Here is a 56,774-nt window from a genome sequence, read left to right on the forward strand (position 1 = left end):
TTCCTGCGGTCGTTGGGGGCTTTGTTTGTGCGGGGGGCGTGTGAGCCGGACTGGCAGGTTCTGCTGGGTGGGCCGCAGCCTCGGGTGGATCTGCCGACGTATGCGTTTCAGCGGGAGCGGTTGTGGCTGGATGCCGGTGGGGTGTCGGGGGATGTGGCGGGGCTGGGTCAGGTGGCGGTGGGGCATGCGCTGCTGGGTGCGGGTGTGGGTGTGGCGGGTGCGGGTGGGGTGTTGTTCACCGGTCGGGTGGGGCTGGGGTCGCATCCGTGGCTGGCGGATCATGCGGTGTCGGGTGTGGTGTTGCTGCCGGGTGCGGTGTTTGTGGAGTTGGTGGTGCGGGCCGGTGATGAGGTGGGGTGTGGGCGGGTTGAGGAGTTGATGCTGGCGGCGCCGTTGGTGGTGTCGGCGGGTGGTTCGGTGCAGGTGCAGGTTGTGGTGGGTGCGGTGGAGGACGGTGGGCGCCGTTCGGTGGGGGTGTATTCGGGTTCGGGTGAGGGGGTGGAGGGTCGGTGGGTGTGTCATGCCACTGGTTTCCTGGCCCAGGACAGCGAACCGGTGCACGGGCCGGGATCGGTGTTGTCCGGTGCGTGGCCTCCTTCGGGTGCTGAGCGGGTTGATCTTGCTGGTGTGTATGAGGGCCTGGCGGTGGAGGGGTATGAGTACGGGCCTGTTTTCCGGGGGTTGAGGTCGGTGTGGCGGGCCGGCGGGGAGGTGTTCGCGGAGGTCGCGCTTCCGGAGGGTGTGGGGGTGGATGGTTTTGGTCTGCATCCGGCGTTGCTGGACGCGGCGTTGCAGGCGGCGGGCTTCGGCTCCTTCATCCCCGACACCGACACCGGCACCGACACCGACACCGGCACCGACAGCGGCAGCGGTGCTGAGGTGGGTGGGGTGCGGTTGCCGTTCGCGTGGTCGGGTGTGTCGTTGTATGCGTCGGGTGCGTCTTCGTTGCGGGTCCGGTTGTGGCCGGTGGGTGAGGAGGGTTTCGGGGTCGAGCTGGCTGACATGGCGGGGCTGCCGGTGGCCCGGGTCGACACGCTCGTCACCCGCGCCATCACCCCGGAACAACTCAACGCCGCCGGAGGCACCAGCACGCGGACGCAGTCGCTGTTCAGGGTCGACTGGACCCCGACGGCGTTCCCCTCGCTGCCGGAGCTGCCGAGCTGTGCGGTACTCGGGTCCGGCTCCGACCTGCCGGCAGTGTTCGGTACGGACACCCCGGTGGTGCCGGACGTCGCGGACATCGGCACGTCCGGCGCCGATCGGGTGCCGGAGTGGGTACTCGTCGACGTGGACGCATGGGCGACGACCACCCCCTCGAAGACCGCCCCAGCCATGCCGACCGCCGTGCGCAGCATCACCGTTCAGGCGCTCAAGCTTGTCCAGGAGTGGCTGTCCGACGACCGGTGGGCCTCGTCCCGCCTCGTATGGGTGACCCGGGGCGCGCTCGGGGTCGATGCCGGGGATCCGGTGCCCGGTCTGGCGTCCTCGGCGCTGTGGGGCCTGGTGCGAGCAGCCCAGTCGGAGCATCCTGAGCGCTTCGCGCTTCTCGACCTCGACCCGGGCGAGGAGCTCACGGATGCCGTCGGCACCACGTCCGACCTGATGGGCCGAGTACGTGGCGCACTCGCCGCCGGTGAGTCCCAACTCGCCGTCCGAGCGGGAGAGGTGCTCAGTCCCTGCCTCGTTCCCGCGCACGCCCCGACGGTCGAGGCGCCCGGCGAGACCGGCGGCCAGGAGTTCGGCAAGGCGGTGACCGGCACGGTCCTCGTCACCGGCGGCACCGGCGGCCTCGGTGCCGTCTTCGCCCGGCACCTGGTCACCGCGCACGGCGCGCGGCGCCTGCTGCTGACCAGCCGACGGGGTCTCGAAGCGCCGGGTGCCGCCGAACTGGTGGCGGAACTGGCCGAAATGGGCGCGAGGGTCGACGTCGCCGCGTGCGACGTGTCCGACCGGTCGGCGCTGCGGGACCTGCTCGCGGGTGTCGCGGACGACGCGCCGCTGACCGCGGTCGTGCACGCCGCCGGTGTGCTGGACGACGGCGTGGTCGAGACGATGAGTCCGGACCGGCTGGACGCGGTCATGCGACCCAAGACCGATGCCGCCTGGTACCTGCACGAGCTCACGGCCGATCTCGAACTGGACGCGTTCGTCCTCTTCTCCTCCGCGGCGGGAACGCTGGACGGGGCGGGCCAGGCCAATTACGCGGCGGCCAACGTCTTTCTGGACGCCATGGCCCGGTACCGCCGAGGGCAGGGCCTGCCGGCGCTCTCGCTGGCCTGGGGCCTGTGGAGCGAACGCACCGGAATGGTCGACGCGTCGGACGGCACGGACCTGGACCGCATCGGGCGCTCCGGTGTCCGGCCGCTCGCTACGGACGAGGGGCTCGCGCTCTTCGACGCGGCGGCCGCCCTGGACGAGCCGGTCGTGCTGCCCGTGCGCCTGGACCTCGCCGCGCTGCGGTCGAAGCCCCAGGACCAGGTGCCGGCCATGGTCCGCAAGCTCGCCGGAGGCACCGCACGGCGGATCGCCGCCGCGGGCGGAGACGAGAACGAGGGGACGGCGCTCACCCGGCGCCTGGCGGAACTCGGCCCCGCGGACCGGGACCGCTTCCTCCTGGACCTGGTGCGCGGGCAGGTCGCCGGGGTGCTGGGATACTCCGGCCCCGAGGCGATCGAACCGGATCGCGGCTTCCAGGAGCTGGGCGTGGACTCCCTGGGCGCGGTGCAGATACGCAATCGGCTGGGCGCCGCCACTGGCCTGCGGCCGCCCACGACGTTGGTGTTCGACTATCCGACCCCGGCGGCGGTGGCGGGCTACTTCAAGGAGCACCTCTCGATCACGGACGAGGACGCCACGGCGGACCTCATGCGCGAGATCGGCCGGCTGGAGGCCGCGGTGGCTGCCGCGGCGGTCTCGTCCGGGAACGCCGGACTGGCGCCCGCGGCGGACCGGTTGAGGGCGCTGGCGGCGAAGCTGGTGGAGGCGGGTGCGGGACGGCCGGATCAGGAGGGCGGAGCCGACCTCGACGCCGTCACCGCCGACGAGCTGTTCGACATCCTCGACGAGGAACTGACGGCGGACTGACCCGTTTTCGACCGTGGACCCGGATCGACCGTGGACCCGGATCGACCGTCGGCCGGCGCGGTGGTGGGCCCGTCAGAGACGTGGTGGGCCCACCATCAGCGGGTCCACCACGACTTTGCGCCACCGTGCCGACAACCTGTCGCCGACGGATCCGCCAGGCCCTGGCGCTTTGGTGCCGCGGTTCTCTAGACTGCTCATGTGTCCGGATCTCGTACCCCCGTACGGCAGTTTCCCGGACCTCATGGGTGTGTGCCTGTTCAAGCTGGTGATGCGTCCCGCTCTCGTACACTCGTGTGGCGGCTATGGCTGGTCATACGGTCGGCTCTCACTCCACGACACTGATGAGTTCGGCGTCTCTCAATTCGGCGATGAAGGTGTCGAAATCGGCTTTGAGCCATCGGGGGTTGCGGTTCCATCGCACGGCCAGCACCTCGACCGCCGGCTCGACGTGCCCCGCATGCTGTTGCAGGGCGATCCATATGGCGGTCCCCATCGGACCGCAGAGGTAGGTACTGCCCGTGCGTGGGGACTCCAGTTGCATGGTCCCGTCCTCGCGCACCAGCGCCACGGTTTCCGGTTCGACTAACACTCGCAGACGTTCCTCCCTCAGCGGGCGCACCTGCCCGCTCATCGTGATGGAGATCGTCCCAACTGCCCCGACAGGCTGATGCAAGCGGCGTGAGGTGCCGCTCGCTCGCCTCGCCCCTCCGCGTCGGCCGACCGTGATCGGCCGACGCGGGGGAGCTGGAGTAGCGAGCGGCCACCAGGTGGTCGAAGCGCCGTCGGGGCTCCGCTCAGCGGGTGTAGAGCTGGGCGTCGTGGTCCTTGGGGCCCGGAGCGGACTCGTGCGGGTCCCCGGTCGACGGGGCGTCGAGCCGCAGGTGACGCAGCAACAGGCCGGCCAGGACCGCGGCGACGAACATGACCCCGGCCGCCGTGTAGGAGGCGATCTGCATGCCCTCGGTGAACGCCTCCCGGCTCGAGGTCAGCAGGAGCCCGGCGAGGTCCTCCGGCAGCTGTCCTGCGACCTGTACGGCACCGCCCAGGGTCTCGTGAGCGACCTCGCTCGCGGCCTCGGGGATTCCTGACGGCATGTCGGTGTCCATGGACTGGCGATAGACGGCGGCACCGATGCTGCCGAGGACCGCGATACCGAGCGCGCCGCCGAACTCGGCGCACGTCTCCGACAGTCCGGAGGCCGAGCCCGCGCGTTCCGGTGGCGCGGCGGCGATGATCAGGTCGGCGGCGAGCGTCAGCACGACACCGACTCCCGCCGCCATCATCGTGGCGCCCGTGATGACGAGGGCGAGTTCGGAATCCGCCTGGACCTGCGCGATGACCCCGAATCCGGCCGCGGCGAGCAGCAGGCCCGCCGAGATGACGTACGCAGGCCGGATGCTCTGCACGAGAACGGCCGCGAGGGTCGCGCTGACCATCGTCGCGCCGGCCGCCGGCAGGGTCCACAGACCCGCGCTCCACGGCCGCAGGCCGTACACCAACTGCAGGTACTGGGAGGTGAACAGGCCGAAGCCGACCATGGCGAACATCGCCAGGACGTTGGTGCCCACGGAGGTGCTGAAGGCGCGGTTGCGGAACAGCGACACGTCGAGGAGGGGATGGGTGAGTTTGCGCTGGCGCAGTACGAACACGACGCCCACCAGCAGGCCGACGCCGATCGTCGCCAGCGGTACGGTCGCCACGCCGTCCTCGGCGATCTTCTTCATGCCGTAGATGACCGGCAGGACGGCGGCGAGGCTGAGCGCGGTGCTCAGCAGGTCGAACTTGCCGGGGTTGGGGTCGCGGAACTCCGGCAGCAGCAGCGGCCCGAGGACGAGCAGCAGCGCCATGACGGGCACGTTGACCAGGAACGCGGAGCCCCACCAGAAGTTCTCCAGCAGTGCGCCACCGAGCAGGGGGCCGAGGGCCGCGCCGCCGGCCAGGGCGGCGGTCCACACGGAGACGGCGGTGCGCCGCTGATGGTCGTCGCGGAACATGTTGCGGATCAGGGAGAGGGTCGAGGGCATCAGGGTCGCACCGCCGATGCCCAGCAACGCCCGCGTCACGATGAGCATTTCGGCGCTCTCGGACATGGCGGCCGCCGCCGAGGCCGCGCCGAACGCGGCGGCACCCAGCATGAGCAGTTTCCTGCGGCCGATGCGGTCACCGAGTGTGCCCATCGTGATGAGCAGGCCCGCGAGCAGGAACGAGTAGATGTCCATGATCCACAGCAACTGGGTGCTGCTCGGTTCCAGGTCGGCGCTGAGGAACGGCAGAGCGAAGTAGAGGACGGTCATGTCCATGGAGATCAGGAGCACCGGAAGGGTCAGCACGGCGAGGCTGGCCCACTCCCGTCCGGTGGCCTTCAGTGACGGATTGGTAGCCATGCGCCGTACTATACGGATGTGTAGGACGGATGTATAGCTGGCTCGTCTACTTTGGTTTTAAGGGGGCCACGAACGCGCCAATGTCTCGTAGGATTGCTGCATGGGACACCGCGAGCAGTTGTTGGCAGGCGCCAAACGCTGCCTCTATGAGCGTGGTTATGCGCGCACCACGGCCCGCGACATCGTCGCCGCGTCGGGCACGAACCTGGCCTCGATCGGCTATCACTTCGGGTCGAAGGAAGCACTGCTGAATGCCGCAGTCATGGAGGCGTTCGAGGAGTGGGGCGAGGAACTGGAGCGGGCGATGCCCGGGCAGGGCGGCTCCGGTGAAAGTGGCCAGGAGCAGCTCGTCGCCATGTGGACACGGGTGACGAAATCCTTCCAGTCGCATCGCCCGTTGCTCGTGGCCAGCATCGAGGCATTCGCCCAGGCCGAGCACGCTCCCGAATTGCGGAAGCAGTTGGCCGACGACTACGAGCGCGCCCGTGGTGCCATGGCCGAGTTCATCGCGCCCGGCGACGCCCGTGAGGACAAACGTGTCGCCCGTGCCGTCGGCTCTTTGCATCTCGCGATGCTCGCGGGGCTGAGTCTGCAGTGGCTTCTTGATGACGAACGCGCCCCGACGGGCCAGGACATGGTGGATGCCCTGCGTGCCGTGTCACGAGGACTGGGTGACGTGGCGCCCGATGTTCCCGATGTCACGGAAGCGGCGGACGCCGACATGGGGTCGGACCATCCGCTTGTGAACGAGGCCTAGGGGCCGAGTAGGGGTACTGGTCGACGGGACGTCTGTCCTATCGTTGTTCTTCCGATTCCCCGTCACCACCACTCCACCGTGGGGAATCCGGATGGCGTAGGACCGTTTCCCCCCGAAATGGTTCGGCGCCGCCCTGCCGGTCCGGGGAGCCGATACCACCACACCCGTGTTCTCCGGGCCGGCCGCGCAAATTCCGTGCCGTTTTTCTTGTCATTTTCACCGTAATATGCCGTCTGGCCGCACCGGTTGCCCGGAGCCGTCGCAGGGCAGTGGGCCGACTGTATCGAAATTCCGAACGCGATCGCCGTTCAAGCGCTAATGCCGTGAGCACAAGAGATTGCATGAAGATTGCCAAGAAACGGCAAGGGCAATGGTCGGAAAGCTTGTTCTCGACATGCCATTGGGTAATGTCTCCAGGGCATGGGGTGACGGGCGACGATCCTCAGTGGAAGCGTCGGCGGAGTAACTCGACAAGACGGAGGCCTTCCGTGCGCGTGTGGGCTCGGCCAGGGGTGGACGTCGCCGTCCTGGAGGACGGGCGGCTTGAACTCACCTGCCCTGCGTCCGGTTCTCGCTTCCTGTGCAGTGCCATCAGCACCGCGATGTGGATCGCCCTGCTGCAGCAGGACGGCCGGCCCGACGCCGCGGCCGCGCTGCTGGCGAAGCACTGGGATCTCAACCCCGAGTACCTGCAGTCCGATTTCAGCCTCTGGATCGAAGAGCTGCGCGACGCGGGGCTGTTGCAGATCATCGCCTGACCGTCAGCCGTCAGCCGTCAGCCGTCAGCCGTTACGACCGGCACGGTGAGGGCCGACCCCGCCGTCGGCGGGTCGCCGACCGCCCGCTCACCCAGGCCGGTTCACGGCCACGGCTGCGCGTTCCGAGACGAACTGCCGTATCTCCCGCAGTACTTCGGGCGCGTGCGTGTTGAGGTAGAAGTGACCGCCGTCGAAGAAGCGGAAGGTGGTGTCCTCCGTCGTGTGCTCGGCCCACGAACGGGCCTCGTCCTCGGTGACCTTCGGGTCGTCGTTCCCGACCAGGACGACCACCGGGCAGCCCACCCGCCCTCCGGTCTCCGGGCGGTAGGTCTCGGCGGCCCGGTAGTCGCTGCGCACCGCGGGAAGGATCATCCGCAGGACCTCCTCGTCCCCGAGGACCGCGGGATCCGTGCCGCTGAGGTTGCGCAGCTCCCTGAGCAGCCCCTCGTCGCCGGACTGGTGCACACGCTCGTCCCGCCACCGCGACGGCGCCCGGCGCCCGGAGGCGAAGAGGCCGAGCAGTGTGGTGCCCTTGGCCTCCAGCCGCAGGGCCACCTCGTAGGCCAGTGACGCGCCCATGCTGTGTCCGAAGAAGGTCAACGGCCGGTCGAGCCACGGTTCGAGTTCCGGGACGATGAGGTCGGCCAGCTCCTCGACGCTGTCCACCAAGGGCTCACTACGACGTTCCTGACGCCCCGGATACTGCACCGCCACCACGTCGATCTCGGGCGACAGAGCGCGTGAGACGGGGTGGAAGAAGGTCGCGGAGCCCCCGGCGTGCGGGAAGCAGACCAGGCGCGTCGAGGCACCCGGCGCGGGGTGGTAACGCCTGATCCACTTCTCGGAGTTCGTCACCATGCTGGGGTGTGTCCTTTCGGTTCCAGACGGTCGCGGGGCCGTTCGCACGGCCGGGCGGGGGTGGTACGACCGCTACGGCGTCCCGGCGCGGGTCCGGCTCCCACCGTCGGCGCTCCGGGACGCCTGCGCGAGGCCCCGCGGACCCCGCTCGTTCGCCTGCCGCGTCGTTGGGACACCGCGAGCGGCGGGTCGGCCGTACCGCCCATTGGACGCCGCGACGCCCCTGACCCGCCAGCGCGAACACCCCCTACGTTGGGTCCCTGTCACCCCTAACCTCCCTAGCCGGTGCACCGTGCCGGGCCGGCTGCCAGGTCCCGCCGATCGACGGGCGCCGCAGCCCACCTGTTCCACCCGGGGAATGTGTGATCACCATCGGTTACGCTCAAGTGACGAGCTCCGGCCAGGAGCGCAGCCCGCAGGCCGTCAGGGTGTGAACCGTCGAAGAGGAGAGTGCCCATGAGTGCCAACGAGATCCGCGACGACCGGGCGGCGGGCCGCCTGGAAGCCGTCGGGGACGGCGAAGTCACCGGACGGATCGAGTACTTCGTGCTCGACGCCCCGAGGCGCGCGCTCGTGCCGGTGCACACCATCGTCGAGCCGGCCCACGAGGGCAAGGGCATCGCGGGCTCCCTGGCCCGCGAGCTGTACGCCCTCGCCGCACGCGAGGGCATCCTGGTCGCCCCGCTCTGCCCCTACGTCGTCAAGTGGGCCGAACGCCACCCGGACGAGGCCCCCGCCGCCGACCCCGAGCTGCTCGACGCCGCAGAAGCCTGGCTGGCGGCGCATCCAGGACGTTTCTGAGCATGCTGGCCCTGCTGCACACCTCGCCCCTGCACGTCCCCGTCTTCGACGCTCTGCGCGACGAGGACCACCCGGGCCTGGAGCTGGGCCACCTCGTCCACGAGGACCTGCTGACCCGGGCCCGGCAGGACGGGCCGGAGTCCGTCGCCGAGGACGTGGGGGCCGTACTCGACCGCGCGGTGAAGGCCGGCGCACGAGCCGTGCTGTGCACCTGTTCGAGCATCGGCGGCGTCGCGGAGGCGGCCGCCGCCGGTGCCGGTGTGCCGGTGCTGCGCGTGGACCGTCCGATGGCGACCGCCGCCGTGGCCGCCGGAGCGCGGATCGTCGTCCTCGCGACGGTGGCCGGCACCCTCGGACCCACGGTGTCGCTCGTGGAGGAGGAGGCCCGGCGCGCCGGCCGGTCCGTCGCGGTGCGCACCGTGCTCGCCGAGGACGCCTGGGCCCACTTCGAGGCGGGCGACCTGCGGGAGTACGCCCGCCGGGTCGCCGTCGCGGCCGACTCGGTCACCGACGCCGACGCGATCGTCCTGGCCCAGGCCTCCATGGCGCCCGCCCAGCACTTGACGTCGACCACCGTGCCCGTGCTGTCCAGCCCTCGGCCGGGGCTGGCCGCGGGGGCGCGTGCGGTCGGGGCGTAGCTCACCGGGGCCACGCAGTGACTCCGGGGGGTGACTGGCGCAGCGGGGCGCCGGGTACGCGGGAGACGTAGCAGAGAGCCGACGTTCGCCCCAGGGTCGGAGGACCTCATGACCAGCCCGCCACAGCCCGAACCGGTACCGCCGCCGCCGGGCCCGCAGCCCCACCCGGTACCGCCCCCCGAACCACCCCCGGCCCCGGCACCACCCCCGGCCCCGGCACCTCCACCGCCTCCGGCCCCGGCACCACCCCCGGCCCCGGCACCTCCACCGCCTCCGGCCCCGGAGCCGCCTCCGGCCCCCCGCCCGCCGCCGGACCCGAGCCCGTCACCGATCCCCCCGGGCCCGGAACCGATCCCCGACCCGGAACCGGGCCCACCCCTCACATGAGCCCCGGCGGTGGGCGATCACCCACCGCCCACCGCGGCGTCGAACGGGGGCGCGGAGAACCGCACGTTCCCCGCACCCCCCGATGCGTCGCCGGGCAGGCTCTAGGCGGACACCTCCGACCGGTCGCCGCCCCACAGCGTGTGGAACGCGCCGTCCCGGTCGGTCCGCCGGTACGTGTGCGCCCCGAAGAAGTCCCGCTGTCCCTGCGTGAGCGCCGCGGGCAGCCGCTCGGCGCGCAGCGCGTCGTAGTACGCCAGCGCCGCCGCGAACCCGGGCGTCGGCACGCCCTGCCGTGTCGCGGCGACCAGCACCTCACGCCAGTCGTCCTGGGCGCCGGCGATCTCCCGCGCGAACGTCTCGTCGGACAACAGGCTCGGCAGGTCGGCCCGCGCGTCGTACGCGGCGCGGATCCGGTCCAGGAAGGCCGCGCGGATGATGCAGCCGCCGCGCCAGATCGAGGCGACCTGCCCGAGGTCGATGTCCCAGCCGTACTCCTCGCTGCCCGCGGCGATCTCGTGGAAGCCCTGGGTGTACGACACGATCTTCGACGCGTACAGCGCCTGCTCGACCCGGTCCGCGAACGCCCCGGCCTCCTCCTTGCTCAGCGGCGCGGCCTTCGGACCCGCCAGCCCGCGCGAGGCCTCCCGCAGCGCCGCGTGCCCGGAGAGCGAGCGCGCGAAGACCGCCTCGGCGATCCCGGAGACCGGAACGCCGAGGTCCAGCGCGATCTGGACGGTCCAGCGGCCGGTGCCCTTCTGCTCGGCCTGGTCCACCACCACGTCCACGAACGGCTTGCCCGTCGCCTCGTCGACGTGGGACAGCACCTCGGCGGTGATCTCGATCAGGTACGAGTCCAGCCGGCCCGTGTTCCAGGTGCGGAAGATCTCCGCGATCTCCGCCGGGGAGTAGCCGGCGACGTCGCGGAGCAACTGGTACGCCTCGCCGATCAGCTGCATGTCGGCGTACTCGATGCCGTTGTGCACCATCTTCACGAAGTGACCGGCGCCGTCCGGGCCCACGTGCGTCACGCACGGCGCCCCGTCGGACGACGCCTTCGCCGAGATCTTCTCCAGCATCGGGCCCAGCGACCCGTAGGACTCCTTCGAGCCGCCCGGCATGATGCTCGGTCCGTGCAGGGCGCCCTCCTCGCCGCCGGAGATGCCGGTGCCGACGAAATGGATGCCCTGCTCCCGCAGCTCGCGCTCACGGCGCCGGGTGTCCGCGAAGTGCGCGTTGCCGCCGTCGATGATCATGTCGCCGGGCTCCAGGAGCGGGGCGAACTCCTGGATCACCGCGTCCGTGGGCTCACCGGCCTTGACCATGATGACCAGGCGACGCGGGCGTTCCAGTGCCGCGACGAAGTCCTTCGCGGTCTCGGCCGCGACGAACTCGCCCTCGCTCCCGAACTCCTCCACCAGCGCGTGCGTCCGCGACGCGGTCCGGTTGTGCAACGCGACCGTGTAGCCGTTGCGCGCGAAGTTGCGGGCGAGATTGCGGCCCATGACCGCGAGACCCGTGACGCCGATCTGGGCTGATGTGCTCATCGGTGACTCCTAGTGACCTGGTTACGGTGCTGTCGGTCGTGCCCGCCAGTATGGCCACCAACCATCCTGACGTGCTGATCCTCCGTCCGCACGGGCGGGTCGGACGACGCCGCTCAGGCACATACGCACGACGGCCCCCGACGCACTCAGCCGACGGGCGCCCCAGGGCGCCGCACAGTCGGCCGTGCGCGGTGCACGTCCGTCGCACGGGTCGCACAACGACAGCCCGATCCCGGCCATTTGGCGCCCCCAGGCGGCCGATTGCCGTCTTGTCATGGCCTGTTCGCGGCGCATACTTTTGGCCCTCCTGACGCTTGTCGAAGGGGCTCTCCATGGCCGTACGCGGCCGGCACCGCCGGTATCAGCCGAACAGGATCAACCGCGCCTCACTCACCGTCACGGCGGGCGGCGCCGGCATGGCGCTCCCGTTCGTCGGCACCGGTGCGGCGCACGCGGCGGACGTGGCCACCTGGGACAAGGTCGCCGCCTGCGAGTCGACCAACGACTGGAACATCAACACGGGCAACGGCTACTACGGCGGACTGCAGTTCAGCCAGTCCACCTGGGAGGCCTACGGCGGCTCGGTGTACGCGGCCCGCGCGGACCTGGCCACCAAGGACCAGCAGATCGCCGTCGCGGAGAAGGTGCTCGACGGGCAGGGGCCCGGCGCCTGGCCCGTGTGCGCGCAGCGGGCCGGGCTGACCCGCGGCGGGGAGAGCCCCGACATCCGGCCCGGCGGCACCGGGGCGCGCACCACGAGATCAGCGGCCGCGGACGTCCAGCCGCAGACCCCGCCCCAGTCACGCGCCGGCACCGCCGAGATGTACACGGTCGTCCGCGGCGACACGCTCTCGACCATCGCCGACGAGCGCGACGTCCGGGGCGGCTGGCAGCGCCTGTACGCCGGCAACCGCACGACGATCGGGGCGGACCCGGACCTCATCCTGCCCGGCCAGCGGCTGAATCTGCGCGCCAAGGCCCAGGCCGCCACGACCGCGCCGTCCGCCCCGAGCACGCCACGGCGGACGCCGAAGGCCCCCAGGACCGCCGAGGCCCCGCCCAAGGCGGCGCCGAAGTCCCCGCCGAAGACCTCCACCTCCGACGCCGGCGTCGAGCGGCGCGGCGACTCCCGTGTCGCGCCGGTCAGCGGCCCCCTGGGCACCTCCTACCGGGCCACGGGCTCCAGCTGGTCCAAGGGCTACCACACCGGCGTCGACTTCCCCGCCCCCACCGGGGCCACGGTCAAGGCGATCGGGGCCGGACAGGTCGTCGACGCCGGATGGGGCGGCTCCTTCGGCTACCAGGTCGTGATCCGGCACTCGGACGGCCGGTACAGCCAGTACGCGCACCTGTCGGCCATCTCCGTGAAGGCCGGGCAGTCCGTGGGCGCCGGGCAGCGCATCGGCCGGGTTGGCTCCACCGGCAACAGCACGGGCCCGCATCTGCACTTCGAGGTGCGGACCGGGCCCGGTTTCGGCTCCGACGTCGACCCGCTGGCGTACCTGCGGGCCGGCGGGGTCAGGATCTGACCCGGACGCGGCTGCGTTCCAGAGCCGGGAAGGGGACGTACGGCGCGCCGTACAGCGCGTGGTAGGACGGCGTCGCGTCCGGAACGAGGGCGGGCGGGGCGTCCTCGCGTGCGGGGGCGGTGTCCGCGTCCGTCGCGCGGTCCTCCCCGGCGTACGCGCCGTCCACCAGCGGCCGGGGCAGGAAGACGTCTTCGGGCAGGTCCAGGGCGGCCGGCTTTTCGGCGGGGACGACGTCCGCCATGGCCGGCACGGTCTTGGTCCCGGCGCGCTCGACCCGCTCCGCCGTCAGCAGGATCAGCCCGCCCGCCGCCACCACACCACAGCCCAGCGCGAGCAGGGTGCCGGTGGTGCCGTAGCGGAAGGTCTCACCGAACATGGTGATGCCCACCGCGGCGGCGACGACGGGGTTCACGACGGTCAGCGTGGCCAGCGGGGCCGCCAGTCCGGCGCCGCGGTAGGAGGCCTGGGACAGCAGCAGACCGGCGACGGCGAACACGCCGATCGCGGCGAGGGCCGGCAGCAGCGCCACCGTCAGCCCGCCGGTCCACTCGACGGCGACGGACTTCGTGAACACCGAGGACATGCCGAACGCGATGCCGGACGCCGTGGCGAGCACCATCGCGCGCACCGTCGGATGCCGGTGCGCCGCACGGCCCACGACCATCAGCGCCGCCACCGCGCCGGCGGTCACCACGAACACGCCTGCCTGCTGGGCCCCGTCCAGGGAGCGCGAACCGGAGGAGCCGACCAGCGACAGCAGGCCTCCGAGGCCGACGGTCGCCATGACGGCGCCCCGCCAGGCCGTCGACCCGGCCCTGCGCCCCACGAACAGCGCCGCCATCGGCAGCGCGAAGACTATGGTCAGCGCTCCGAGCGGCTGCACCACGCTCAGCGCGCCGTAGGCGAGGGCCGCCACGTGCAGCAGGCCCCCCAGACCGTTCAGCGCGACCGCGGCCCACCAGCCGGGCCGGCGCAGCGGCGCGTACTGCCCGTCCGCCTCCGCGACCTGCTCCTGCACGATCGCCCCGCCGGCGTACGCCACGGCGGAGACGAGCGACAGCAACACGGACAGCGCCAGGGCGCTCATGGCCTGCTCCTCAGCGGGTGGCGGGGGCTCTCGGCCCGGCGCGGCGAACGGTCGGTCTCCATGGGAAACACGATGCCCCCTCGCGCTGTTCCCGTCGTCGTACCTGAGCACGCAATAAGACCTACTGCCGATGGAGTACGACCGGCCGCCCGTCATCCCCAGGGTGGGCTACCGGGGAGGTACACCCCTGGGGTCCGGCCCCTAAGGGCCTTGGTACTACTGACCCTCGTGGACCTCGACCCCGCTCTCACCGCCCTGAGGCCGCTCGGCGGCTACTTCGCCCTGCGCACGGTCGCGGACGCCCCACGCGTCCTTCCCGAGCCGTTGCCGACCCTCGCGCAGGCGTACGACCGTACGGCACCGGACGGGTCCCACGATCCCCTGAGCCTCCGCGTCCGCAAAGTGGCGGCCGCACTGCGCGCCCCCGAGGCCCGGGTCGCCGCCTCGGTGGCCCACCTGGGGCTCGCGGCCCGGCTCTGGTCGGCCGCCCTCGGATGCGCCGTCCTGTACGGCCGGATCCCCGACCTCGACCCACGGCTGCTGCGCTGGGACGCCGACGCCGGCGCCCCCGACGACCTGTGGCTCACCGAGGTGCGCCCGCTCCCCGGGGACACCGCCACCCTCGTCGACGTCGTGCTGCACGGGCACCTCGAACCCCTGGCGGCCGCGCTGCGCGCCCGGCACCGGCTCGCACCGGGCCTGCTGTGGGGCAACGCCGCGTCGGCGCTGGCGGGCGCCGCCCGGGAACTGGACCGCCGGTCGCGCGCCCAGGGCCGCACGGACGCCGGCGCCCGGGCCCGCGCGCTGACCGCCGGGCTCTTCGCGCATCCCCTCCTGCGCGGCACCGGCACGCACACCGGCGGCGCCTTCCGGCGCCGCAGCTGCTGCCTGTACTACCGGGTGCCGGGCGGCGGCGTCTGCGGCGACTGCTGTTTCACCCGGCCGCCCACGGCTTAACCAGGTGGCCATCCCGTGGTCTTCCGCCCGCGACGCATCTGGGTGACCATGAAGGCACCAGCCGCTGAGACAGGGGGTTCCGGGTGCGAGTGGGACTGCTGACCCGGGAGTACCCGCCGGACGTGTACGGCGGCGCGGGCGTCCATGTCGAGTTCCTCGCCCGGGAGTTGCGCCACCTGGTCGACCTCGACGTGCACTGCTGGGGCGAGGGCCGCAGCGAGGGCGTGGTCCGCCACCGTTCCTGGCCGGCCCTCGACGGCGCCAACGACGCCCTGCGCACCTTCTCCGTGGACCTGTCGATGGCCGCCGCCCTCCAGGGCCGCGAACTCGTCCACTCGCACACCTGGTACGCCAACCTCGCCGGCCACTTCGCCAAACTCCTGCACGGCGTCCCGCATGTGATGACCGCCCACTCCCTGGAGCCGCTGCGGCCCTGGAAGGCCGAGCAACTCGGCGGCGGATACGCCCTGTCGAGCTGGGCCGAACGCACCGCGGTCGAGTCCGCCGACGCGGTGATCGCCGTCTCGGGAGCGATGCGCGAGGACATCCTCGCCTGCTACCCGGCGCTGGACCCGGCCCGCGTCCACGTCGTGCACAACGGCATCGACACCGAGATGTACCGGCCGGATGCGGACACCGACGTCCTGCGCCGCCTCGGCGTCGACCCGGCCCGCCCCTACGTGCTGTTCGTCGGCCGCATCACCCGGCAGAAGGGCGTCCCCCATCTGCTGCGCGCGGTGCGCGACATCGACCCCTCGGCGCAGGTCGTGCTGTGCGCGGGCGCGCCCGACACCCCCGAGATCGACCGGGAGTTCCGCGAGCTGTACCGCGAGCTGAGCCGGGTCCGCGACGGCGTGCACTGGATCCGCCGCATGCTGCCCCGCCCCGAGGTGATCCAGCTTCTGACCCACGCCGCCGTCTTCGTCTGTCCCTCGGTGTACGAGCCCCTGGGTATCGTCAACCTGGAGGCGATGGCCTGCGGCACCGCCGTCGTGGCCTCCCAGGTCGGTGGCATCCCGGAGGTCGTCGCCGACGGCAAGACGGGCCTCCTGGTCCCCGTGGACGAGGAGTTCGAGCCCGCTCTCGCCCGCGCCCTGGACGCCGTGCTCGGCGATCCGGAGGGCGCCCGGCGGATGGGTGAGGCGGGGCGGGAACGGGCGGTGGGGGAGTTCGGCTGGGACACCGTCGCCCGGCGCACGGCCGGTCTTTACGCGGATGTCCGCGGTGCGGGGTAGATCCGGGGTACTCGACAAGCAGAGCACGGCGCACCAACGGGCAGAAGGGCGGGGCGGAATGCGGCGCGGTGGACCTTCGGTGCTGGGAATCGTACTGGCGGGCGGAGAAGGCAAGCGCCTCATGCCCCTGACCGCGGACCGGGCGAAACCCGCGGTGACCTTCGGCGGCACGTACCGCCTCGTCGACTTCGTCCTGTCCAACCTCGTCAACGGCGACATCCTGCGCATCTGCGTCCTGACGCAGTACAAGTCGCACTCCCTGGACCGGCACATCACCACCACCTGGCGGATGTCCAGCCTGCTCGGCAACTACGTCACCCCGGTCCCGGCCCAGCAGCGGCTCGGCCCGCGCTGGTTCCTGGGAAGCGCGGACGCGATCCTGCAGTCCCTGAACCTGATCCACGACGAACAGCCCGAGTACGTGGCGGTGTTCGGCGCCGACCACGTCTACCGCATGGACCCGCGCCAGATGCTCGCCCACCACATCGACTCCGGCGCCGGGGTGACGGTGGCCGGCATCCGGGTGCCGCGCTCGGAGTCGCCCTCCTTCGGGGTGATCACGCCGGGCTCGGACGGCAGCACCGTCGAGCGGTTCCTGGAGAAGCCCGCGGACCCGCCGGGCCTGCCGGACGCCCCCGACTGCGTCCTCGCCTCCATGGGCAACTACATCTTCACCACCAAGGTCCTGGTCGAGGCCCTCCAGCGGGACGCCGAGGACCAGAACTCGGTGCACGACATGGGTGGTTCGATCCTGCCCCAGCTCACCGCCCGCGGTGAGGCCCACCTGTACGACTTCGGGGACAACCACGTGCCCGGCGAGACCACGCGCGACCAGGGCTACTGGCGGGACGTCGGCACCCTCGACGCCTATTACGACGCCCACATGGACCTCATCGCCGAGCGGCCGGCCTTCAACCTCTACAACCGCAGCTGGCCCGTCTACACCCACTCCAACCAGCTCTCCCCGGCCCGCTTCAACGCCGGGGGCATCGCCGGCGAGTCCATCATCAGCGCCGGCTGCCTGATCCGGGGGCAGGTCACCCGGTCCGTGCTGTCGCCGGGGGTCGTGGTCGACCCGGGTGCGGTCGTGCAGGGCTCGGTGCTCCACGACAACGTGCACATAGGGCGCGGCGCGGTGGTGCGGGGCGCGGTGCTGGACAAGAACGTCGAGGTGCCTCCGGGCGCGACGATCGGGGTGAACCCGGAGCGGGACGCGGAGCTGTACACGGTGTCCAAGGGCGGGGTGATCGCCCTGGGGAAGGGACAGCGGGTGCCCTGAGGGCACGCGTCGGGGCGGTCGTCCGTTCGGCCCCGTGGCGCGCCCTCGTGTGGCGCGCCCCCCTTCTTCATGTGACGCTCGCTACAACCCCGTGGTGCCCTGCTCCACCTTCGTGACCTCTTCCGTCACATGTGTCCCGTGAGTCCCACAGCCCTTTCCCGGGTCGCGGGATTAATCTGTTGTTAACTGTGCGTAGCCTGATCGTACTTGACCGTAATCGCGCGTGGGCGATTGACTGCTGGCCCACCCGTCGTCGACGCGAGGCACCCCATTGACCACTGACGACCTGCTCGCCCCCCTCGACCTGGCGTTCTGGAACATCGAGTCGGACCGGCACCCCATGCACCTGGGGGCGCTCGGTGTCTTCGCGTCCCATTCGCCCGCCGCCGGCGCCCACGCCGCCGACCTGCTGGCCGCACGCGCCGCCGCCGTGCCCGGGCTGCGGATGCGGATCCGCAACGTGTGGCGGCCGCCGGCCCTGCGGCATCCGCTGGCCTTCGGCGGCGCCGCGCGGGAGCCCGCGCCGGACTTCGACCCACTCGACCACGTCCGGCTGCACGCCCCGACGAGCGACTTCCAGGCGGTGGCCGGACGGCTGATGGAGCGTCCGCTGGAGCGCGGCCGGCCGCCGTGGGAGGCGCACGTGCTGCCGGGGGCGGACGGCGTGTCCTTCGCCGTGCTCTTCAAGTTCCACCACGCCCTCGCGGACGGTCTGCGCGCGCTGACCCTGGCGGCGGCGATCCTGGACCCCACGGACCTGCACACCTCCCGCCCCCGCCCGGCGGAGCCACCCCGCCGCCTCGTCCCCGACGTGCGCAGACTGCCCGACGTGGTGCGCGGCGCCCTCTCCGACGTGGGCCGCGCCCTGGACATCGGCGCCTCCGTCGCCCTGTCCACCCTCGGGGTGCGCTCCTCGCCGGCGCTGGCCTGCGATCCCTCCGGCACCCGCCGTACCGCCGGAGTGGTCCTCGACATCGACGACGTGCACCGCGTCCGCAAGGCCGCCGGCGGCACCGTCAACGACGTCCTGATCGCCGTCGTCGCGGGTGCCCTGCGCCGCTGGCTCGACGAGCGCGGCGACGGCAGCGACGGCGTGGCGCCGCGCGCCCTGATCCCCGTCTCCAAGCGTCGCCCGCGCACCGCGCACCCACAGGGCAACCGGCTCTCGGGGTACTTGATACGGCTTCCGGTCGACGATCCCGACCCGCGCGGCCGCCTCGACGCGGTCCGCACGGCCATGGACCGCAACAAGGACGCCGGCCCCAACCGGGGCGCGGGCGCCGTCGCGCTGCTCGCCGACCACGTCCCGGCGCTCGGCCACCGGCTGGGCGGGCCGCTGGTCAGCCAGGCCGCGCGGCTCTGGTTCGACATCCTGGTCACGAGCGTCCCGCTGCCCGGCCTCGGCCTGAAGCTGGGCGGGAACGCGCTCACGGAGGTGTTCCCCTTCGCCCCGCTGGCCGCCGGGCAGTCCCTCGCCGTCGCCGTCTCGACGTACCGGGGCCGGGTCCACTACGGCCTCGTCGCCGACGCGGCGGCCGTACCGGACCTGGACCGGCTCGCCCAGGCGGTGACCGACGAACTGGCGTCGCTGATCAAGGCCTGTGCGCCGTGATCATGACGGGTTTGGCGGTGCGGCCCGGCGCTCCGTAAAATCTGCCGTTCGAATGCGGGCGCGACCGGAGCGCCGCGACGGCAGATCCAGGAACGGCAGCGGCGATGACGGTGACAGAGGACGGCTCGGCGATCACGGACGAGATCGTGTACGGGCCCGGCATCGACCCGGAGCGACTCGCCGTGTGCCTGAGCGTGCTGGAGGAGCTCGACGAGCTGGACGTCGACCACCCCGACGCGATCCTGGTGCGCCGGGCCACCTCGCACATCTACCGCACCGTCAAGCAGCGCCGTCGGCAGGAGCGCCGGGCCGCCAAGACCGCCCACGACAAGGCGGTCACGGAGGCCACGGCGACCGGCTCCGCCGAGCGCATCGACGACGAGACCGAGGGCCTGCTGCCCTCGTCCCGGACCGCCGAGGGCCAGATCGCGGGGATACTCCAGCGCCCGCGCTCCTGCTACACCTGCAAGCAGCGCTACGTCGAGGTCGACTACTTCTACCACCAGCTCTGTCAGGACTGCGCCGCGGTGAACCGCACCAAGCGCGACGTCCGGGCCGACCTCACCGGCAAGCGCGCGCTGCTCACCGGCGGCCGCGCCAAGATCGGCATGTACATCGCGCTGCGGCTGCTGCGCGACGGCGCGCACACGACGATCACCACGCGCTTCCCCAAGGACGCCATCCGCCGCTTCAAGGCGATGGACGACTCGGGGGAGTGGATGCACCGCCTGGAAGTCGTCGGCATCGACCTGCGCGACCCGGCGCAGGCCGTGGCACTCGCCGACCAGGTCGCCGAGGCGGGCCCCCTCGACATCCTGATCAACAACGCGACGCAGACCGTGCGCCGCCTGCCGTCCGCCTACGCCGCGCTGGTCGAGGGCGAGAGCGCTCCGCTGCCCGCCGGTGAGCTGCCCGCCCACCAGGTCATCGGCGCCTTCAACTCCGGCGCGGTCGACGGACTGGCCGCGCTGCCGGTCGGCATCAGCGGCCTCGACGCGCAGCAGGTCGCCGACCTCGCCCTCGTGGCCGGCAACGCCAGCGTCGCCCGGCACCTCGACGGCACCGCCATCGACGCGGGCGGACTCGTCCCCGACGTCGTCGACAGCAACACCTGGGTGCAGACCATCGAGCAGATCTCCCCGGTGGAGCTGCTGGAGACCCAGCTGTGCAACTACACGGCGCCGTTCATCCTGATCAGCAAGCTCCGGCCGGTCATGGCCGAGGCCGCGAGGCGGGCGGCGAGCGGGCGGGCCTACGTCGTGAACGTCTCCGCGATGGAAGGCGTCTTCGGCCGCGGCTACAAGGGCGCCGGCCACCCCAACACCAACGCCGCCAAGGCCGCCATGAACATGGTCACGCGGACCAGCGCGCAGGAGATGTTCGACACCGACGGCATCCTGATGACTTCGGTCGACACCGGCTGGATCACCGACGAGCGACCGCACTACGACAAGCTGCGCATGGCCGAGGCCGGGTTCCACGCCCCGCTCGACCTGATCGACGGCGCGGCCCGCGTCTACGACCCGGTGGTGCGGGGCGAGGCGGGCGAGGACCTGTTCGGCGTCTTCCTGAAGGACTACGAGCCCGGCAAGTGGTGAGACCGCTCACCACTCGCTGCGGGCGTTGTCCACGAGGTCCATCCAGGCGATGCCCATCAGCAGTGCGGCGACGCCGACCAGCAGGGCGCTCACCGCGAGGGCGAAGTACAGGACGGTGCGGGACAGGCCCCCGAGATCCGGGGTGCGCCGGGGGCGCGCGGGCGGAGTGACGTCGCTCATGGGTGCCACCTTCCTCACGGTGGCCTGCCGAGAGTCCCGACCCGGCTGCCGGGGCGCGCCGGCCGACAGGCCCCACGCTCATGATCCCACCGGCCCGCCGGGCCCGCACCCAGCCGGCGGTCTCAGTCCACCGCGCCGAGGCGTGAGTGCCGGGAGGCGACCAGTTCCAGGACCGTGCGCCAGTCCTCCATGACCCCGGCGTCGAGGCCGACGACCTTGCCCGCGTCGTCCGCCTGGCGCAGGGTGACGGCGTCCTCGGCGAGGGGATCCTGGGCGAACGCGGCGGCCTCGGCCGGGCTCATCGTGCCGCCCTGCAGTGACAGGGTCAGCGCGCTCTGCGGGGACAGACCGCGCTCCGGGGCGACGGCGGCCAGATAGCGCTTGGCCGGGACGTGCAGCTGCACGAGACGGGCGACCCGTTCCCCGAGCAGGGGCCGCACGACGTCCGCGGCGTGGTCCGCGTGCCCGGCGTCGTCGCCGGGCCGCAGCAGGTGGCCGATGTCGTGCACCAGGCCCGCGACCTGGAGCTCCTTGTCGGCGGGGTGGCTCCTGCGCAGCAGCGCGGCCGTCTGCAGCGCGTGGTCGTGCAGGTCGACCGGGTCGCCGGTGCGGTCCGGGGTGTCCCAGGCGCCGCGACAGGCGCGCAGCAGATCCATCAGTTCTTCGACACCGCGCAGTTCCATGTGCGTCACTCCTCCCGCCGGTCAGGCCGTGTCCGGGCGTCAGCAGAGCATGGTCGGCTTGCGAATCGGCCAACGGCACCTGAACTGCGTGGCTCCCCGACGTCCGCCCCTCGCGGGCCTGTTCGCCCGGGTAGGCCGCTCGGGTGAGTCCGTATGGGCACATTTCTTTATAAAGGGGCCCAAAATTCGCCAGTTCGAGCACGGGATGACGCAGGAACGTTACCCGTAGTTTTCAGCCCCATCGAGCATGCCCCCGCTCATTTGGTTAATCTGTTCCGGACGGACAGCAGCAACGGGTCCCTACCCACACCCATCGTCCGTCCCGGGACAAGCCGGTGCACAACGGCGTGCTCTCACGCGAGTTACCGACGCCACCGCGTCCAACTGCAACATGGCAGACCCGAACGGGCGTCGGGCAGCGGACCGCACGCAGGCCGCCGGCGCGCCCCCGCGGGTGACCCGACACATAAGGAGTGCGCGGTGACACCGGAGAAGACGAATCGCGAACAGCGCCCCAAGGAACGCGCGGAGCGCGCGGGCCGCCGGCCGGGCGAGATCGGCAGCCTCGACGTGTGGGCCCGGTCCGCCCCGATCCGCCTGGCGGGCTACGAGGACGACCTCGCCGAGCCGCACATCCTGCCCAGCGTGGACTGACGGGCAGGAGTCCTTCGCGATCGCCGACCGCATGGGCGTGCCAGACTCACGCCCATGCTGATCAGGGAAGCCACCGCCGCGGACTGGCCGCACATCTGGCCGTTCTGGCACCGCATCGTCGCCGCCGCCGAGACATACGCCTGGGACCCGGACACCACCGAGGACGCGGCCCGAGCCCTGTGGATGAACCCGGCCAAACGCGTCTACGTCGCCCAGGACGACGACGGAAGCGTCATCGGCTCCGCCTACCTCACCGCCAACTACAGCGGCCCCGCCGCCCGGATCGCCAACGCCGGCTTCATGGTCGATCCCGACCAGGCCGGGCGCGGCATCGGCCGGGCCCTCGCCGAGCACATCCTGACCCAGGCCAAGGCCCACGGCTACCGGGCCATGGTGTTCAACGCGGTCGTCGAGACCAACCCGGCCGTCCAGCTGTGGACCTCGCTCGGCTTCACCGTCCTCGGCACGGTGCCGGACGCGTTCGACCACCCCCGGCACGGCAGGGTCGGCCTGCACATCATGCACCGGACCCTCTAGCTCCGGGCCCTGCGGCTCTCCGAGTCGACGGGCGCCGTCCGCCGCCAGGGTCGCGCCGCCTCCAACTGGCCCGCCAACTCCAGCAGTTCCCCCTCCGCCCCCGGCCGCCCCACGAGCTGTACGGCACAGGGGGCGCCCGACGGCAGGGTGCCGAACGGCACCGCCATCGCCGGCCATCCGGTCAGGTTCCACGGGGGAGTCATCGGCGAGTAGTGCGTGTTGGCGGCCATGTTGCGCAGCCAGCCCCGCTCGTGCCAGGGCCCCGCCTTGGGCGAGCGGTGCGCCAGCGCGGGCGTGAGCAGTACGTCGTGCTCGGCGAAGAACGGCTCCAGGCGCCGGCGCAGTGCCTCCCGGCTCGTGCCGGTACGGACCCGGCGCTCGAACCGCCGCCCGACCGCCGCGTGCACGCGGGTGCGCCGCGTCAGCAGCCGCGGGTCCAGCCCCCGGGCGTCGACCGAGGTCCCCGCGGTCCAGTGGGTGAGGGAGGTGAGGCTCAGCGACACGGGATAGGGCGGATCGGCGCGCCGCACCTGGTGGCCGGCCCTCATGAGCAGCCCGGCGGCCTCCCGGGCGGCGTCCTGGTAGGGCCTCGCGACGGTGACTCCCACGATCGGGCTGCGTAGGGAGACGGCGACCGTGCGGGTGCCGGGCGCGGGCCGGCCCGCGGCGTCGCCGCCGGCGAGGACGGAGAGCATCAGCCGGACGTCCTCGACGGTCGTCGCGAGGGGGCCGTTCTCCGACATGCCGAACCAGTCGCCCTCGCCGATGCCCGCCGGGACCACCCCGAGGCCGGGCTTGAGGGTGACGAGCCCGCAGTTGGCCGCGGGGATGCGCAGGGAGCCCATGCCGTCGTTGCCGAGGGCGAGCGGCACCATGCCCGCCGCCACGGCGGCCGCGCCGCCACCGGAGGAGCCGCCCGCCGAACGGGTCAGGTCCCAGGGGTTGCGGGCGGTGCCGTGCACCCCGTCGGTCGTACCGAACACGCACAGCTCCGGCACATTGGTCAGCCCCACCACCACCGCACCGGCGGCCCGCAGCCGGGCGACGGTCTCATGGTCCTGCCCGGCCGGCGTGTCCGGCGTCGCCGCCGAACCGACCCGCGTGCTCTCGCCGCGCACCGCCAGATTGTCCTTGACGGCCACGGGCACGCCCGCGAGCGGCAGTTCCGCCAGATCGGCGCGCGCCGCGACCTCGTCGGCCTCGGCGAGCGCCTGCGCGGCCCGGACGGCGCGGAAGGCTCCGATCCGGCCGTCCAGCCGCTGGATCCGCGCCAGATGCGCGGCCACCACCTCCCGCGGCGTGACCTTCCTGCCCCGCACGGCGGCGGCGATCTCGGCTGCGGTCCCTCCGAACCCGTCGGTCACGGGCACTCCTTCGTCCTGGGCCAGGGGTACGCCCGACATCCTCGCAGGGCCGCCGCGTCCACGCAGGGCGCTGTTGAACGGGATCTGTCCGACTGCTCCCCGATCCGGGCATCCCGTGACCTGCCCTGGCACAGAGAGTCCGGGCCCGGAGGGCGGGTCAGAGGCGCTTGCGATACCAGCGCTCCGCGTACGTGGCGTGGTTGTGCGGTGTGGCCCGTTCGTAGCCGCTGCGCTCGTAGAGCGAGCACGCCTCCGCCAGGTCGCTGCGGGTGTCGAGCAGCATGGCGCCGGCACCGAGCGAGCGCGCCGCGTCCTCGGCGGCCGCGAGGAGGACCGTGCCGCCGCCGGTGCCGCGTGCTTCCTTGCGCACGAAGACCCGCTTGAGCTCGGCGGCCGGTCCCCCTGGCTCTCCCTGTGCCGCACTGTCGCTGTCGAGGAGACGCACCCCGGCCGTGCCCGCGGGCTCACCCCGGTGCCGGCCGAGCAGGAGCACCCCGGAGGGCGGCGTGAGCACGGCGTGGTCGTTGGACGCGACGACTTCGCGCTCCAGCTCGTCGGCAGGGGTGTCCCGCCCCTCGTGCACCTGGAACCAGCGGTCGCTCACCTCCGTGTAGTACGCGCGCCACAGGGCGAGTGCGACGGGGGAGTCGGAGGGTTCAGGACAGACGGTCCAGGCATCGGTCATGGCGGCCATTCTCGGACGACGGCAACCGCGCGCCGCAAGCGGATTTCGATCGACCGCCGCAACACCTGCACGTGGCCTCATTCGCCTTCATACGCGGCTGGGCGCCGATCGTCCGCCGGTGTCCGACGAAACCGAGGGCGCGCCGGAGCGACGGGCCTTCACCCGGCCGGCGACCACCGACGTGGAAGCGCGGCACTCACACAGGGTCCGCTGAGCCTCGTCCGTCACACCCGGCTCGGCGCCGTGCTGTCTCGTTCGATCAGGCGTGGTACCGGCACCTGTACGGTCCTGGCCGGGCCGCCGTCCAGCAGTGACGTCAGTTCCTGCGCGGCGGTCCGGCCGAACTCCACCGTGTCGCGGGAGAGCGCCGACAGCCAGGGTGTGACCATGCGGCACAGCGCGGAGTCCTCCCACGCCACGACCGAGACGTCGGCCGGCACCCGGAAGCCCAGTTCCGCCGCGGCCGCCACCCCGGCGACGGCCATCACGTCGTTGTCGTAGATCAGGGCGGTCGGGGGAGCGTCGCCGGACAGCACCCGCCGGGTCACGGCGGCGCCCTCCGCGTCGGAGTAGTCGGTCGTCACCGACCGCACCTCGGTCAGCCCGCGCCGCCCGGCCTCCGCGCGCAGCGTACGGATCCGGCGTTCGGTGTGCGCGAGCCCCGCGAGACCGGCGATGTGGACGACCCGCCGGTGACCGAGGGCGTGCAGTTCGCCGACGACGGCGGCCATGGCGCCCCCGTCGTCCGCCCACACCGTGGACATGCCGGGGTGGCGCTCCTCCGGCGCGCCGCCGATCACCACGGCGGGCAGGCCGAGTTCGTCGAGGAGTCCGGGCCGGGGATCGTCCGTGCGCGGGTCGACGACGAGGACGCCGTCCACCCGGTGCTCGGCCCACCAGCGCCGGTACACCGCGCACTCGTCGGCCACGTCCTCGGCGACCTGGAACAGCAGTCCGAGGTGACGCTCCGCCAGCACCTCCTGGATGCCCGAGACCAGTTGGAGGAAGAACGAGTCCACGCCCAGCGTGTGCGCGGGCCGCGCGAGCACGAGGCCGACCGTGGCCGCGCCCTCGCCGGACAGCGCGCGGGCCGCCGTGCTGGGCCGCCACCCCAACTGCTCCGCCACCCGCCGGACCCGTGCCCGGGTGGCCTCCGAGACCCCGGGCCGGTCGTTGAGCGCGAACGACACCGCACTCTCGGAGACCCCGGCGCGCCGCGCGATGTCCTTCATCGTCGGCCGGCGCGCGGGAGACCGCTTGCCCGTCAATCCCGCCTCCCCATGCGATCGCTCAAGGACTAATGCGCTTCAGCACCGGTCCGATCGCCGCACTCTAAAGCGCATTAGCAAGGAGCCGCAAGAGTCTGCTCCCAACTCCCTGACCTGCGGCCATGCTCGACTAATGACTTTAGCTGAGCCGAATCCATTGACTTCCCTCCGAGTTGACGTGCAGGGTCTGCCCCGGCGCCATTTCCCGCTCACTTCGTCGTAAAGGAGCCCGGTCACCGTGCGCATCTCCCGCAGAACCCTCGCCGCCGCTGCCGCCGTCGTCGTCGCCCTGCCGCTCAGTGCCTGCGGCGGCGGGGGCGACGGCGGATCGGCCGACGCCTCCGGCAAGGTCGAGGGCGACATCACCTTCCAGACCTGGAACCTCCGGGCCAACTTCAAGCCGTACTTCGAGGACCTGATCGCCGAGTTCGAGAAGCAGCACCCCGGCACGGACGTGAAGTGGGTCGACCAGCCCGCCGAGGGCTACGCCGACAAGATCAGTGCCGACGCGGCCGGCGGCACCCTGCCCGACGTCGTCAACGTCTCGCCCGACCTCGTCGCACCGCTCGCCAAGGCCGGGCTGGCACTGGATCTCGACAAGGCCGCCGGACAGTACGAGAAGGAGTACCTGCCGGGCGCCTGGGCCGGTCACCAGGTGCCGGGCATGAACGGCACGTACGCCTTCCCCTGGTACCTCAACACCGGGCCGCTGTTCTACAACAAGTCCCTCTTCGAGAAGGCGGGACTCGACCCCGAGCAGCCGCCGAAGACGTACGACGAACTCTTCACGGAGGGACTGCGGATCGCCGAGAAGACCGACGGCGAGGTCGCCACCCTCGCCAATGTGCCCACCGTCGAGGACTTCGGCCGCTACGGCGTCCCCCTCATGAACGAGGAGGGCACCGGGTTCACCTTCAACGACGCCAAGGGCGTCGAACTGCTCACCCGGTACAAGGAGCTCTACGACGCCAAGGCGCTCGATCCGCAGGCGCTCACCGCCACGCCCGAGTCCTCCGGCAAGAAGTTCCTCACCGGCGCCGTCGCCATGAACCCCGGCAGCGCCCTCGACCTCGGCAACTTCAAGAAGCAGGCGCCGAACCTGTACAAGAACATCGGCATCACCGACCAGATCACCAGCACCGGCCACGTCAACATGTACGTGATGGGCGTGATGGTCAACGCGCAGACCCCGCGCAAGCCCGCCGCCGTCGCCTTCGCCCACTTCGTCACCGACGCCGCGCACCAGATGTCGTTCGCGAAGCAGGTCGCGATCTTCCCCAGCACCGCCGGCTCGCTCGACGACCCCTACTTCACCAAGGAGGACGGCACCGACGAGACCCGGGTGCGGGTGGCCGCCGCCCAGTCGCTGAAGACCGCCGTCAACTACACGCCGGTGCTGTTCAGCGAGCAGATGAAGACCGAGCTGCGCAACGCCGTCGCCCGGGCGCTGCAGGGCAAGGAGACTCCGCGGGAGGCCCTCGACAACGCTGTCAAGGCCTGTGATCGGCTGCTCCAGCAGCAGGGCTGAGACACCGTGAACGGCTCCCCTCGCATCCGGCGCCACCCACCGGCCGGCCCCTGGCTGTTCGCCGCACCCGGGCTGCTGGTCGTCTGCGCCTTCGTGCTCTACCCCTTCGTCTCCACCGTGGTGAACGCCTTCACCGACCGGCGGACCCTGGTCCCCGGCGAGTTCGTCGGCCTCGCCAACTTCCGCGAGCTCCTCCAGGACGACATGTTCTGGATCGGGCTGCGCAACAGCACGCTGTACGTTCTCGGCGTCGTGCCCGCCCTGGTGATCCTGCCGTTGCTGCTCGCGCTGCTGGTGCAGAAGAACATCCCCGGCATCACGTTCTTCCGCTCCGCCTTCTACACCCCGGTCGTCGCCTCGATCGTCGTGGTCGGTCTGATCTGGGTGTGGCTGCTCGACGAACGCGGCCTGGTGAACGCGCTGCTGGAGACCGTCGGCGCCGGCGGGGTCGGATTCCTCAGCGACCAGTGGCTGCTCCTGCTGAGCGCCATGACCGTCACGGTCTGGAAAGGGCTCGGCTACTACATGATCATTTATCTGGCCGCGCTCGCCAACGTGCCGCGTGAACTGCACGAGGCGGCCGCCGTCGACGGCGCGGGACCGGTGCGCCGGTTCCTCGCGGTCACCGTGCCCGCCGTCCGGTCCACGATGGTGCTGGTCGCGGCACTCTCCTCGGTCGCCGCCTTCAAGGTGTTCTCCGAGGTCTATCTGCTGGCCGGCCCGAGCGGCGGCCCCGCGGGCGAGGACACCACGCTCGTGATGCTCGTGCAGCGCACCGGCACCGGCCTGTCCGGCCGGGTCGGGTACGCGTCGGCCATCTCCGTCGTCGTCTTCGTGGTGACGGTGGCGCTGATGCTGCTGGTGCTGCGGGCCGACCGCAGGGAGGACACATGAGCGTCAGCGACGAGCACGGACGGCGGATCCGCGCCGGGGAGCTGATCCTGCGCTATCTGCTCCTGCTGGGGGTACTGGCCCTGACCGTGGGGCCGTTCCTGTGGCAGCTGTCGACCTCGCTCAAGGGGCCGACCGAGGACATCTTCAGCTCCCCGCCGAAGTTCCTGCCGGGCGATCCGACACTGCACAACTACGAACGGGTCGCCGAGACCATCCCCGTGTGGGACTACGCCCTGAACTCGCTAAAGGTCGCCACCGCCAACGTCGTGACCAACTGCGTCGGTTCGGCCCTCGCCGGCTACGCCCTGGCCCGGCTGCGCTACCGGGGCCGCCGGGCGGCGACGCTCGCCTTCGTGCTCGCCATGCTCGTACCGGTGGAGGGCATCATCATCGCCCAGTTCACCACCATGCGGGAACTGGGCCTGAACAACACCCTGGTGGGCGTGGTCCTGCCGGGCTGCGTCAGCGCGCTGAACGTGCTGCTGATGCGCAACGCCTTCCTCAACCTCCCGTACGAGATCGAGGACGCCGCGTTCGTCGACGGTGCCAACGTCTGGCAACGGTTCTGGCGGATCGCGCTGCCGTCGGTCAAGGGCACCCTCGCGGTCGTCGCGATCTTCGCCTTCATGGGCGCCTGGGACGACTTCCTGTGGCCGCTGATCGTGCTCAGCGACCCGTCCAGGTTCACGCTGACCATCGGCCTCAACTATCTGCACGGCACCTTCGCCAACGACGAACGGCTCGTCGCCGCGGGCACGATCATCGCCGTGGCGCCGCTGATCGCCCTCTTCGCCTGCCTCCAGCGGTACTTCTTCCGCGGGGTCGGCGAGGGCGCCGTCAAGGGCTGACCTCCTCCGTACGCACCACGACCACCGGGACCTCCATGTCTTCTGCCGTGCGCTTCGGCGTCAACTACACCCCCAGCGAAGGGTGGTTCCACCACTGGCTCGACTTCGACCTGGACTCCGTGCGCGCCGACCTCGACTCGATCGCCGCCCTCGGACTCGATCACGTACGGGTCTTCCCGCTGTGGCCGTACTTCCAGCCCAACCGCACCCTCATCCGGCCGCGGGCCGTCGAGCAGCTCGTCGCCCTCGTGGACGCCGCGGCCGAACGCGGGCTCGACGTCAACGTGGACGGCTTGCAGGGCCACTTGAGCAGCTTCGACTACCTGCCGGCCTGGACCCGGACCTGGCACCGCAGGAACCTGTTCACCGACCCGGACGTGATCGACGGCCAGGCGGCCTATCTGCGTACCCTGGCCGCGGCCCTCGACGACCGGCCCAACTTCCTCGGCCTCACGCTCGGCAACGAGGTCAACCAGTTCTCCGCGGGACCGCATCCCGACCCCGACCGGGCGACCGAGGCGCAGATCGACGCATGGCTGACGCGGATGCTGGCCGCGTGTGCGCAGGGTGCCCCCGGCAAGGCGCATCTGCACGCCGAGTACGACGCCACCTGGTACCAGGACGACCAGCCGTTCACACCGGCCCAGGCCGCGCGGCGCGGCGCGATGACGGCCGTGCACTCCTGGGTGTTCAACGGCACCGCCCAGCGGCACGGGCGCGCCTCCGTGCCGAGCGAGCACCACGCCGCCTATCTGATCGAGCTCAGCAAGGCCTGGGCCGACGACCCGCACCGGCCCGTCTGGCTCCAGGAGGTCGGCGCGCCCGCGCCGCTCGTCCCGGCCGAGCACGCGGCCGCCTTCACCGGGGCGACGGTGGAGCACGCCCTGGACTGCCCCGGCCTGTGGGGCATCACCTGGTGGTGCTCCCACGACGTCTCCCGCGAACTCGCCGACTTCCCCGAACTCGAATACGGACTCGGTCTGCTGACCAACGACCGCCGCCCCAAGGAGAGCGCGCTGGTGCTGGCCCGCGCGGCCCGTGAGCAGACCAGGGCCGCCCCGGCGCCGCGCACCACGGCACTCGCCGTACCCGCCGATCCGGCTGTCCGCTCCTGGTGCGCACCCGGCGGCCCCGTCTTCGACGCGTTCTTCCGGCTGGTCGCCGACGGAGCCCGCCCCACCACCGTCCTCGACAGCCGTGCGCACGACGAGGACCATCTCGCCGCGCGCGGCATCACCGAGGTCGTCACGCCCGACCAGGTACTCCCCGTCCCGCGAGGAACCCGGGAAACCCTCGGAGCCCCCGGAGCCCTCGGAACCCAAGGAGGCACCCGCTCGTGAACCCCACCAGACGCACCGTCCTGCTCGCCGGCGCCACCGCCGCCCTGCTCCCGTCGCTGCCCGCGACGGCCGCCCCGCGGCCCGCGGCGGCGGCGCTCCAGCCGTACGCCTCGTACTGGTACCCGGACTCGCTGCCCTCCGGCGGCCCGGGCGCCGGCATCACCTGGCGCAGCCTCAAGGCCTGGCGCGCCGCCGACGACGCCGACCTCGCCCTCAACGCCGCCTCGGTGCCCCTCGCCCCGCGCTTCACCCCGACCCCGGCGAACGCCACCGCCCGCCCGGGGCAGGCCCGTATCCAGTCGCTGGTGTCCTTCGGGCCGACGGCGGGCAACCCCTCCCAGGGCTCCGCCACCGCCGACTACTACGCGCTCACCCACTGGGCGTACATCGACGAACTGGTCTTCTGGGGCGGATCGTCGGGCGAGGGGCTGATCCTCGCCCCGAACGCGCCGATCGTGGACGCCGCCCACCGGCACGGCGTACGGGTCCTCGGCAACGTCTTCCTGCCGCCGGTCGCCTACGGCGGGCAGTTGCGGTGGACGCGGGACCTCGTGCAGAAGGACGCCGCCGGGCGGTATCCGCTCGCCGCCCAACTGGTGGCGGTGGCGGCCGCGTACGGCTTCGACGGCTGGTTCGTCAACGCCGAGACCGGCGGCGGTGACGCGGCACTCGGCGCGGACATGCAGGGGTTCCTTCGGGAGCTGAAGTCGCTCTCGGCCGCCCGCGGGCAGCGGGTGACCTGGTACGACTCGATGACCGTGAACGGCGGCGTCAGCTGGCAGGGGGCGCTCAACGCGCAGAACCAGCCCTTCTTCCAGGCCGCCGACAGCATGTTCCTCGACTTCCGCTGGTCGGCGGCGACACTGGCCTCCTCCGGGCAGCGCGCGCAGCAACTGGGGCGCAGCCGGTACGAGTTGTGGGCGGGCGTCGACGTCGAGTCGAACGGCTGGAACACGAGCGTCGCCTGGGACGCCCTCGTGCCGACGGCCGCCCCGCACGTCACCTCGGTCGGCTTCTACCGGCCCGAGTGGACCCGCCACCAGCTCCCGGCGGACGGGCGGACCCCCGCGGCCTTCCACGCGGCCGACGACCGCTTCTGGACCGGGCGTTCGCTGGACCCCTCGCGGCCCGACGGCACGGACCGGTGGCGGGCACCCGCGGTGACGGTGGCGGACCGGTCCACGGTCACCTCGATGCCGTTCGCGACCGTCTTCAACACCGGCCACGGCCTGCGGTGGTTCGAGAACGGCGAGGTCACCTCGGACACGCCGTGGAACCACCTCGGGTTGCAGGACCGCCTGCCGTCACGGCGCTGGACGGTGCGCACCGCGGGCGCCCGGCCCACCGTGAACTTCGACTTCGCGCAGGCCTGGTCCGGCGGCAGCAGCGTGCTCGTGGACGGCGCGCCCGACGCACCCGTGGTCCTCGACCTGTACGCGACCCGGCTCCCGGTCAGCGGCGAGACCGTCGTCGAGCTCACGCACCGGGCCGACACCGGCTCCGTGCGGGTCGAACTGGCCGTCGCCACCGCCGAACCCGGCACTGCGGGGGCGGCACCCCCGTACACCTACTTCCCGGTGAACTCGTCCGGCGCCTGGCAGACCACGGCCGTACGGCTCACCGGGCTGTCCGGCACCGTCCGCGCCCTCGGCGTACGCCTCACGCCCACCACCCCCGGCACTCCCGTGCGCTGGCGCCTGGGCCGTCTCGCCGTGCGCGCGGACCAGCCTGACCCGGCTCCCGCCGCGCCCACCGCGTTCCGCGTCACCGCCGCTTCCGGCGGCGACCTGCGTCTGGCCTGGCAGCCGGCGCCCGGCGAGGTCCGCCACCACACCCTCCACCGCGTCCTGCCCGACGGCACCCGGCGTTTCCTCGGCGGCACCTGCCAGCGCGCCTGGTTCGCCGGCGGACTGCGCCCCGAGCAGGGCGAGCAAGTGGCACGGTTCGAACTGCGCGCAGTAGGGGAGCTGTACACCTCGTCGGACCCCGTCACCGTGAACCACACCTGGTAACCCCTCGCACAGCTACGGAGCACCCCGCCATGCATGACGACCGCAGCCTCGTCGAAGCCCGTCTGAAGCGTGTCCTCGACGAACGCATCCGACCCGCCGTGTACCCCGAGTCCGTGCCGCTCGACGTCGCCGTCTGGCACGCGCCCGACGAGCCCGTGCCGGTCGCCGAAGGCCTCGCGGCCGAGCCCGCGCCGATCGAGGTGGGTGCCCGGTGGGGTGCTCCGTGGGGCACCAGCTGGTTCCGGGTGACCGGAGCCGTTCCGCGTCACTGGGCCGGGCGGACCGTGGAGGCGATCCTCGACCTCGGGTTCGACGAGAACATGCCCGGCTTCCAGTGCGAGGGCCTCGTCTACCGCCCCGACGGCACTCCCGTGAAGGGCCTGAACCCGCGCAACCAGTGGGTGCGCGTCGGCGCGCCCGTCGAGGGCGGCGAGGAGGTGCGCCTGCACATCGAGGCCGCGTCCAACCCGGTCATCCTCGACTACCACCCCTTCCGGCCGACCGAGCTGGGCGACAAGGAGACCGCGGGCCACGCCCCGCAGTACACCCTCACGCGTATGGACCTGGCCGTCTTCGACGAGACGGTGTGGGAGCTGGTGCTCGACCTGGAGGTGCTCGGGGAGCTGATGGCCGAGCTGCCGGTGGAGTCGGCGCGGCGCTGGGAGATTCTGCGGGCGGTGGAACGGGCCCTGGACGCCGTGGACCTCCAGGACGTGGGCGGCACGGCGACCGAGGCGCGGTCCCGCCTCGCCGGCGTCCTGGCCACCCCCGCCGGCCCCTCGGCGCACCGCATCAGCGCCGTCGGGCACGCGCACATCGACTCGGCGTGGCTGTGGCCGCTGCGGGAGACGGTCCGCAAAGTCGCCCGTACCACCGCCAACATGACGGCCCTGCTGGACGACGAGCCCGACTTCGTGTTCGCCATGTCGCAGGCGCAGCAGTGGGCCTGGGTGAAGGACCACCGGCCCGAGGTGTGGGCGCGGGTGAAGAAGGCGGTCGCGGACGGGCGGTTCGTGCCGGCCGGCGGCATGTGGGTGGAGTCGGACACCAACATGCCGGGCTCCGAGGCGATGGCCCGGCAGTTCGTGCACGGCAAGCGGTTCTTCCTCGACGAGTTCGGCATCGAGAACGACGAGGCCTGGCTGCCCGACACCTTCGGCTTCGCGGCCGGACTGCCGCAGATCATCAAGGCCGCCGGCGCCAAGTACCTCCTGACGCAGAAGATCTCCTGGTCCGCCACGAACAAGTTCCCGCACCACACCTTCACCTGGGAAGGCATCGACGGCACCCGGATCTTCACCCACTTCCCGCCGGTCGACACCTACAACTGCTCCATGAAGGGCAGCGAGATCGCGCACGCGGCCCGCAACTTCAAGGACAAGGGCGTCGCCAGCCGCTCGCTGGCACCGACCGGCTGGGGCGACGGAGGCGGCGGCACCACCCGCGAGATGGTCGCCAAGGCGGCCCGGCTGCGCGACCTCGAAGGCTCGGCGACGGTGGCCTGGGAGACCCCGGCGGCCTTCTTCGCCAAGGCCGAGGCCGAGTACCCGAACCCGCCCGTCTGGGTCGGCGAGCTCTACCTCGAACTCCACCGCGCGACCCTCACCAGCCAGGCGAAGACCAAGCAGGGCAACCGGCGCAGCGAACACCTGCTGCGGGAGGCGGAGCTATGGGCGGCGACGGCCGCCGTGCGGACCGGGTTCCCCTATCCGTACGAGGAGCTGGACCGCATCTGGAAGACGGTGCTGCTGCACCAGTTCCACGACATCCTGCCCGGTTCGTCCATCGCCTGGGTGCACCGCGAGGCCCGGGCGACCTACGAGCGGCTCGCGGGCGAGCTGAACGCCGTCGTGGACGCGGCCCAGCGCGCGCTGGCCGGCGAGGGGCGGGGGGAGCTGGTCTTCAACGCCGCCCCGCACGACCGGCGGGGCGTCCCCGCGGGCGGCGCCGGAGCCCCGGCCGTCGAGGGGACCGTGTCGGTCGGCCCCCGCCCGGACGGCGGGTACGTCCTCGACAACGGCCTGCTGCGGATCGGGATCGACGAGCGGGGCCTGGTCGTCTCCGCGTACGACATCGGCGCGGCCCGTGAGACCGTCGCCCCGGGCCGGGCGGCCAACCTGCTCCAGCTGCACCCCGACTTCCCGAACATGTGGGACGCCTGGGACGTCGACGAGTTCTACCGCAACACCGTCACCGACCTGACCGGCCTGGACGAGCTGGCCGTCGGTGAGGACGGGGAGTCGGTGCGGATCGTGCGGTCCTTCGGCGCGTCGCGCGTGACCCAGGTGCTGTCGCTGCCTCCGGGGGAGCGGCGGCTCGTGCTGGACACCGAGGTGGACTGGCACGAGACGGAGAAGTTCCTCAAGCTCGCCTTCCCGCTGGACGTGCACGCCGAACGGTACGCCTCGGAGACCCAGTTCGGGCACTTCCACCGGCCCACGCACACCAACACCTCGTGGGAGGCCGCCAAGTTCGAGGCGTGCAACCACCGCTTCGTCCACCTGGAGGAACCCGGCTGGGGCGTCGCCGTCGTCAACGACTCGACGTACGGACACGACGTGACGCGCACAGTGCGCACCGACGGCGACGGCGGCACGACCACCACGGTCCGCGTCTCGCTGCTGCGCGCCCCGCGCTTCCCGGACCCCGAGACCGACCAGGGCGTGCACCGCTTCCGGCACGCGCTGGTGCCGGGCGCCGGCATCGGGGACGCGGTGCGCGAGGGCTGGCGGATCAACGTGCCGGAGCGGCGGGTGACGGGTGCCGGTGACATCGCGCCGCTGGTGAGGGTCGATCAGGAGGCGGTCGTGGTCACCGCCGTGAAGCTGGCCGACGACGGCAGCGGTGACGTGGTGGTCCGCTTCCACGAGGCACACGGCGGCCGCGCCCACGCCACCCTGACGGCGGGCTTCGACGTCGCCGGTGTCGCGGTCACCGACCTGCTGGAGCGCCCGCTGGCGCAGGCCACGGCGCCCGCGGTGGACGGCGAACGGATCACCGTACGTCTGCGTCCCTTCGAACTGGTGACGCTGAGGCTGCGGCGGGCCTAGAGACTGCCGGGTGTCGTGAGGGTCTGTGTCTGTCAGGCCCTCACGCGCCCGTCGCGGGACCGTCCGTGCGAGGCACGGGCGCGCCCTGCTCGCCGAGTTGGGCGCGCAGCCACTCCTCCACCTCGCCCACGTGCGCGGCCGCCGCCGCCCGTGCCGCCTCCGGGTCGCGGGCGGCCAGGGCGCGGTGGATCGCGGCGTGCTCGCGGCGGGTGCGGGTGAAGGCGCCCTCCTCCTGGTAGCCGCGCCAGACCCGGGCGCGGAAGGTGCGGGAGGACAGGCCCTCCAGGATCGCCGCCATGGTCTCGTTGCCCGCGGCCAGCGCGATCTCGCGGTGGAAGGCGAGGTCGTGGGCGAGGATCTCCTCCGGGTCCTCGGTGGCGTTCATGGCCGCCAGATGCTTCTCGACCTCGGCCAGTCGGTCCGGTGTGATGCGGGCCGCGGCCAGCGCGGTCGCCGTCGACTCGAGGACGCGGCGGATCTCCAGCAGTTCCACCAGACGCGGGCCCCGGGACAGATCGGCGACGACCCCGAAGGTCTCCAGCAGATCGCCGGCCTGGAGCTGGGTGACGTAGATGCCCGAGCCGTGCCGGGCCTCCAGCACCCCCATGACCGTCAGCGCGCGGATCGCCTCCCGCATGGAACTGCGGGAGATGCCCAGCTGGGCCGCCAGTTCGCGTTCGGTGGGCAGCCGCGCGCCGGGTTCGAGGAGCCCTTCGCCGATCATCGCCTTGATCCGCTCGATGGCGCGCTGCGTCACCGTGCCCTTCTGCGGGGCCGTCCCCGACTCCGTCTCGTTCACACCACTTCTCCCGTCGCCGTGCGCCGCAGTCTAACCAGCCAGGTGGTCGGACCACTATGGCCGTAAGGTCAAGAAATTCGGCTCCCGAGGGTGTTGACGGCGCCAAGTGGTCTGATAAATATGCGGTCAACTGCTCGATCACGCTCGATGAGGAGCCGGCAGATGGCCGACGGGACACAGCGGAACGCACGGCGGTACGGACGGCGGTACGGGCGAACAGTCCCGCGTGCGGCGGCTGCGGCGGTCTGCGCCGCCCTCGTGCTCACCGCCTGCGGCAGCACCAAGGACACCGGCGCCTCCGGCGCCTCAGGCAGTGGCACCGGCGAGGTCGGGGTGATCCTGCCGCTGCTGACCTCGCCGTTCTGGCAGTCGTACAACGACTACGTGCCGAAGATGGCCGAGTCCGAGGGCGTCCAGGCGCGCAAGACGGTCAACTCCAACAGCGACCCCTCGCAGCAGATCACCGACATCAACAACCAGCTCAACCAGGGCGTCAAGGGCCTGGTCGTCGCCCCGCTGGACAGCGCCGCCATCGAGGCGGGACTCGACCAGGCCGAGCGCAAGGGCGTGCCGGTCGTCGCCGTCGACGTCGCGCCGGACAAGGGCAAGGTCGCCATGGTGGTGCGCGCCAACAATGTGGCGTACGGCGAGAAGGCGTGCCAGTACCTGGGGGAGCACATCCCCTCCGGCAAGGTCGTGCAGATCATGGGCGACCTCGCCTCGGTCAACGGCCGGGAGCGCTCCGAGGCCTTCCGCTCCTGCGTGCAGGAGAAGTTCCCGAAGCTGAAGGTCCTGGAGATCCCCGCCAAGTGGGAGTCCGACACGGCGGCCTCCAAGCTGGACACCCTCCTCAACGCCAACCCGGACATCAAGGGCATCTACATGCAGGCGGGCGGTGTCTACCTCGCCCCCACCCTGCAGACCCTGAAGTCGAAGGGGATGCTGAAGAAGGCCGGCCAGGCGGGCCACATCGCGATCGTCTCCAACGACGGCATCCCGCAGGAGTACGACGCCATCCGCAAGGGCGAGATCGACGCGACGGTCTCGCAGCCCGCCGACCTCTACGCCAAGTACGGGATGTACTACATCAAGGCGGCGATGGAGGGGAAGACCTTCGAGCCCGGGCCCACCGACCACGGCTCGACCATCGTGAAGCTGCCGAGCGGCATCCTCGAGGACCAGCTGCCCGCGCCCCTGGTCACCAAGGACAACGTCGACGACCCCGAGCTGTGGGGCAACACGGTCGAATGAGCACACCACTCGTTGAGGCGCGGGGCATCGTCAAGCGGTACGGCCCCACCACCGCCCTGGCCGACGGGCGGCTCACCGTCCTGCCGGGCGAGTCCCACGCCCTCGTCGGCCGCAACGGCGCCGGCAAGTCGACCCTGGTCTCCGTCCTCACCGGCCTCCAGGCACCCGACGAGGGCACCGTCCGCTTCGACGGCGAGCCGGCCCCTTCGCTCGCCGACCGGGACGCCTGGCGCCGCAAGGTGGCCTGCGTCTACCAGAAGCCGACGGTGGTTCCCGAGCTGACGGTCGCCGAGAACCTCTTCATCAACCGGCAGCCGCTGCACCGCGGTCTGATCAGCTGGCGCCGGCTCAAGTCCGAGGCCGCCGAACTCCTCGCCACCTGGGACGTGCATGTCGACCCGGAGGCGCGCACCGCCGACCTGCGGGTCGAGGACCGTCAAATGGTGGAGATCGCACGGGCGTTGAGCTTCGGCGCCCGGTTCATCGTGCTGGACGAGCCGACCGCGCAGCTGGACAACCGGGAGATCGAACGGCTCTTCACCCGGATGCGGGCGCTCCAGGACTCCGGCGTCACCTTCCTGTTCATCTCCCACCACCTCCAGGAGGTGTACGAGGTCTGCCAGACCGTCACCGTGCTGCGGGACGCGCGCTGGATCACCACCGCACCCGTCGCCGAGCTGTCGCGCCGGGCGCTGGTGGAGGCCATGGCGGGGGAGACCGTCGCCGAGCGCGAGGACCGCGCCGCCCGCGACGAGGTGCCGGCGGACGCCCCCGTGGCGCTCGACGTGCGGGCCCTGTCCTCACCCTCGTACGAGGACGTCGACCTCACCGTGCGCCGCGGGGAGGTCGTCGGGCTCGCCGGCATCAGCGGCAGCGGCAAGACCGAACTGGCCGAGACCCTCGCCGGATTGCGCACGCCGAGCGGCGGATCGGCCCGGCTGGACGGCGAGCCCTTGCCGTTCGGGGACGTGCGGGCCTCGCTCGCGGCCGGAGTGGGCTGCGTGCCGCGCGACCGGCACGGTCAGGGGCTCGTGTTCGGCATGACGATCGGCGACAACGCCACCATGAGCGTGCTGGACCGCCTCGGCCGGTTCGGCTTCGTCGGCACCGACCGCAGGCGCGGCCTCGCCGCGGAGCTGATCGACCGGCTCGACATCCACGCCGAGGGCCCCGACCAGCCCGTCTCCGACCTGTCCGGCGGCAACGCGCATAAGGTCGTGATGGCCCGCGCCCTGGCCTCCGACCCACGGCTGCTGATCCTGATCAACCCCACGGCGGGCGTCGACGTGAAGTCCAAGGAGTCCCTGCTAGCCCGCGTGGACAGCGCCCGCGAGGACGGCACCGCCGTGCTCGTCGTCTCCGACGAACTCGACGACCTGCGCCGCTGCGATCGCGTCCTCGTCCTCTTCCACGGCCGTGTCGTCGCGGAACACCCCGCGGGCTGGCACGACCACGAGCTGATCGCCTCCATCGAAGGAGTGGACCATGGCTGACACCAAGGCGGCCCCGCCGCTCGCGCCCGCGCGCGTCCCCGCCGCCGCGTCCGCCAGAACCGTACTGCTGCGCCGCGCCCGCGAACTCGCGCTGCTGCCCGCCCTGTTGCTGCTGCTGGTGCTCGGCGCCGTGCTCAACGACTCCTTCCTCACCGAGCGCAACCTGATCTCCATCCTCGGCGCCTCCGCCGCCCTCGCGATGGTCGTGCTCGCCGAGTCGCTGGTCCTCATCACCGGCAAGTTCGACCTGTCCCTGGAGTCGGTCGTCGGCATCGCGCCCGCCGTCGGGGCGCTCCTGGTGCTGCCCGCCGCCCAGTCCGGCTGGGGCACCGAACTCCCCGCCGCGCTCGCCCTGCCGGCGATCCTCGTCGCGGGCGCCGTCGTCGGCGCCTTCAACGGCGTCCTGGTGGTGAGGTTCCGGCTCAACGCGTTCATCGTGACGCTCGCCATGCTCATCGTGCTGCGCGGGCTGCTCGTCGGCGCCACCAAGGGCAAGACCCTGTTCGGCATGCCCGAGTCCTTCTACGCGCTGGCGACCACCACCTTCATCGGCGTGCCGCTGTCGGTGTGGCTGGCCGCCGGCGCCTTCGCGGCGGCGGGACTGGTGCTCAAGTACCACCGGGTCGGGCGTGCCCTGTACGCCATCGGCGGCAACGCCGACGCGGCCCGCGCGGCCGGCATCCGGGTCGAGCGCGTCATGCTCGGCGTGTTCGTGGTCGCCGGGATCCTCGCCGCGGTCGGCGGCATCATGCAGACCGGGTACGTCGGCGCGATCAGCGCCAACCAGGGCAACAACATGATCTTCACGGTGTTCGCGGCCGCGGTGATCGGCGGTATCAGCCTCGACGGCGGCAAGGGCAGCATGCTCGGCGCCCTCACCGGCGTACTCCTGCTGGGTGTCGTGCAGAACCTGCTCACCCTCGCCCAGGTGCCGTCCTTCTGGATCCAGGCCATCTACGGCGGGATCATCCTGGTCGCCCTCATGATCGCCCGGGTGACCACCGGCCGCGCCCAGGACTGACCGTCGCGGTTCCCTGCACCCCACCGAAAGGCTCTCCGTGTCCCCGACTCCCGCCCGCATCACGGCCGTCGACACCTACGACATCCGCTTCCCCACCTCCCGCGAGCTCGACGGCTCCGACGCGATGAACCCGGACCCCGACTACTCGGCGGCCTACGTCGTACTGCGCACCGACGCCGCCGACGGGCACGAGGGGCACGGCTTCACGTTCACCATCGGGCGGGGCAACGAGGTCCAGGTCGCCGCGATCGAGGCGTTGCGCGGCCATGTGGTCGGACGGGGGGTCGACGAGCTGTGCGCCAACCCCGGCACCCTCAACCGCGCCCTGATCGGCGACAGCCAGCTCCGCTGGCTCGGGCCGGAGAAGGGCGTGATGCACATGGCCATCGGCGCGGTCGTCAACGCCGTCTGGGACCTGGCGGCCAAGCGCGCCGGCGCACCGCTGTGGCGGCTGCTCGCCGACGCCGAACCGCAGTGGCTGGTACGGCAGATCGACTTCCGCTACCTCACCGACGCCCTCACCCCCGAGGAGGCGCTGGACATCCTGCGGCGCGGACGGGAGGGGGCGCCCGAGCGCCGGGCCCGGCTGCTGGAGCGCGGCTACCCCGCCTACACGACGTCGCCGGGCTGGCTCGGCTACGACGACGCCAAGCTCACCCGGCTCGCCACCCAGGCGGTCGCCGACGGCTTCCGGCAGATCAAGCTGAAGGTCGGCGCCGACCTCGACGACGACATCCGCCGCTGCCGGGCCGCCCGCGCGGCCGTCGGCCCGCACGTGCGCATGGCGATCGACGCCAACCAGCGCTGGGACATCGCCGAGGCGATCCGCTGGACGGAGGCCCTCGCCGAGTTCCGCCCCTACTGGATCGAGGAGCCCACCAGCCCTGACGACATCCTCGGCCACGCCGCGATCCGCCGGGCCGTCTCCCCGGTCAAGGTCGCCACCGGTGAGCACGCCCACAACCGGATCGTCTTCAAACAGCTCCTCCAGGCCGGCGCCGTCGACGTCCTCCAGCTCGACGCGGCCCGCGTCGGCGGCGTCAACGAGAACCTCGCCATCCTGCTGCTCGCCGCCAAGTTCGGCGTCCCGGTCTGCCCGCACGCCGGCGGGGTCGGCCTGTGCGAACTCGTCCAGCACCTCGCCATGTTCGACTACCTCGCGATCTCCGGCACCACCGAGGACCGGGTCATCGAGTACGTCGACCATCTCCACGAGCACTTCCTCGACCCGGTCCGCATCCGCGACGGGCACTACCTCGCCCCCACCGCGCCCGGTTTCTCGGCCACCATGCATCCCGAGTCCCTCGCGCGCCACACCTTCCCCGGCGGCACCGTCTGGGCCGCCGCACCCGACGAGAAGACGCACCGGAAGGGGCAAGCGGCATGACCGACTTCGAGGGCCTCAAAGCCCTGGTGACCGGCGGCGCCTCCGGCATCGGGCGCGCCACCGCGGAACTCCTGGCGGAGCGGGGCGCCCTGGTCGCCGTCCTGGACCTCTCGAAGGCCGACGCGCCCTTCCTCTCCTACGAGGCCGACGTCACCGACGACGCGTCGGTACGGCAGGCGGTGGCGGACGCCGTCGCCGGCCTCGGAGGCGGACTCGACGTCCTGGTCAACAACGCCGGCATCGGCGCGCAGGGAACCGTCGAGGACAACGACGACGCCGAGTGGCACCGGGTCATGGACGTCAACGTCCTCGGCATGGTCCGCACGGCCCGCGCCTGCCTGCCGCATCTGCGCCGGTCCGCGCACGCCGCGATCGTCAACACCTGCTCGATCGCCGCCACCGCGGGCCTGCCGCGACGCGCCCTGTACAGCGCGAGCAAGGGCGCCGTGTACTCCCTCACCCTCGCCATGGCCGCCGACCACGTCCGCGAGGGCATCCGCGTCAACTGCGTCAACCCGGGCACCGTGGACACCCCGTGGGTCGGCCGGCTGCTGGACGCGGCAGGCGACCCGGGCGCCGAACGTGCCGCGCTCGAGGCCCGTCAGCCCACCGGACGGCTCGTCACCGCCGCCGAGGTCGCGGGTGCCATCGCCTACCTGGCCGGCCCGCTCTCAGGCGCCACCACCGGCACGGCCCTCGCGGTCGACGGCGGCATGCAGGGCCTGCGGCTGCGTCCGGAGGCCCGGTGAGCATCCCCCGCGGACTCGGCTTCGGAGCCGCCGGCATCGCCAACCTGTACACCGAGGTCACCGACCAGCAGGCCCATGACGCGGTGTCCGCCGCCTGGCGGCGCGGCATCCGCTACTACGACACCGCGCCCCACTACGGCCTCGGGCTGTCGGAGCGCCGCCTCGGCGCCGCGCTGCGCGAGCACCCCCGCGAGGAGTACACGGTCTCGACCAAGGTGGGGCGTCGGCTGGAACCGCGGGACGGCGGCGGTGACGACCTGGCGAACGGCTTCGCCGTCCCCGCGACGCACCGCCGGGTCTGGGACTTCAGCGCGGACGGGATCCGGCGCACCCTGGAGGGCAGCCTGGAACGGCTCGGCCTCGACCGCGTCGACGTCGTCTACCTCCACGACCCCGACGACCACGCCGAGGCGGCCTTCCGGGAGGGCTATCCGGCCCTGGAGAAGCTCCGCTCGGAGGGGGTGGTCGGGGCGATCGGGGTGGGCATGAACCAGGCGGAGATGCTCAGCCGCTTCGTCCGCGACACGGACGTCGACGTGGTGCTGTGCGCGGGCCGCTACACACTGCTGGACCAGAGCGCGCGAACGGCCCTGCTGCCGACGGCCGTCGAGCGGGGCGTCTCCGTCGTGATCGGCGGTGCCTTCAACTCGGGGCTGCTCGCCGACCCCAGGCCGGGGGCGACGTTCGACTACGCCGAGGCACCCGCCGCGTTGCTGGACACGTCCCTGCGCATGCAGCGGATCGCGCGGCGGCACGGCATCTCGCTGCGCGCCGCGGCGCTGGCGTTCTGCGCGGCCCATCCGGCCGTGGGGAGCGTGCTGGTGGGCGCCCGCTCGGCCGTCGAGGTCCACGACTGCGCCGACCAGTTCGCCACACCGGTCCCCGCCGCCTTCTGGCAGGAGTTGCGGGACACCGGCCTCCTCGTCACCGAGGAGTCGTGATGAGGGTCGCCCTGCACACCAAGGTCCGTCCCGACCGCGTCGACGCGTACGAGGCCGCCCACCGCGAGGTTCCCGAGGAGCTCACGGCCGCCATCCGCGCGGCGGGCGCCACCTCCTGGACGATCTGGCGCAGCGGGACGGACCTCTTCCACGTCCTGGAGTGCGAGGACTACGCCCGCCTCCTCGCCGAGCTGGACCAGCTGCCGGTGAACGTCGCGTGGCAGGCCCGCATGGCCCCCCTCCTGGACGTGGTGCACGACTACTCCGAGGGCGGCGCCGGCGCCGCCCTGCCCACCGTCTGGGAGTTGCCGTGACCGTGGACGCGCACCACCACGTGTGGGACCTGTCGGTCCGGGACCAGGACTGGATCACCGGACCCGAACTTCAGCCGCTGCGGCGCGACTTCACCCTCGCCGACCTCGCGCCCCTGGCCGCGGCGGCCTCCGTCGACCGCACCGTCCTCGTCCAGACGGTGACCGTCCCCGAGGAGACCCCGGAGTTCCTCGCCCTCGCCGCCGGGCACGACCTGGTCGCGGGCGTCGTCGGCTGGACCGATCTGACCCGTCCGGACGTCGCGGACGAACTCGCCCGGCTGCGCGAACTTCCCGGCGGGCGGTACCTCAAGGGCATCCGCCACCAGGTGCAGGGGGAGCCCGACCCGGAGTGGCTGCTGCGGCCGGACGTCCGCCGTGGACTCGCCGCCGTCGCCGACGCGGGCCTGGTCTACGACCTTCTCGTGCTGCCCCACCAGCTGCCCGCGTGTGTGCGGGCCGCCGCCGCGCTGCCCGGCCTCACCTTCGTCCTCGACCACCTGGGCAAGCCGCGACCGGCCGCCGGACCGCCGGAGCCTTGGGCGTCGGACATCCGGGCCCTGGGCGAGCTGCCCAACACCGTCTGTAAGGTGTCGGGCCTGGTGACGGAGACGGACCGGTCCCTCTGGGGCGGGACCACCTGGCCGCTCGCACCGCTGCGCCCCTGGTGGGACACCGCGCTGGACGCCTTCGGACCGGGCCGCCTGATGTTCGGCTCCGACTGGCCGGTGTGCACGGTGGCGGCGACGTACGCGCAGGTGTCGTACCTCGCGGGCGCCCTGGCGATCGACCTGAGCCCCGACGAGCGCGACGCGTTCCTCGAGGGCACCGCCACCCGCGTCTACGACCTCTGAGCGCTCCCCGACAGCCGTGTCGGCGGCAGGTACTCGCGCACGAATGTCCGGTCCCAGCACGCGCCCGTCTCCCGCAGCTCCCGCCAGGTCGTGTACCGGTAGCGGAAGAGGCGGGCGCGCACGAAGCGTGGCGGCGCGTCGGCCGGGAAGGGGGAGTGGCGCAGCAGCCGCAGGGTGTCGCGGTCGTTCTCCAGCAGCCGTTCCACGAAGGCCCCGAACCAGGGGCTCGCGTAGGACGGGGAGAGGGCCGCGAACCACATCAGCCAGTCCAGCCGCAGATGGTACGGCGCGAACTGGCGTGGCCAGCGCCGTGGATCACCGGGCTTCCCCTTGAACGCGTACTCCCGCCAGTCGGAGTCCTCGCGCGGCACGTCGTCGGCGGTGCCCTCGACGACGACCTCGTACCGGACGCGGCCCACGGTGCCGAACGCGCCGTAGGTGTTGACCAGGTGGAGCGGGTCGAAGGAGCGGTTCATGACCTGCCGCCGGGAGATCATGTTGGTCACCGGGCGGTAGCTCAGCACCACGACCAGGGCGGCCACGGCAAGGACCACGACCGCGAACCACGGCGGAGTCCCGGGGAGGGACGGCGCGTCGGCCGGGAAGCGGATCGCCGCGAGGGCGAGCACGATGGTGATCCAGTTCAGCCACGAGAAGTTGCCGGACAGGACCAGCCACAGCTGGGTGACGATCATCAGCGTGGCGGCGGCCGTGGCGATCGGCTGCGGGGCGAACAGCAGGACGGGCACGACGAGTTGGGTGAAGTGGTTGGCGGCCACCTCCGCACGGTGCAGCGGCCGCGGGAGCCGGTGGAAGAACCAGCTCAGCGGGCCCGGCATCGGCTGGGTCTCGTGGTGGTAGTCCAGGCAGGTCAGCTTGCGCCAGCAGGCGTCGCCGCGCAGCTTGATCAGCCCCGCGCCGAACTCCACCCGGAACAGGATCCAGCGCAGCAGGAACAGCACCACGACCGGTGGCGCGACCTCGTCGTTGCCGAGGAACACCGCGAGGAAGCCGACCTCAAGCAGCAGGGACTCCCAGCCGAACGAGTACCAGGTCTGGCCGACGTTGACGACCGACAGGTACAGCAGCCAGGGCACCACCCACAGCAGCATCCCGGCCCACAGCGGAACCAGCGAGTCCACGCCCGCCAGCAGCGCCGCCGAGACCGCGCAGCCCGCCCAGGCGCACCCCGCGAAGAACCGGTCGGAGTAGTGCAGCTGGAAGAGGCTCGGCGCCCGCCGGAACGGAACGGCCTCGGTGAAGCGCGGGACCGGGAGCATGCCGCGCGCTCCGATCAGCGCCCGGAACTGGAGGGCCGCCGTCAGGAACGCCACCAGGTACACGGCCGCCAGAGCCCGCTGGAAGACCAGCCGGGTCAGCCAGTAGTCGGGTGCGGTGAACCACTCCACGGTAGGGCGCTCCTCTCCTCGGTCAGTGGCCGCGTCTCCCCACCCAGGGCGGCCTGTCACTGTCGGTAGTCACGCTCTCCGTTTGCGTGACCCATGTGAGTGAAGCAGACAATAGTGGCGAAAACCCCCAGGACGAGGCGGGAGAACGTGGTGCGAATACCCACCGGAACCTTCGTCACGGCCTGCGCGCTCTCGGCGGCCCTGCTCGCCGCCGGCTGTGGCGCGGGTGGCGACGAGAAGACGAACGCAGGCGACGAGAGCGCCGAAGCGGGCGGCGAACTGCTGCTCCAGCCCGTCGCGGACCGGGGCCCCGACCCCTTCACGGCCTCGACGGCCACCATCCCGGCTACCCCCGACCTCGTCACCCGAACGCCGCAGTCGGTCCCGGTCGGCCGCTCGGGGCCCGGCGCCCCTGCCCCGGGAAGCCTCGCGGAGGTGCGGACCTACGCCGGCTGGACCCCCGGTCTCTACGCCGGCCGCGCCCAGGCGGGCAGCTGTGACGTCGACCGTCAGATCCGCCTGCTCACCGCCGACACCGGACGTGCCGACACCTTCGCGGACGTCGCGGGTGTCCCTCACGGCGCGATCGAGGACTACCTGCACTCACTCACCTCGGCCGAACTGCGCGCCGACACCAGGGTCACCAACCACGGCTACCGCGCCGGCGGGGCCACGGCCCATCAGGCCGTCCTCCAGGCGGGCACCGCGGTCCTCGTGGACAACCGGGGCGTGCCCCGGGTGCGCTGCGCCTGCGGCAACCCCCTCGGCGCGCCGATCGCCATGGAGGGAACGCCGGGCGCCACCGGCCGGGCGTGGGAGGGGTACGAGCCCACCGAGGTGATCATGGTGCTGCCCGCGCCCGAGACGATCACCAACATCACGCTCGTCGACGAAGTCGAGAACACCTGGATCGAGCGGCAGATCGGGCAGGACGTCCGCCATGACAAGGTCGTGCCCAGGCCGGAGCCGGAGCCGGAGCCGCAGGGCGGCGAGACGGTCCTGCCCGACGACGGGGCCGTCCTGGCCGACGGGGGCGAACTGCCGGACCCGCTGCGCCGGGAACCCGCCACGGGCACCGCCCCGCCGGCGGCGGAGGGTGAGGCCCCGCTGCTCCCGCGGGTGCCCGACGAGCCCGAGGACCTCTCGCAGGACATCGGTCCCCTGACCGTGCCGGAGATCCCCGACGTGCCCGACGGCGGCGGCCTGATCCCGGACGACCCGGACGTCAGCGACGACCTCGGCCCGGCAGGCGACGTGGCCGGACTCGGCGACGAGGGCGACCCGGGCGAGGCGGGCGAGGCGGGCGAGGGGGCCGACGCGGGCGAGCCCGGCGACACCGGAACGACCGGCGACGCCGGCACCTCCGGCGACAGGGGCGGGTCGAAGGAGGCGGACACGCCGGAGGCCGGTGACAGCATCTTCGGCAGCATGACGGACGTCTTCACGGGCTGAAGCCCACCGACATGGTCCAGCCGGAGCACCGGTCAGATCCGGTCGAAGAATCGGGCGAATCCTGGCAAGGTGGGCGCATGGTTGCACGGGGAGCGAGCGCCCTGTCTCTCCCGGACGACTGGCCCGCCCACCCGGACCCGATCCTGGCGCTCAACCAGATGGGCAGCTTCGACTGGGACCTGGACAGCGGTCTGTTCCACATGGACGCCCAGGCCCACGAGGTCTTCGACGTGCGCCCCGAGGAGTACGACGGCCGCCCCGAGAGCCTGAACCTGCGGGTACCGCCGGCCGAGGGGCGCCGGCTCGACAGCCTGGTCTCGCAGGCGATCAAGGACGGCAGCGAGAACTACGGCGCGTACTTCCGTCTGCGCCGCCGCGACGGCACCCTGCGCTGGACCCACACCCAGGGCTACATCCGCCGCGACGAGACCGGCCGCCCGCGCCGGATCATCGGCATCGTCCGGGACGCCACCCGTGAGCTGAACGAATACGCGGCGCGGCGCGACCAGACCGCCTGGAACCTCGCCGCCCGCCGCGAGCAGACCAACGTCGTGCAGCTCATCACGGCCGCGCTCGCCAACGCCCGCACCGTCCAGGACGTCATCGACGTCCTCAAGGACACCCACGGCGTCACCCATCTGGGCGCCACCAGCCTCGTCATGGGCCTGGTGGAGGCCGGGCGCATCCGGCTGGTCGCGGAGGGCCCCGAGGGCAGTTTCGTACCGGGCACCCTCGTCACCCGCATCGACGAGCAGTACCCGATGAGCGAGGTCGTGCGCACGCTCGGCCCCCGGTTCATCGAGTCCCCCGAGGAGTTCTCGGAGAGCTACCCGATCCTGTGGCCGCACATCACGGACCTCGACATCACCTCGGCCGCCTACCTTCCGCTCATCGTCCAGGCCCGGCCCATCGGCGCGATCGGCCTGCTCTACGGCGACCGGCGCGGCTTCACGTCCGAGGAGCGCAACCTCCTGGTCGCCCTCGGCAGCAGCATCGCCCAGAGCCTGCAACGCGCGATGTTCTACGAGCAGGAGAAGGACCTCGCGAGCGGCCTCCAGCAGGCCATGCTGCCGCGCACCATCCCGAGTGTGCGGGGAGCCGACGTCGCCGTCCGCTACCGGTCGGCCTCGCTCGGCCGGGACATCGGCGGCGACTGGTACGACCTGATCCCGCTGCCGGGCGGCCGGGTCGGCGCGGTCATCGGCGACGTCCAGGGGCACGACACGCACGCCGCCGCCGTGATGGGCCAGCTGCGCATCGTCCTGCGCGCCTACGCCGCCGAGGGCCACACCCCGGCCACGGTGATGGCCCGGGCCTCCGTCTTCCTGCACGAGCTCGACACCGACCGCTTCGCGACCTGCCTGTACGCCGAGGCCGACCTCGCGACCGGTGTCGTGCAGGTGGTCCGGGCCGGCCACATCGACCCCCTGATCCGCGCCCCGGACGGCAGTTGCCGCCGGGCCCCGGTCCAGGGCGGTCTGCCGCTCGGCCTGTCCGCCGAGTTCGGGCGGCTCGCCTACCCCGTCGGCACCGTCGAGCTGGACCCCGGCCACACGCTGATCCTGTGCACCGACGGGCTGGTCGAACAACCCGGCGCCGATCTCGACGACGGCATGCAGGTCCTCACCGCGCTCGTCGCCTCGGGCCCGCGGGACGTCCGGAAACTCGCCGACCTGCTCATCGACGTGGCCGAGGAGCGCGGCGGCGACGACGACGTGGCGTTGCTCCTGCTGCGCCGGCGCGGCGCGGACGCCCCGCAGAGCGGCGGGCGTCTCCAGCAGCACGTCGCGCCCGGCGACCCGGAGGCCCTGGCCCAGGCCCGGCACATGATCCGCGCCGCCGTGCGCGCCTGGGGCGCGGCCGACCGCTCCGACGAGGTCGAACTGGTCGCCGACGAACTGATCACCAATGCCCTGGTGCACACCGAGGGCGCGGCCGTCGTCACCCTGCGGGTCGTCTCCGACACCGACCGGCGGCTGCGCGTCGAGGTCGAGGACTGCTCCAGTGCCCTGCCCCGCCGCCGGGAGGCCGGCGAGTCCGGCGTCTCCGGCCGCGGCCTGCTCCTCGTCGACCTGCTCGCCGACGTCTGGGGCGTGGAGGCGCGGGGCGGCGGCAAGTGCGTGTGGTGCGAGTTCGTGGTGCCGGAGCGGGACTGAGCGCCGGGGACGGCCCGCCTTCCCGGTCGCCGCCGGACACCTGGCGCCGTCCGTTCCGGATGGCACCCTGGACGTATGCCGGAACTGCCCGAGGTCGAAGCGCTCAAGGACTTCCTGACCGACAACCTGGTCGGACACGAGATCGTGCGCGTGCTGCCGGTCGCGATCAGCGTGCTGAAGACGTACGACCCGCCCCTGTCGGCCGTCGAGGGCCACGAGGTCCGTGCCGTGCGCCGGTACGGCAAGTTCCTGGACGTCGCGACGGACGGCGGCCCGCATCTGGTCACCCACCTGGCCCGCGCGGGCTGGCTCCACTGGAAGGACCGGCTGCCCGACGGCCCGCCACGCCCCGGCAAGGGCCCGCTCGCGCTGCGCGTCGCCCTGGAGACCGGCGCGGGCTTCGACCTCACCGAGGCCGGCACCCAGAAGCGGCTCGCGGTGTACGTCGTGGGGGATCCGCAGGAGGTGCCCGGCGTGGCCCGCCTCGGTCCCGACCCGCTCGCCGACGACTTCGACGAGGCCCGCTTCGGCGCCCTCCTCGAGGACGAGCGCCGCCAACTCAAGGGCGCCCTGCGCGACCAGAGCCTGATTGCCGGCGTGGGCAACGCCTACAGCGACGAGATCCTGCACGCCGCGAAGATGTCCCCCTTCAAACTCGCCGCCTCCCTCACCCCCGAGGAGACCAGCAGACTCTACGAGGCCCTGCGCACCACGCTGACGGAGGCCGTCGAGCGTTCGCGGGGCGTCGCGGCCGGCCGGCTCAAGGCCGAGAAGAAGAGCGGCCTGCGGGTGCACGGCAGGGCCGGCGAGCCCTGCCCGGTGTGCGGCGACACCATCCGCGAGGTCTCCTTCAGCGACTCCTCCCTCCAGTACTGCCCGACCTGCCAGACCGGCGGCAAGCCGCTGGCCGACCGCAGACTGTCACGCCTGCTGAAGTGAGCCCGCTGAAGCAGGCCCTAGCGGGACGGCGGCCACCACTCGACCAGCAGGATCGTCGCGTCGTCGCGGAGCCGGTCCGGCTGGGCGTCGAGGATCGAGTGGATCAGCTTGCGCAGGGTCTCCGGCGCCAGTTCGCCCGCGGCGGTGGCCCGGATGACGTAGTCGGCGAACCGCTCCAGACCGAACAGGTCGCCGTCCCGGGTCCGCGCCTCGGTCACCCCGTCGGTGTACAGCAACACCCGGTCACCGGGTTGGAGCGCGATCTCGTGCACCTGGCGCGACCGCGCGGCCAGCAGTGACGGCAGCCCCATCGGCGGATCGGCCTCGCGCTCCATCGCGTCCACGAGCAGCCGCTGGTCCCGGATGAGCAGAGGCGCCGGATGCCCGCAGTTGCTCCAGCGCAGGACGCCGCTCGCCAGATCGAGCTGGGTGAGGACGCCGGTGCAGAACTGGTCGGGCAGCCACGCGGCCAGGGCGTCGTCCACGCTCTGCACCAGCTCCGGCAGATCGGCGCCGGTGCGTCGCGCGTTGCGGCAGGCGGCCAGCGACACGGCCGTGGTCAGGCCCGAGGCCAGGTCGTGCCCCATGGCGTCGAGGACCGAGGCGTGCAGCGTGGTCTCGGTGAGGGCGTGGTCGAAGGCGTCGCCGCCGAGCTCGTAGGCGGGTTCCAGCACGGCCGTGGAGACGACGTGCGCGGTGCCGATCGTGCGCGGCGGCAGAAAGGCGCGCAGCATCTCGGCGGGCAGCCGCATCGGTTCGGTGCGGGTCCGCCGTACGAAGGACTCCTTGTACGCACGCTTGGACGTGATCATCATGGCCAGCAGCGTGGCGAGGGCCCGACCTCGGCGCAGGGAGAGAGGGCTGAGCGCGGGGCAGTGCACCGCGAGCACACCGAGCCGCTCGGCTCCGTCGAGCAGCGGCAGCCACGCCGTCATGCCGCCGGTCTCCGACTCCTCCACCCGCAGGGACTGGGTGCGGTAGGTCCAGCCCGCGAGGGAGTCGTCGATCGGCAGCGCCGAGGTGACGTCGGTGAGCGGGACGAGTTGGCGCTGCTGGAGGTCGGCGAGATAGACGACGGAGTGCTGCAGGCCGAGGGCCTTGGAGCAGCGGGCCACCGTGGTGGACAGGTCCACGGCGGAGCTGTCGGGAGCGGCGAGGAACTCCTCCAGTCGGCCGTCCCCGGTGTCCGCCGTCGTCACCTGCTCTCCCCTCGTCGTCACCGCGTCGTCGTCAGCGCGCGGCGGTCGGCCGTGTCGATCAGCAGTCTCACACCGCCGTGAGGACGTCGCTCGGCGAGATTTCCCCTGATTAAGGACCAAAGTCCCGAATAGGGGCAAGGGGGTCATGGGCAAGGTCCGTCGGTAGGAACAACCTCCCACCCCGCCCGAAAGGCCTCGAGGAACCACGATGCCGACCGTCGTCACCACCGACCCGACCGAAACCGCCACCACGGCCCCGAACGCGACCGCCGCCCGCCCGGCCCGCGACGCCCCCGACACCGGGGCCGACTTCCGTCGTCTCGCCGCGCTGCCCGCCGGGCCGGAGAGGGAGCGGGTGCAGGAGGAGTTGCTGCGGGCGTGGCTGCCGATGGCCCACCGCATCGCCTGGCGCTTCCGCGACAAGGGGGAGGGCATCGAGGACCTGCGGCAGGTGGCCGCGCTGGGGCTGCTCAAGGCGATCCGCCGGTTCGACCCGGACCGCGGCCCCTTCGAACCGTTCGCGATACCGACGATCAGGGGCGAGCTGCGCAGGCACTTCCGGGACCGGATGTGGGACGTGCGGGTGCCGCGCCGGGTCCAGGAACTGCGCAACACGGTCCGGGCCGCCTGTGCCGAGCTGGCCCACGTCCCCGGCAGCGGGCAACCCACCGTCACGCAGCTCGCCGACCGTACCGGCCTGGGTGAGGAGCAGGTCCGCGAGGGCATGGCGGCCCTGGAGAGCTACAGCGCCCTGTCCCTGGACGCGGCGAACGGCGACGCCGACACCGACGACGGCGGGCCGAGCCTGACGGACCTGCTGGGCGAACCCGAGCACGGATTCGAGCTCGTCGTCGACCGGGAGAGCGTCAAGGGCGCGGTCCGCAGGCTGCCGCAGCGCGAGCGCGCCCTGCTCTATCTGCGCTTCTTCGAGGACCGGACCCAGAGCCAGATCGCCGAGCGGCTCGGCATCTCCCAGATGCACGTCTCCCGGCTCCTGATCCAGACCTGCGCCCGCATCCGAGAGGAAACCCTCCAGCCCACCGAACCGGACAGTCCCTAGGGCCGGGCCTCCAGTGTCACCAGGCGCTCGCCGTCCGTCGTCCGTACCTCGTAGCGGTCGATCTGGTCGGGGTGCAGGGCGGTGGCGCCCCGCATGGTGTTGGGGCGGGCGTCGTGCCGGGGCACGGTCCAGTTGGTCGCCGTCTCCTCCGAGCCGTCCCCGCCGATCACGACCAGCCGGCAGGCCCGGGGCCCGGCGGCGTCCTTGACCTCCAGCATCACCTTGCTGCCCCAGGGCACGTCCTCGGTCGTGATCTGCGCCCACACCCCGGAGCGCTCGTCGGTGGCCGAAACCCGCGCCGCCTGCTTCCCGCCCTCGGCCATGATCGCGACCGCGGGTCCGGCGAGGGCGCACACCACCGCGGCCGCCACCGCGAACAGCCGCAGCCGGCGTCCGGCGCGGTGCCGTGCCTCGACCTCGCCGAGCAGCCGGTCCAGCAGCCTCGGCCCGGGCCCCGCCATGGGGTGCACCGAGCGCGGCGTGGCCCGCCGGTAGAGCATCAACTGCCGTGCGGTGACCCCGAATTCGGTGACCTGAACGGTGCACTGGGGGCACTCCATGAGGTGATCCTCGAAACGGAAGGCGTCCGTTTCGTCCAGCACGCCGAGCGCGTACGCGCCGACGTCGCGATGCCTCTCCAGGGACCTCATGCCGAATCCTCGTGCCTTTGGGTGCGGGTGGGGTTACTCCTTGCTCCCATCGGTACGGACCAGGCACCGGAATCACTCAAGGCGTATACAGAATCGCAACCAAGGGGTTCGGAGCGCCCCGCCCCGCGGATTGGTCGGTTTCCCGCCCCATCTCGGAAGCACCCGAAAGCCCCGGCAGCACGCCCGGCCGGCGCCCCTCTAGAAGAGGTGGATGGCCAGATGCCCCAGGGGCAGCCCCAGCTGCCACGCCGGCGTCCACACCTTCGGCCCCTCCTCCTCGCCCACCACGGGACCGCCGCCCGGCACCGCGTTCAGGTCGGGCGCGAGCAGCTCGGTCTCCTCCAGCCAGCGCCAGGCGGCCTCCGCCAGTTCCAGGTCCGGGGCGGGTGCGCCGGACGCGGCCGCCTCGGTGGCCACCTCCGCCATCCGGTCGCGCACCCAGTCCTGCCAGGGCTGGTCGTAGGCGGTCAGGGACAGCCAGGTCTCCAGCTGGGAGACCACCCGGATGCCGGAGAGCTCGCCGTCGGTGTCGGAAAGGAAGATCGTCAGTGCCAGGGCGTCCCGCCCCGCGCGGAACTCGAAGGACGTCGGCGGCATCAGGTCGCCGGTCCGCAGCAGTTCGTCGGCGATGTACTCGGCGTACAACCAGGCCATGGGGACGGTGAGTTCACCGCCGCCGGTGCCGCCCATGCTCTGTTGACCTCTGTGCTGCATCCCTTCCTGCCTTCCTCCGGTGGTGCGCGTCGCCCGACCCGGGTCTCCAGTCCGGAACACGGATGAGGACAGCCGATTACTCAACCGGGGTCCTCAGCAAGGCGCTTTACGGAGGTTTGACTCGCTCATTGGTTTCACCGCAGGTCGGTCGCGTATCCCGGAAGCACCCGGCGCAGGGCACGCAGCGCGTAGTACGCGCGGGACTTCACGGTACCGGGCGGAATGCCCAGGGCCTCGGCGGCTTCCGCCACACTCGCCCCCTGGAAGTACACGAGTACCAGGACGTCACGGTGCTCCGGCGTGAGTGTCTTCACAGCCTCGCGGACGTCGACCGTGGCCGCCGACCGCTCGGCGTGGTCGGCGCAGACCCGGGCGTTCTCCAGGATCGCGTCGCCGACCTCGGGCGGGCGCGCCTGCCGGGCCCGCCGCGCGTCGATCGCGAGCCGCCGGCCCACGGTCAGCAGCCAGGGCCGTACGGACTCGAAGGCGTCGGCGCGCAGCGCCTCGGGATGCTGCCAGGCGCGGACGAGGGTCTCCTGCACCAGGTCCTCGGCGCGCTGCCGGTCGCCGTCGCAGAGCCTCAGCAGCAGTGCGAAGAGCGGTCGGCCGTGCTCGCGCTGGAGCGCGGCGAGCTCGTGCTCGGCGGTCGTCCCGCTGGTGATCGTGGTTCCGGCCGTCATGGCCGTATGGCACCGCAGGGTGCGCTTTCAGGACAGGGAGCGCGCACGGCGGTGCGACGGACGGTCGAACAGGTCGACGAACGGTACGACGAACGGTCCGCCTTGCCCACTCGCGCGACGCGGATGGGTTAAAGGGGCCCCTGGGGTTGTTTGCGATGCTCTCCAACTTCGTACCTATTTGTGCGTAAATACGACCGCTCTGAGGTGAGCTGATGATCGTACGCATCGCACGCAGGCGGCAGGTCGCCCTGGCCCTGACGGCTGTGCTCGCCGCGGCCGCCGCCTGCCAGGCCCGCGGCGAGGAGCCCCGCGCCCGCACGGGTCCTCCTCCGGCCGCCGCCCCCAGTCACCGCCCCTTCACCCTCGTGGCGACCGGCGACGTCCTGCCGCACACGTCCGTGATCGAGCAGGCCCGCTTCGACGCGGGCGGGGTGGGACACGAGTTCGGGCCGATGTTCTCCGGCGTGGCCCCCGTGGTCTCCCGTGCCGACCTGGCGCTGTGTCACATGGAGACGGTCTACGGCGAGAACGGGAACTACTCCGGCTACCCCGACTTCAAGTCCCCGCCGGAGATCGCCCTGGGTCTCGCCGCCACCGGCTACGACGGCTGCTCCACCGCCTCCAACCACAGCCTCGACGACGGCGCCGAGGGCATCCGGCGCACCCTGGACGCCCTCGACCAGGCCGGGGTCCGGCACGCGGGGACGGCACGCACCGAGCGGGAGGCGCGCACCGCAACCGTCCTGCCCGCGGGGACGGCGCGGGTGGCCCACCTCGCCTACACGTTCGGCACCAACGGCCACGCGCTCCCGCCGGGCCGGCCGTGGTCCGTGAACCTGCTCGACGAGAACCGCGTCGTCGCCGACGCCCGGGCCGCCCGGAAGGCGGGCGCCGACGTGGTCGTCGTCTCCGTCCACTGGGGCACCGAGTGGCAGGAGGAACCGGACCGGCGGCAGCTCTCCCTGGCCCGCACCCTCACCGCGGCAAACTCCGCCGGCCGCCCCGACATCGACCTGGTCCTCGGCACCCACGCCCATGTCCCGCAGGCGTACGAGAAGGTCAACGGCACCTGGGTGGTCTACGGCATGGGCGACCAGATCGCCGGCAAGATGACCAACCACCAGGGCGCCCTGGACCCGCGCGGCAACCAGTCCACGATCGGCCGCTTCACGTTCGTCCCGCCGGCCCGGCCCGGCACCCGCTGGGAGGTGCGCAAGGCCGAGTTCATCCCGCAGCTGTACGACATGGACGCCGGCCGGGTGGTCAACCTCAACGCGGCCCTCGCCCAGGGTGCGGATCTGGTCGGGGTGCGCGACCGCATCCGGGCGGTCGTCCTCAGCCGGGGCGCGGCCCAGCAGGGGCTGGTGATGGGGGAGTAGACGGCGCTCAGTCCACGTCGACGGGGTCGAAGAGCTTCACCATCTCGCTGAGCACCCGTACACACGCCCGCACGTCGGCGTCCGTCAGGTCGCCCCCGACCTCACGCAGCACGGTGTGCTCGCGGGCGACGACGGCGGTGATCGCCTCCCGGCCCCGGTCCGTGAGCCGGATCAGGGGCGAGCGGCGGTGTGCGGGGTTCGGGGTGCTCTCCACGAGGCCGCGCGCGGCGGCGTCGTTGACCATCCGTTGCACGAACTGACGGCTGATGGCCTGTGCGCGGCCCATCCGGGGGACGGTCATCGCCCCGTGCTTGCGCAGCAGGTCCAGCACGGCGCGCACGCCGACGGAGAGTCCCTCGACGGCCTCGCCCTGCTCGACCGAACGCTGGACGCGCCGGTAGAGCGGGCCCACCAGATCGAAGACCTCGACGAGGCGGTGGGCGAGTTCGTCGGGAGGGAGCGGTGCGGCGGTGTCGTTCACTCGCCCATCATGACACCTGGGTTGCCAAAAGCGGCGAGGGGATGACACCTTGGTTGTCATGAATGCTGCTTCGGGTCTTCGTTCCTTCCCGTCCGCGGACGGCGAACTCGCCTATCTCGACACCGGATCCGGCGACCCGGTGGTCCTGCTCCACTCCGGGTTCGTCGACCACCGCGTCTGGGCCGGCCAGATCCCCGCCCTCACTCCCGGCTACCGCGTGATCGCCCCCGACGTCCGCGGCCACGGCTCCTCCGCCAACGCCACCCGCCCGTTCCGCTGGGCCGACGACCTCGCCGCG

The 56,774-nt window shown here is 72.1% G+C and carries 50 protein-coding genes (1 of these 50 running past the window's edge); 33 read left to right on the plus strand and 17 right to left on the minus strand.

What is annotated here, in order from left to right; translation table 11 throughout:
- Positions 1-177: 177 nt before the first annotated feature.
- Entirely contained in the window at positions 178-3,084 is a 2,907-nt protein-coding gene (locus ACZ7LV_RS00005; protein ID WP_471936018.1) for a type I polyketide synthase, read from the plus strand.
- Positions 3,085-3,409: 325 nt separating this feature from the next.
- Here the strand turns inward: ACZ7LV_RS00005 and ACZ7LV_RS00010 are convergent, their stop codons facing one another.
- Positions 3,410-3,715, minus strand: a complete 306-nt coding sequence (locus tag ACZ7LV_RS00010) for a PqqD family peptide modification chaperone (protein ID WP_471934505.1) — start codon at positions 3,713-3,715, stop codon at positions 3,410-3,412.
- A 163-nt stretch (positions 3,716-3,878) separates the two neighbouring features.
- Complete coding sequence (locus ACZ7LV_RS00015; RefSeq protein ID WP_471934506.1) at positions 3,879-5,468, minus strand: MFS transporter; 1,590 nt, start codon at positions 5,466-5,468, stop codon at positions 3,879-3,881.
- Between the two features lie 100 nt (positions 5,469-5,568).
- Here ACZ7LV_RS00015 and ACZ7LV_RS00020 point away from each other — a divergent pair, with 100 nt between their 5' ends.
- The gene (locus tag ACZ7LV_RS00020) at positions 5,569-6,225 is read left to right on the plus strand and encodes a TetR/AcrR family transcriptional regulator (protein WP_471934507.1); all 657 of its coding nucleotides are present in this window, start codon (positions 5,569-5,571) and stop codon (positions 6,223-6,225) included.
- A 512-nt stretch (positions 6,226-6,737) separates the two neighbouring features.
- Positions 6,738-6,983, plus strand: a complete 246-nt coding sequence (locus ACZ7LV_RS00025; RefSeq protein WP_471934508.1) for a PqqD family protein — start codon at positions 6,738-6,740, stop codon at positions 6,981-6,983.
- Positions 6,984-7,070: 87 nt separating this feature from the next.
- Here ACZ7LV_RS00025 and ACZ7LV_RS00030 read toward each other — a convergent pair whose 3' ends face one another.
- The gene (locus ACZ7LV_RS00030; RefSeq protein ID WP_471934509.1) at positions 7,071-7,841 is read right to left on the minus strand and encodes a thioesterase II family protein; all 771 of its coding nucleotides are present in this window, start codon (positions 7,839-7,841) and stop codon (positions 7,071-7,073) included.
- A 456-nt stretch (positions 7,842-8,297) separates the two neighbouring features.
- On the opposite strand from ACZ7LV_RS00030, the gene ACZ7LV_RS00035 reads away from it, so the two are divergent.
- Positions 8,298-8,642, plus strand: a complete 345-nt coding sequence (locus tag ACZ7LV_RS00035; protein ID WP_471934510.1) for a GNAT family N-acetyltransferase — start codon at positions 8,298-8,300, stop codon at positions 8,640-8,642.
- 2 nt (positions 8,643-8,644) lie between these two features.
- Complete coding sequence (locus ACZ7LV_RS00040; protein ID WP_471934511.1) at positions 8,645-9,280, plus strand: aspartate/glutamate racemase family protein; 636 nt, start codon at positions 8,645-8,647, stop codon at positions 9,278-9,280.
- A gap of 488 nt (positions 9,281-9,768) precedes the next feature.
- Here ACZ7LV_RS00040 and gndA read toward each other — a convergent pair whose 3' ends face one another.
- Positions 9,769-11,211, minus strand: coding sequence for an NADP-dependent phosphogluconate dehydrogenase (gndA, locus tag ACZ7LV_RS00045; RefSeq protein ID WP_471934512.1), 1,443 nt, complete (start codon positions 11,209-11,211; stop codon positions 9,769-9,771).
- Positions 11,212-11,543: 332 nt separating this feature from the next.
- Here gndA and ACZ7LV_RS00050 point away from each other — a divergent pair, with 332 nt between their 5' ends.
- On the plus strand, positions 11,544-12,740 hold the full coding sequence (locus ACZ7LV_RS00050; RefSeq protein ID WP_471934513.1) for a transglycosylase family protein: 1,197 nt from the start codon (positions 11,544-11,546) through the stop codon (positions 12,738-12,740).
- Here the strand turns inward: ACZ7LV_RS00050 and ACZ7LV_RS00055 are convergent.
- Complete coding sequence (locus ACZ7LV_RS00055) at positions 12,730-13,827, minus strand: DMT family transporter (RefSeq protein WP_471934514.1); 1,098 nt, start codon at positions 13,825-13,827, stop codon at positions 12,730-12,732. The two genes, ACZ7LV_RS00050 and ACZ7LV_RS00055, sit on opposite strands and share 11 nt — an antisense overlap.
- A gap of 210 nt (positions 13,828-14,037) precedes the next feature.
- Here ACZ7LV_RS00055 and ACZ7LV_RS00060 point away from each other — a divergent pair, with 210 nt between their 5' ends.
- From ACZ7LV_RS00060 to ACZ7LV_RS00080, 5 genes are all read left to right on the plus strand, one after another.
- Positions 14,038-14,784 (plus strand): (2Fe-2S)-binding protein, encoded by a 747-nt coding sequence (locus tag ACZ7LV_RS00060; protein WP_471934515.1) that lies wholly within the window; start codon positions 14,038-14,040, stop codon positions 14,782-14,784.
- Between the two features lie 83 nt (positions 14,785-14,867).
- Entirely contained in the window at positions 14,868-16,019 is a 1,152-nt protein-coding gene (gene glgA / locus ACZ7LV_RS00065) for a glycogen synthase (protein WP_471934516.1), read from the plus strand.
- A gap of 58 nt (positions 16,020-16,077) precedes the next feature.
- On the plus strand, positions 16,078-17,298 hold the full coding sequence (gene glgC, locus ACZ7LV_RS00070; protein ID WP_471934517.1) for a glucose-1-phosphate adenylyltransferase: 1,221 nt from the start codon (positions 16,078-16,080) through the stop codon (positions 17,296-17,298).
- A gap of 271 nt (positions 17,299-17,569) precedes the next feature.
- On the plus strand, positions 17,570-18,910 hold the full coding sequence (locus tag ACZ7LV_RS00075; protein ID WP_471934518.1) for a wax ester/triacylglycerol synthase family O-acyltransferase: 1,341 nt from the start codon (positions 17,570-17,572) through the stop codon (positions 18,908-18,910).
- Positions 18,911-19,014: 104 nt separating this feature from the next.
- Entirely contained in the window at positions 19,015-20,508 is a 1,494-nt protein-coding gene (locus tag ACZ7LV_RS00080) for an SDR family NAD(P)-dependent oxidoreductase (RefSeq protein ID WP_471934519.1), read from the plus strand.
- A 6-nt stretch (positions 20,509-20,514) separates the two neighbouring features.
- On the opposite strand, the gene ACZ7LV_RS00085 is transcribed toward ACZ7LV_RS00080, so the two are convergent.
- Entirely contained in the window at positions 20,515-20,688 is a 174-nt protein-coding gene (locus tag ACZ7LV_RS00085; protein ID WP_471934520.1) for a hypothetical protein, read from the minus strand.
- Positions 20,689-20,810: 122 nt separating this feature from the next.
- Entirely contained in the window at positions 20,811-21,371 is a 561-nt protein-coding gene (locus tag ACZ7LV_RS00090) for an HD domain-containing protein (RefSeq protein ID WP_471934521.1), read from the minus strand.
- Positions 21,372-21,851: 480 nt separating this feature from the next.
- On the opposite strand from ACZ7LV_RS00090, the gene ACZ7LV_RS00095 reads away from it, so the two are divergent.
- Together ACZ7LV_RS00095 and ACZ7LV_RS00100 are read left to right on the plus strand one after the other, a co-directional pair.
- On the plus strand, positions 21,852-22,025 hold the full coding sequence (locus tag ACZ7LV_RS00095; protein WP_401666613.1) for a hypothetical protein: 174 nt from the start codon (positions 21,852-21,854) through the stop codon (positions 22,023-22,025).
- 54 nt (positions 22,026-22,079) lie between these two features.
- A complete protein-coding gene (locus ACZ7LV_RS00100) occupies positions 22,080-22,562 on the plus strand; it encodes a GNAT family N-acetyltransferase (RefSeq protein WP_401666615.1) in 483 nt (160 codons plus the stop codon).
- Here the strand turns inward: ACZ7LV_RS00100 and ACZ7LV_RS00105 are convergent.
- The 3 genes from ACZ7LV_RS00105 to ACZ7LV_RS00115 all read right to left on the minus strand — a co-directional run bounded on the left by ACZ7LV_RS00105 (position 22,559) and on the right by ACZ7LV_RS00115 (position 25,879).
- Positions 22,559-23,965: an amidase gene (locus ACZ7LV_RS00105; RefSeq protein ID WP_471934522.1), complete on the minus strand. Its 1,407-nt coding sequence runs from the start codon at positions 23,963-23,965 to the stop codon at positions 22,559-22,561. The two genes, ACZ7LV_RS00100 and ACZ7LV_RS00105, sit on opposite strands and share 4 nt — an antisense overlap.
- Before the next feature lie 118 nt (positions 23,966-24,083).
- Positions 24,084-24,620 (minus strand): GNAT family N-acetyltransferase, encoded by a 537-nt coding sequence (locus tag ACZ7LV_RS00110; RefSeq protein WP_471934523.1) that lies wholly within the window; start codon positions 24,618-24,620, stop codon positions 24,084-24,086.
- A gap of 215 nt (positions 24,621-24,835) precedes the next feature.
- The gene (locus tag ACZ7LV_RS00115; protein WP_471934524.1) at positions 24,836-25,879 is read right to left on the minus strand and encodes a LacI family DNA-binding transcriptional regulator; all 1,044 of its coding nucleotides are present in this window, start codon (positions 25,877-25,879) and stop codon (positions 24,836-24,838) included.
- A gap of 238 nt (positions 25,880-26,117) precedes the next feature.
- Here ACZ7LV_RS00115 and ACZ7LV_RS00120 point away from each other — a divergent pair, with 238 nt between their 5' ends.
- From ACZ7LV_RS00120 to ACZ7LV_RS00145, 6 genes are read left to right on the plus strand one after another with little or no spacing between them, the layout of a single operon-like run.
- Positions 26,118-27,407: an ABC transporter substrate-binding protein gene (locus tag ACZ7LV_RS00120; protein ID WP_471934525.1), complete on the plus strand. Its 1,290-nt coding sequence runs from the start codon at positions 26,118-26,120 to the stop codon at positions 27,405-27,407.
- Between the two features lie 6 nt (positions 27,408-27,413).
- Positions 27,414-28,301, plus strand: coding sequence for a carbohydrate ABC transporter permease (locus ACZ7LV_RS00125; RefSeq protein ID WP_471934526.1), 888 nt, complete (start codon positions 27,414-27,416; stop codon positions 28,299-28,301).
- Positions 28,298-29,149, plus strand: coding sequence for a carbohydrate ABC transporter permease (locus ACZ7LV_RS00130; protein WP_471934527.1), 852 nt, complete (start codon positions 28,298-28,300; stop codon positions 29,147-29,149). The genes ACZ7LV_RS00125 and ACZ7LV_RS00130 overlap by 4 nt, the downstream gene beginning before the upstream one ends.
- Before the next feature lie 35 nt (positions 29,150-29,184).
- Positions 29,185-30,489: a glycoside hydrolase 5 family protein gene (locus tag ACZ7LV_RS00135; RefSeq protein ID WP_471934528.1), complete on the plus strand. Its 1,305-nt coding sequence runs from the start codon at positions 29,185-29,187 to the stop codon at positions 30,487-30,489.
- Positions 30,486-32,501: an endo-beta-N-acetylglucosaminidase gene (locus ACZ7LV_RS00140; RefSeq protein WP_471934529.1), complete on the plus strand. Its 2,016-nt coding sequence runs from the start codon at positions 30,486-30,488 to the stop codon at positions 32,499-32,501. Before ACZ7LV_RS00135 ends, ACZ7LV_RS00140 begins: the two co-directional genes overlap by 4 nt.
- Before the next feature lie 29 nt (positions 32,502-32,530).
- Positions 32,531-35,551, plus strand: a complete 3,021-nt coding sequence (locus ACZ7LV_RS00145) for an alpha-mannosidase (protein WP_471934530.1) — start codon at positions 32,531-32,533, stop codon at positions 35,549-35,551.
- A gap of 40 nt (positions 35,552-35,591) precedes the next feature.
- Here the strand turns inward: ACZ7LV_RS00145 and ACZ7LV_RS00150 are convergent, their stop codons facing one another.
- Positions 35,592-36,350 carry a FadR/GntR family transcriptional regulator gene (locus ACZ7LV_RS00150; protein ID WP_471934531.1) on the minus strand — a complete coding sequence of 253 codons (759 nt, stop codon included), beginning with the start codon at positions 36,348-36,350 and terminating at the stop codon, positions 35,592-35,594.
- A 162-nt stretch (positions 36,351-36,512) separates the two neighbouring features.
- On the opposite strand from ACZ7LV_RS00150, the gene ACZ7LV_RS00155 reads away from it, so the two are divergent.
- Genes ACZ7LV_RS00155 through ACZ7LV_RS00190 form a run of 8 tightly spaced genes read left to right on the plus strand, consistent with a single transcriptional unit; the run spans position 36,513 to position 44,357 of the window.
- Complete coding sequence (locus ACZ7LV_RS00155) at positions 36,513-37,601, plus strand: sugar ABC transporter substrate-binding protein (protein ID WP_471934532.1); 1,089 nt, start codon at positions 36,513-36,515, stop codon at positions 37,599-37,601.
- Entirely contained in the window at positions 37,598-39,094 is a 1,497-nt protein-coding gene (locus ACZ7LV_RS00160) for a sugar ABC transporter ATP-binding protein (RefSeq protein ID WP_471934533.1), read from the plus strand. Before ACZ7LV_RS00155 ends, ACZ7LV_RS00160 begins: the two co-directional genes overlap by 4 nt.
- Positions 39,087-40,115, plus strand: a complete 1,029-nt coding sequence (locus tag ACZ7LV_RS00165) for an ABC transporter permease (RefSeq protein ID WP_401666645.1) — start codon at positions 39,087-39,089, stop codon at positions 40,113-40,115. Before ACZ7LV_RS00160 ends, ACZ7LV_RS00165 begins: the two co-directional genes overlap by 8 nt.
- 37 nt (positions 40,116-40,152) lie before the next feature.
- The gene (locus ACZ7LV_RS00170; RefSeq protein ID WP_471934534.1) at positions 40,153-41,502 is read left to right on the plus strand and encodes an enolase C-terminal domain-like protein; all 1,350 of its coding nucleotides are present in this window, start codon (positions 40,153-40,155) and stop codon (positions 41,500-41,502) included.
- Positions 41,499-42,251, plus strand: coding sequence for an SDR family NAD(P)-dependent oxidoreductase (locus tag ACZ7LV_RS00175; RefSeq protein WP_471934535.1), 753 nt, complete (start codon positions 41,499-41,501; stop codon positions 42,249-42,251). Before ACZ7LV_RS00170 ends, ACZ7LV_RS00175 begins: the two co-directional genes overlap by 4 nt.
- On the plus strand, positions 42,248-43,192 hold the full coding sequence (locus ACZ7LV_RS00180) for an aldo/keto reductase (protein ID WP_471934536.1): 945 nt from the start codon (positions 42,248-42,250) through the stop codon (positions 43,190-43,192). Before ACZ7LV_RS00175 ends, ACZ7LV_RS00180 begins: the two co-directional genes overlap by 4 nt.
- The gene (locus ACZ7LV_RS00185; protein WP_471934537.1) at positions 43,192-43,506 is read left to right on the plus strand and encodes an L-rhamnose mutarotase; all 315 of its coding nucleotides are present in this window, start codon (positions 43,192-43,194) and stop codon (positions 43,504-43,506) included. The genes ACZ7LV_RS00180 and ACZ7LV_RS00185 overlap by 1 nt, the downstream gene beginning before the upstream one ends.
- Complete coding sequence (locus ACZ7LV_RS00190) at positions 43,503-44,357, plus strand: amidohydrolase family protein (protein ID WP_471934538.1); 855 nt, start codon at positions 43,503-43,505, stop codon at positions 44,355-44,357. Before ACZ7LV_RS00185 ends, ACZ7LV_RS00190 begins: the two co-directional genes overlap by 4 nt.
- Here the strand turns inward: ACZ7LV_RS00190 and ACZ7LV_RS00195 are convergent.
- On the minus strand, positions 44,345-45,766 hold the full coding sequence (locus tag ACZ7LV_RS00195; RefSeq protein WP_471934539.1) for a lipase maturation factor family protein: 1,422 nt from the start codon (positions 45,764-45,766) through the stop codon (positions 44,345-44,347). The genes ACZ7LV_RS00190 and ACZ7LV_RS00195 overlap by 13 nt on opposite strands.
- A 150-nt stretch (positions 45,767-45,916) precedes the next feature.
- Here ACZ7LV_RS00195 and ACZ7LV_RS00200 point away from each other — a divergent pair, with 150 nt between their 5' ends.
- The 3 genes from ACZ7LV_RS00200 (at position 45,917) to ACZ7LV_RS00210 (ending at position 50,313) form a co-directional block, all read left to right on the plus strand.
- Entirely contained in the window at positions 45,917-47,218 is a 1,302-nt protein-coding gene (locus ACZ7LV_RS00200; protein WP_471934540.1) for a DUF6777 domain-containing protein, read from the plus strand.
- Between the two features lie 77 nt (positions 47,219-47,295).
- Positions 47,296-49,374 (plus strand): SpoIIE family protein phosphatase, encoded by a 2,079-nt coding sequence (locus ACZ7LV_RS00205; RefSeq protein ID WP_471934541.1) that lies wholly within the window; start codon positions 47,296-47,298, stop codon positions 49,372-49,374.
- Between the two features lie 75 nt (positions 49,375-49,449).
- The gene (locus ACZ7LV_RS00210) at positions 49,450-50,313 is read left to right on the plus strand and encodes an Fpg/Nei family DNA glycosylase (RefSeq protein WP_471934542.1); all 864 of its coding nucleotides are present in this window, start codon (positions 49,450-49,452) and stop codon (positions 50,311-50,313) included.
- Between the two features lie 17 nt (positions 50,314-50,330).
- Here ACZ7LV_RS00210 and ACZ7LV_RS00215 read toward each other — a convergent pair whose 3' ends face one another.
- On the minus strand, positions 50,331-51,512 hold the full coding sequence (locus ACZ7LV_RS00215; protein WP_471934543.1) for a PP2C family protein-serine/threonine phosphatase: 1,182 nt from the start codon (positions 51,510-51,512) through the stop codon (positions 50,331-50,333).
- A gap of 208 nt (positions 51,513-51,720) precedes the next feature.
- Between ACZ7LV_RS00215 and ACZ7LV_RS00220 the strand changes: the two genes are divergently transcribed.
- The gene (locus ACZ7LV_RS00220; protein WP_471934544.1) at positions 51,721-52,572 is read left to right on the plus strand and encodes a SigB/SigF/SigG family RNA polymerase sigma factor; all 852 of its coding nucleotides are present in this window, start codon (positions 51,721-51,723) and stop codon (positions 52,570-52,572) included.
- Here ACZ7LV_RS00220 and ACZ7LV_RS00225 read toward each other — a convergent pair.
- The 3 genes from ACZ7LV_RS00225 to ACZ7LV_RS00235 form a co-directional block, all read right to left on the minus strand.
- A complete protein-coding gene (locus tag ACZ7LV_RS00225) occupies positions 52,569-53,222 on the minus strand; it encodes a zf-HC2 domain-containing protein (RefSeq protein WP_471934545.1) in 654 nt (217 codons plus the stop codon). The genes ACZ7LV_RS00220 and ACZ7LV_RS00225 overlap by 4 nt on opposite strands.
- Positions 53,223-53,420: 198 nt before the next feature.
- Positions 53,421-53,936, minus strand: coding sequence for a hypothetical protein (locus ACZ7LV_RS00230; RefSeq protein ID WP_471934546.1), 516 nt, complete (start codon positions 53,934-53,936; stop codon positions 53,421-53,423).
- A 134-nt stretch (positions 53,937-54,070) separates the two neighbouring features.
- Entirely contained in the window at positions 54,071-54,616 is a 546-nt protein-coding gene (locus ACZ7LV_RS00235; protein ID WP_471934547.1) for a sigma-70 family RNA polymerase sigma factor, read from the minus strand.
- A gap of 212 nt (positions 54,617-54,828) precedes the next feature.
- Between ACZ7LV_RS00235 and ACZ7LV_RS00240 the strand changes: the two genes are divergently transcribed.
- Positions 54,829-55,995 (plus strand): CapA family protein, encoded by a 1,167-nt coding sequence (locus ACZ7LV_RS00240; protein ID WP_471934548.1) that lies wholly within the window; start codon positions 54,829-54,831, stop codon positions 55,993-55,995.
- A 7-nt stretch (positions 55,996-56,002) separates the two neighbouring features.
- Here the strand turns inward: ACZ7LV_RS00240 and ACZ7LV_RS00245 are convergent, their stop codons facing one another.
- The gene (locus ACZ7LV_RS00245) at positions 56,003-56,476 is read right to left on the minus strand and encodes a MarR family winged helix-turn-helix transcriptional regulator (protein WP_471934549.1); all 474 of its coding nucleotides are present in this window, start codon (positions 56,474-56,476) and stop codon (positions 56,003-56,005) included.
- 58 nt (positions 56,477-56,534) lie between these two features.
- On the opposite strand from ACZ7LV_RS00245, the gene ACZ7LV_RS00250 reads away from it, so the two are divergent.
- Positions 56,535-56,774, plus strand: partial view of an alpha/beta fold hydrolase gene (locus ACZ7LV_RS00250; RefSeq protein WP_471934550.1) — the 5' end (the start) only. The gene runs 576 nt beyond the window's last position; 240 of the gene's 816 nt are visible here — the first part of the coding sequence; its start codon is at positions 56,535-56,537; the stop codon falls past the right edge of the window.

It is taken from the genome of Streptomyces sp. NPDC107562 (genome assembly GCF_055657325.1).

Coding starts and splice junctions, on each gene's coding strand:
- ACZ7LV_RS00010 (WP_471934505.1), bottom strand. CDS start 3,715: ATGAGCGGGCAGGTGCGCCCGCTGAGGGAGGAACGTCTGCGAGTGTTA.
- ACZ7LV_RS00015 (WP_471934506.1), bottom strand. CDS start 5,468: ATGGCTACCAATCCGTCACTGAAGGCCACCGGACGGGAGTGGGCCAGC.
- ACZ7LV_RS00020 (WP_471934507.1), top strand. CDS start 5,569: ATGGGACACCGCGAGCAGTTGTTGGCAGGCGCCAAACGCTGCCTCTAT.
- ACZ7LV_RS00030 (WP_471934509.1), bottom strand. CDS start 7,841: ATGGTGACGAACTCCGAGAAGTGGATCAGGCGTTACCACCCCGCGCCG.
- ACZ7LV_RS00035 (WP_471934510.1), top strand. CDS start 8,298: ATGAGTGCCAACGAGATCCGCGACGACCGGGCGGCGGGCCGCCTGGAA.
- ACZ7LV_RS00040 (WP_471934511.1), top strand. CDS start 8,645: ATGCTGGCCCTGCTGCACACCTCGCCCCTGCACGTCCCCGTCTTCGAC.
- gndA (WP_471934512.1), bottom strand. CDS start 11,211: ATGAGCACATCAGCCCAGATCGGCGTCACGGGTCTCGCGGTCATGGGC.
- ACZ7LV_RS00050 (WP_471934513.1), top strand. CDS start 11,544: ATGGCCGTACGCGGCCGGCACCGCCGGTATCAGCCGAACAGGATCAAC.
- ACZ7LV_RS00055 (WP_471934514.1), bottom strand. CDS start 13,827: ATGAGCGCCCTGGCGCTGTCCGTGTTGCTGTCGCTCGTCTCCGCCGTG.
- glgC (WP_471934517.1), top strand. CDS start 16,078: ATGCGGCGCGGTGGACCTTCGGTGCTGGGAATCGTACTGGCGGGCGGA.
- ACZ7LV_RS00080 (WP_471934519.1), top strand. CDS start 19,015: ATGACGGTGACAGAGGACGGCTCGGCGATCACGGACGAGATCGTGTAC.
- ACZ7LV_RS00085 (WP_471934520.1), bottom strand. CDS start 20,688: ATGAGCGACGTCACTCCGCCCGCGCGCCCCCGGCGCACCCCGGATCTC.
- ACZ7LV_RS00090 (WP_471934521.1), bottom strand. CDS start 21,371: ATGGAACTGCGCGGTGTCGAAGAACTGATGGATCTGCTGCGCGCCTGT.
- ACZ7LV_RS00100 (WP_401666615.1), top strand. CDS start 22,080: ATGCTGATCAGGGAAGCCACCGCCGCGGACTGGCCGCACATCTGGCCG.
- ACZ7LV_RS00105 (WP_471934522.1), bottom strand. CDS start 23,965: ATGTCGGGCGTACCCCTGGCCCAGGACGAAGGAGTGCCCGTGACCGAC.
- ACZ7LV_RS00110 (WP_471934523.1), bottom strand. CDS start 24,620: ATGGCCGCCATGACCGATGCCTGGACCGTCTGTCCTGAACCCTCCGAC.
- ACZ7LV_RS00130 (WP_471934527.1), top strand. CDS start 28,298: ATGAGCGTCAGCGACGAGCACGGACGGCGGATCCGCGCCGGGGAGCTG.
- ACZ7LV_RS00135 (WP_471934528.1), top strand. CDS start 29,185: ATGTCTTCTGCCGTGCGCTTCGGCGTCAACTACACCCCCAGCGAAGGG.
- ACZ7LV_RS00145 (WP_471934530.1), top strand. CDS start 32,531: ATGCATGACGACCGCAGCCTCGTCGAAGCCCGTCTGAAGCGTGTCCTC.
- ACZ7LV_RS00155 (WP_471934532.1), top strand. CDS start 36,513: ATGGCCGACGGGACACAGCGGAACGCACGGCGGTACGGACGGCGGTAC.
- ACZ7LV_RS00160 (WP_471934533.1), top strand. CDS start 37,598: ATGAGCACACCACTCGTTGAGGCGCGGGGCATCGTCAAGCGGTACGGC.
- ACZ7LV_RS00165 (WP_401666645.1), top strand. CDS start 39,087: ATGGCTGACACCAAGGCGGCCCCGCCGCTCGCGCCCGCGCGCGTCCCC.
- ACZ7LV_RS00175 (WP_471934535.1), top strand. CDS start 41,499: ATGACCGACTTCGAGGGCCTCAAAGCCCTGGTGACCGGCGGCGCCTCC.
- ACZ7LV_RS00185 (WP_471934537.1), top strand. CDS start 43,192: ATGAGGGTCGCCCTGCACACCAAGGTCCGTCCCGACCGCGTCGACGCG.
- ACZ7LV_RS00205 (WP_471934541.1), top strand. CDS start 47,296: ATGGTTGCACGGGGAGCGAGCGCCCTGTCTCTCCCGGACGACTGGCCC.
- ACZ7LV_RS00210 (WP_471934542.1), top strand. CDS start 49,450: ATGCCGGAACTGCCCGAGGTCGAAGCGCTCAAGGACTTCCTGACCGAC.
- ACZ7LV_RS00220 (WP_471934544.1), top strand. CDS start 51,721: ATGCCGACCGTCGTCACCACCGACCCGACCGAAACCGCCACCACGGCC.
- ACZ7LV_RS00225 (WP_471934545.1), bottom strand. CDS start 53,222: ATGAGGTCCCTGGAGAGGCATCGCGACGTCGGCGCGTACGCGCTCGGC.
- ACZ7LV_RS00230 (WP_471934546.1), bottom strand. CDS start 53,936: ATGCAGCACAGAGGTCAACAGAGCATGGGCGGCACCGGCGGCGGTGAA.
- ACZ7LV_RS00235 (WP_471934547.1), bottom strand. CDS start 54,616: ATGACGGCCGGAACCACGATCACCAGCGGGACGACCGCCGAGCACGAG.
- ACZ7LV_RS00240 (WP_471934548.1), top strand. CDS start 54,829: ATGATCGTACGCATCGCACGCAGGCGGCAGGTCGCCCTGGCCCTGACG.